Annotated in this window: 57 protein-coding genes; 31 read left to right on the top strand and 26 right to left on the bottom strand. The window is 70.8% G+C overall.

Annotated elements, in window-relative coordinates; all coding sequences use genetic code 11:
• Positions 1–16: 16 nt before the first annotated feature.
• The 3 genes from lptB (at position 17) to dapE (ending at position 2,985) form a co-directional block, all read left to right on the top strand.
• The gene (gene lptB / locus JWR86_RS15395) at positions 17–787 is read left to right on the top strand and encodes an LPS export ABC transporter ATP-binding protein (protein WP_299567194.1); all 771 of its coding nucleotides are present in this window, start codon (positions 17–19) and stop codon (positions 785–787) included.
• Positions 788–869: 82 nt separating this feature from the next.
• Complete coding sequence (gene dapD, locus JWR86_RS15390) at positions 870–1,712, top strand: 2,3,4,5-tetrahydropyridine-2,6-dicarboxylate N-succinyltransferase (RefSeq protein ID WP_299567182.1); 843 nt, start codon at positions 870–872, stop codon at positions 1,710–1,712.
• A gap of 100 nt (positions 1,713–1,812) precedes the next feature.
• Complete coding sequence (gene dapE, locus JWR86_RS15385; RefSeq protein WP_299567180.1) at positions 1,813–2,985, top strand: succinyl-diaminopimelate desuccinylase; 1,173 nt, start codon at positions 1,813–1,815, stop codon at positions 2,983–2,985.
• Here the strand turns inward: dapE and JWR86_RS15380 are convergent.
• From JWR86_RS15380 to JWR86_RS15370, 3 genes are all read right to left on the bottom strand, one after another.
• A complete protein-coding gene (locus JWR86_RS15380; RefSeq protein WP_299567178.1) occupies positions 2,966–4,051 on the bottom strand; it encodes a 5-(carboxyamino)imidazole ribonucleotide synthase in 1,086 nt (361 codons plus the stop codon). The two genes, dapE and JWR86_RS15380, sit on opposite strands and share 20 nt — an antisense overlap.
• Entirely contained in the window at positions 4,044–4,526 is a 483-nt protein-coding gene (gene purE / locus JWR86_RS15375) for a 5-(carboxyamino)imidazole ribonucleotide mutase (RefSeq protein WP_299567176.1), read from the bottom strand. The genes JWR86_RS15380 and purE overlap by 8 nt, the downstream gene beginning before the upstream one ends.
• Positions 4,527–4,605: 79 nt before the next feature.
• Positions 4,606–4,827, bottom strand: a complete 222-nt coding sequence (locus JWR86_RS15370; RefSeq protein WP_299567192.1) for a DUF465 domain-containing protein — start codon at positions 4,825–4,827, stop codon at positions 4,606–4,608.
• Positions 4,828–4,985: 158 nt separating this feature from the next.
• On the opposite strand from JWR86_RS15370, the gene JWR86_RS15365 reads away from it, so the two are divergent.
• A complete protein-coding gene (locus JWR86_RS15365) occupies positions 4,986–5,168 on the top strand; it encodes a DUF465 domain-containing protein (RefSeq protein WP_299567174.1) in 183 nt (60 codons plus the stop codon).
• 59 nt (positions 5,169–5,227) lie between these two features.
• Here JWR86_RS15365 and JWR86_RS15360 read toward each other — a convergent pair whose 3' ends face one another.
• The 5 genes from JWR86_RS15360 to JWR86_RS15340 are packed head-to-tail and all read right to left on the bottom strand — an operon-like array spanning position 5,228 to position 10,245.
• Positions 5,228–6,070, bottom strand: coding sequence for a metal ABC transporter permease (locus JWR86_RS15360; RefSeq protein WP_299567172.1), 843 nt, complete (start codon positions 6,068–6,070; stop codon positions 5,228–5,230).
• A gap of 5 nt (positions 6,071–6,075) precedes the next feature.
• Positions 6,076–6,933, bottom strand: coding sequence for a metal ABC transporter permease (locus JWR86_RS15355; RefSeq protein WP_299567170.1), 858 nt, complete (start codon positions 6,931–6,933; stop codon positions 6,076–6,078).
• Entirely contained in the window at positions 6,930–7,838 is a 909-nt protein-coding gene (locus tag JWR86_RS15350; RefSeq protein ID WP_299567168.1) for a manganese/iron ABC transporter ATP-binding protein, read from the bottom strand. The genes JWR86_RS15355 and JWR86_RS15350 overlap by 4 nt, the downstream gene beginning before the upstream one ends.
• A gap of 8 nt (positions 7,839–7,846) precedes the next feature.
• Complete coding sequence (locus tag JWR86_RS15345; protein WP_299567166.1) at positions 7,847–8,785, bottom strand: metal ABC transporter substrate-binding protein; 939 nt, start codon at positions 8,783–8,785, stop codon at positions 7,847–7,849.
• 2 nt (positions 8,786–8,787) lie between these two features.
• Entirely contained in the window at positions 8,788–10,245 is a 1,458-nt protein-coding gene (locus JWR86_RS15340; protein ID WP_299567164.1) for a carbohydrate porin, read from the bottom strand.
• Positions 10,246–10,452: 207 nt separating this feature from the next.
• On the opposite strand from JWR86_RS15340, the gene JWR86_RS15335 reads away from it, so the two are divergent.
• Genes JWR86_RS15335 through truA form a run of 3 tightly spaced genes read left to right on the top strand, consistent with a single transcriptional unit; the run spans position 10,453 to position 12,640 of the window.
• The gene (locus JWR86_RS15335; protein ID WP_299567162.1) at positions 10,453–10,974 is read left to right on the top strand and encodes a peptide deformylase; all 522 of its coding nucleotides are present in this window, start codon (positions 10,453–10,455) and stop codon (positions 10,972–10,974) included.
• The gene (fmt, locus tag JWR86_RS15330; RefSeq protein ID WP_299567160.1) at positions 10,971–11,900 is read left to right on the top strand and encodes a methionyl-tRNA formyltransferase; all 930 of its coding nucleotides are present in this window, start codon (positions 10,971–10,973) and stop codon (positions 11,898–11,900) included. Before JWR86_RS15335 ends, fmt begins: the two co-directional genes overlap by 4 nt.
• Positions 11,900–12,640 carry a tRNA pseudouridine(38-40) synthase TruA gene (truA, locus tag JWR86_RS15325; RefSeq protein ID WP_299567158.1) on the top strand — a complete coding sequence of 247 codons (741 nt, stop codon included), beginning with the start codon at positions 11,900–11,902 and terminating at the stop codon, positions 12,638–12,640. Before fmt ends, truA begins: the two co-directional genes overlap by 1 nt.
• 13 nt (positions 12,641–12,653) lie before the next feature.
• Here the strand turns inward: truA and JWR86_RS15320 are convergent, their stop codons facing one another.
• Positions 12,654–13,232, bottom strand: coding sequence for a hypothetical protein (locus JWR86_RS15320; protein ID WP_299567156.1), 579 nt, complete (start codon positions 13,230–13,232; stop codon positions 12,654–12,656).
• Between the two features lie 230 nt (positions 13,233–13,462).
• Here JWR86_RS15320 and rpsU point away from each other — a divergent pair, with 230 nt between their 5' ends.
• Complete coding sequence (gene rpsU, locus JWR86_RS15315; RefSeq protein ID WP_299567154.1) at positions 13,463–13,753, top strand: 30S ribosomal protein S21; 291 nt, start codon at positions 13,463–13,465, stop codon at positions 13,751–13,753.
• A 91-nt stretch (positions 13,754–13,844) separates the two neighbouring features.
• A complete protein-coding gene (locus tag JWR86_RS15310) occupies positions 13,845–14,687 on the top strand; it encodes a tetratricopeptide repeat protein (protein ID WP_299567152.1) in 843 nt (280 codons plus the stop codon).
• A 63-nt stretch (positions 14,688–14,750) separates the two neighbouring features.
• Here JWR86_RS15310 and JWR86_RS15305 read toward each other — a convergent pair whose 3' ends face one another.
• Positions 14,751–15,053, bottom strand: a complete 303-nt coding sequence (locus tag JWR86_RS15305) for a hypothetical protein (protein ID WP_299567150.1) — start codon at positions 15,051–15,053, stop codon at positions 14,751–14,753.
• A 169-nt stretch (positions 15,054–15,222) separates the two neighbouring features.
• Here JWR86_RS15305 and JWR86_RS15300 point away from each other — a divergent pair, with 169 nt between their 5' ends.
• Positions 15,223–15,507: a hypothetical protein gene (locus JWR86_RS15300; RefSeq protein WP_299567148.1), complete on the top strand. Its 285-nt coding sequence runs from the start codon at positions 15,223–15,225 to the stop codon at positions 15,505–15,507.
• Positions 15,508–15,523: 16 nt separating this feature from the next.
• On the opposite strand, the gene JWR86_RS15295 is transcribed toward JWR86_RS15300, so the two are convergent.
• Positions 15,524–16,345, bottom strand: coding sequence for an alpha/beta hydrolase (locus JWR86_RS15295; RefSeq protein ID WP_299567146.1), 822 nt, complete (start codon positions 16,343–16,345; stop codon positions 15,524–15,526).
• A 109-nt stretch (positions 16,346–16,454) separates the two neighbouring features.
• Here JWR86_RS15295 and JWR86_RS15290 point away from each other — a divergent pair, with 109 nt between their 5' ends.
• On the top strand, positions 16,455–17,537 hold the full coding sequence (locus JWR86_RS15290; RefSeq protein WP_299567144.1) for a putative zinc-binding peptidase: 1,083 nt from the start codon (positions 16,455–16,457) through the stop codon (positions 17,535–17,537).
• Here JWR86_RS15290 and prfA read toward each other — a convergent pair.
• The 3 genes from prfA to JWR86_RS15275 all read right to left on the bottom strand — a co-directional run bounded on the left by prfA (position 17,534) and on the right by JWR86_RS15275 (position 22,199).
• The gene (gene prfA, locus JWR86_RS15285) at positions 17,534–18,616 is read right to left on the bottom strand and encodes a peptide chain release factor 1 (protein WP_299567142.1); all 1,083 of its coding nucleotides are present in this window, start codon (positions 18,614–18,616) and stop codon (positions 17,534–17,536) included. The genes JWR86_RS15290 and prfA overlap by 4 nt on opposite strands.
• Positions 18,616–20,889, bottom strand: a complete 2,274-nt coding sequence (gene ptsP, locus JWR86_RS15280; protein ID WP_299567140.1) for a phosphoenolpyruvate--protein phosphotransferase — start codon at positions 20,887–20,889, stop codon at positions 18,616–18,618. Before ptsP ends, prfA begins: the two co-directional genes overlap by 1 nt.
• Positions 20,890–20,957: 68 nt before the next feature.
• A complete protein-coding gene (locus JWR86_RS15275) occupies positions 20,958–22,199 on the bottom strand; it encodes an aspartate kinase (protein WP_299567138.1) in 1,242 nt (413 codons plus the stop codon).
• A gap of 190 nt (positions 22,200–22,389) precedes the next feature.
• Here JWR86_RS15275 and ubiG point away from each other — a divergent pair, with 190 nt between their 5' ends.
• Positions 22,390–23,136, top strand: a complete 747-nt coding sequence (gene ubiG / locus JWR86_RS15270) for a bifunctional 2-polyprenyl-6-hydroxyphenol methylase/3-demethylubiquinol 3-O-methyltransferase UbiG (protein ID WP_299567190.1) — start codon at positions 22,390–22,392, stop codon at positions 23,134–23,136.
• Positions 23,133–23,558: an alternative ribosome rescue aminoacyl-tRNA hydrolase ArfB gene (arfB, locus tag JWR86_RS15265; RefSeq protein ID WP_299567136.1), complete on the top strand. Its 426-nt coding sequence runs from the start codon at positions 23,133–23,135 to the stop codon at positions 23,556–23,558. Before ubiG ends, arfB begins: the two co-directional genes overlap by 4 nt.
• 3 nt (positions 23,559–23,561) lie before the next feature.
• Here the strand turns inward: arfB and JWR86_RS15260 are convergent, their stop codons facing one another.
• Complete coding sequence (locus tag JWR86_RS15260; protein WP_299567134.1) at positions 23,562–23,897, bottom strand: hypothetical protein; 336 nt, start codon at positions 23,895–23,897, stop codon at positions 23,562–23,564.
• A gap of 67 nt (positions 23,898–23,964) precedes the next feature.
• The gene (locus JWR86_RS15255) at positions 23,965–26,361 is read right to left on the bottom strand and encodes a transketolase (RefSeq protein ID WP_299567132.1); all 2,397 of its coding nucleotides are present in this window, start codon (positions 26,359–26,361) and stop codon (positions 23,965–23,967) included.
• Between the two features lie 123 nt (positions 26,362–26,484).
• On the opposite strand from JWR86_RS15255, the gene JWR86_RS15250 reads away from it, so the two are divergent.
• The gene (locus JWR86_RS15250) at positions 26,485–26,955 is read left to right on the top strand and encodes an Lrp/AsnC family transcriptional regulator (RefSeq protein WP_299567130.1); all 471 of its coding nucleotides are present in this window, start codon (positions 26,485–26,487) and stop codon (positions 26,953–26,955) included.
• A 15-nt stretch (positions 26,956–26,970) separates the two neighbouring features.
• Here JWR86_RS15250 and JWR86_RS15245 read toward each other — a convergent pair whose 3' ends face one another.
• Together JWR86_RS15245 and JWR86_RS15240 are read right to left on the bottom strand one after the other, a co-directional pair.
• A complete protein-coding gene (locus JWR86_RS15245) occupies positions 26,971–27,951 on the bottom strand; it encodes a tripartite tricarboxylate transporter substrate binding protein (protein WP_299567128.1) in 981 nt (326 codons plus the stop codon).
• A 52-nt stretch (positions 27,952–28,003) separates the two neighbouring features.
• Entirely contained in the window at positions 28,004–29,137 is a 1,134-nt protein-coding gene (locus JWR86_RS15240; RefSeq protein ID WP_299567126.1) for a mandelate racemase/muconate lactonizing enzyme family protein, read from the bottom strand.
• Positions 29,138–29,280: 143 nt separating this feature from the next.
• Here JWR86_RS15240 and JWR86_RS15235 point away from each other — a divergent pair, with 143 nt between their 5' ends.
• Positions 29,281–29,688 (top strand): cupin domain-containing protein, encoded by a 408-nt coding sequence (locus JWR86_RS15235; protein WP_299567124.1) that lies wholly within the window; start codon positions 29,281–29,283, stop codon positions 29,686–29,688.
• A 25-nt stretch (positions 29,689–29,713) separates the two neighbouring features.
• Here JWR86_RS15235 and JWR86_RS15230 read toward each other — a convergent pair whose 3' ends face one another.
• The 3 genes from JWR86_RS15230 to JWR86_RS15220 all read right to left on the bottom strand — a co-directional run bounded on the left by JWR86_RS15230 (position 29,714) and on the right by JWR86_RS15220 (position 32,529).
• Positions 29,714–30,541 (bottom strand): DUF1194 domain-containing protein, encoded by an 828-nt coding sequence (locus JWR86_RS15230; protein WP_299567122.1) that lies wholly within the window; start codon positions 30,539–30,541, stop codon positions 29,714–29,716.
• Between the two features lie 156 nt (positions 30,542–30,697).
• The gene (locus tag JWR86_RS15225) at positions 30,698–31,678 is read right to left on the bottom strand and encodes a tripartite tricarboxylate transporter substrate-binding protein (RefSeq protein ID WP_299567120.1); all 981 of its coding nucleotides are present in this window, start codon (positions 31,676–31,678) and stop codon (positions 30,698–30,700) included.
• Positions 31,679–31,767: 89 nt separating this feature from the next.
• Entirely contained in the window at positions 31,768–32,529 is a 762-nt protein-coding gene (locus JWR86_RS15220) for a GntR family transcriptional regulator (protein ID WP_299567118.1), read from the bottom strand.
• Between the two features lie 55 nt (positions 32,530–32,584).
• Between JWR86_RS15220 and JWR86_RS15215 the strand changes: the two genes are divergently transcribed.
• From JWR86_RS15215 to JWR86_RS15200, 4 genes are all read left to right on the top strand, one after another.
• Positions 32,585–32,872, top strand: coding sequence for a UxaA family hydrolase (locus JWR86_RS15215; protein WP_299567116.1), 288 nt, complete (start codon positions 32,585–32,587; stop codon positions 32,870–32,872).
• A gap of 153 nt (positions 32,873–33,025) precedes the next feature.
• Positions 33,026–34,303 (top strand): UxaA family hydrolase, encoded by a 1,278-nt coding sequence (locus tag JWR86_RS15210; RefSeq protein ID WP_299567114.1) that lies wholly within the window; start codon positions 33,026–33,028, stop codon positions 34,301–34,303.
• 80 nt (positions 34,304–34,383) lie between these two features.
• Positions 34,384–35,328 (top strand): hydroxyacid dehydrogenase, encoded by a 945-nt coding sequence (locus JWR86_RS15205; RefSeq protein WP_299567112.1) that lies wholly within the window; start codon positions 34,384–34,386, stop codon positions 35,326–35,328.
• A 48-nt stretch (positions 35,329–35,376) separates the two neighbouring features.
• Positions 35,377–36,369 (top strand): Ldh family oxidoreductase, encoded by a 993-nt coding sequence (locus JWR86_RS15200; RefSeq protein ID WP_299567110.1) that lies wholly within the window; start codon positions 35,377–35,379, stop codon positions 36,367–36,369.
• A 52-nt stretch (positions 36,370–36,421) separates the two neighbouring features.
• On the opposite strand, the gene JWR86_RS15195 is transcribed toward JWR86_RS15200, so the two are convergent.
• Positions 36,422–39,049: a glucosidase gene (locus JWR86_RS15195; RefSeq protein ID WP_299567188.1), complete on the bottom strand. Its 2,628-nt coding sequence runs from the start codon at positions 39,047–39,049 to the stop codon at positions 36,422–36,424.
• A 76-nt stretch (positions 39,050–39,125) separates the two neighbouring features.
• On the opposite strand from JWR86_RS15195, the gene JWR86_RS15190 reads away from it, so the two are divergent.
• The 5 genes from JWR86_RS15190 to JWR86_RS15170 all read left to right on the top strand — a co-directional run bounded on the left by JWR86_RS15190 (position 39,126) and on the right by JWR86_RS15170 (position 43,589).
• Complete coding sequence (locus JWR86_RS15190; RefSeq protein WP_299567108.1) at positions 39,126–39,590, top strand: molybdenum cofactor biosynthesis protein MoaE; 465 nt, start codon at positions 39,126–39,128, stop codon at positions 39,588–39,590.
• A gap of 73 nt (positions 39,591–39,663) precedes the next feature.
• Positions 39,664–39,951, top strand: a complete 288-nt coding sequence (locus JWR86_RS15185; protein WP_299567106.1) for a hypothetical protein — start codon at positions 39,664–39,666, stop codon at positions 39,949–39,951.
• A gap of 293 nt (positions 39,952–40,244) precedes the next feature.
• A complete protein-coding gene (locus JWR86_RS15180; RefSeq protein WP_299567186.1) occupies positions 40,245–42,527 on the top strand; it encodes a xanthine dehydrogenase family protein molybdopterin-binding subunit in 2,283 nt (760 codons plus the stop codon).
• The gene (locus tag JWR86_RS15175; RefSeq protein ID WP_299567104.1) at positions 42,524–43,240 is read left to right on the top strand and encodes an AzlC family ABC transporter permease; all 717 of its coding nucleotides are present in this window, start codon (positions 42,524–42,526) and stop codon (positions 43,238–43,240) included. The genes JWR86_RS15180 and JWR86_RS15175 overlap by 4 nt, the downstream gene beginning before the upstream one ends.
• Positions 43,241–43,259: 19 nt before the next feature.
• Complete coding sequence (locus JWR86_RS15170; protein ID WP_299567102.1) at positions 43,260–43,589, top strand: AzlD domain-containing protein; 330 nt, start codon at positions 43,260–43,262, stop codon at positions 43,587–43,589.
• 66 nt (positions 43,590–43,655) lie between these two features.
• Here JWR86_RS15170 and JWR86_RS15165 read toward each other — a convergent pair whose 3' ends face one another.
• Complete coding sequence (locus tag JWR86_RS15165) at positions 43,656–44,057, bottom strand: PRC-barrel domain-containing protein (protein WP_299567100.1); 402 nt, start codon at positions 44,055–44,057, stop codon at positions 43,656–43,658.
• Positions 44,058–44,160: 103 nt separating this feature from the next.
• Between JWR86_RS15165 and JWR86_RS15160 the strand changes: the two genes are divergently transcribed.
• The 4 genes from JWR86_RS15160 to JWR86_RS15145 all read left to right on the top strand — a co-directional run bounded on the left by JWR86_RS15160 (position 44,161) and on the right by JWR86_RS15145 (position 48,177).
• Entirely contained in the window at positions 44,161–45,216 is a 1,056-nt protein-coding gene (locus JWR86_RS15160; RefSeq protein WP_299567098.1) for a ligase-associated DNA damage response exonuclease, read from the top strand.
• Positions 45,213–46,952, top strand: coding sequence for a cisplatin damage response ATP-dependent DNA ligase (locus tag JWR86_RS15155; protein WP_299567096.1), 1,740 nt, complete (start codon positions 45,213–45,215; stop codon positions 46,950–46,952). Before JWR86_RS15160 ends, JWR86_RS15155 begins: the two co-directional genes overlap by 4 nt.
• 11 nt (positions 46,953–46,963) lie before the next feature.
• A complete protein-coding gene (locus JWR86_RS15150) occupies positions 46,964–47,413 on the top strand; it encodes a secondary thiamine-phosphate synthase enzyme YjbQ (RefSeq protein WP_299567184.1) in 450 nt (149 codons plus the stop codon).
• 104 nt (positions 47,414–47,517) lie between these two features.
• A complete protein-coding gene (locus JWR86_RS15145; RefSeq protein ID WP_299567094.1) occupies positions 47,518–48,177 on the top strand; it encodes a response regulator transcription factor in 660 nt (219 codons plus the stop codon).
• Between the two features lie 4 nt (positions 48,178–48,181).
• Here the strand turns inward: JWR86_RS15145 and JWR86_RS15140 are convergent, their stop codons facing one another.
• Complete coding sequence (locus JWR86_RS15140; protein WP_299567092.1) at positions 48,182–48,709, bottom strand: hypothetical protein; 528 nt, start codon at positions 48,707–48,709, stop codon at positions 48,182–48,184.
• Between the two features lie 114 nt (positions 48,710–48,823).
• Here JWR86_RS15140 and JWR86_RS15135 point away from each other — a divergent pair, with 114 nt between their 5' ends.
• Positions 48,824–49,057, top strand: a complete 234-nt coding sequence (locus JWR86_RS15135; protein WP_299567090.1) for a hypothetical protein — start codon at positions 48,824–48,826, stop codon at positions 49,055–49,057.
• On the opposite strand, the gene JWR86_RS15130 is transcribed toward JWR86_RS15135, so the two are convergent.
• A complete protein-coding gene (locus tag JWR86_RS15130; RefSeq protein WP_299567088.1) occupies positions 49,024–51,078 on the bottom strand; it encodes an AI-2E family transporter in 2,055 nt (684 codons plus the stop codon). The two genes, JWR86_RS15135 and JWR86_RS15130, sit on opposite strands and share 34 nt — an antisense overlap.
• A gap of 97 nt (positions 51,079–51,175) precedes the next feature.
• The gene (locus tag JWR86_RS15125; RefSeq protein ID WP_299567086.1) at positions 51,176–51,628 is read right to left on the bottom strand and encodes a heme-binding protein; all 453 of its coding nucleotides are present in this window, start codon (positions 51,626–51,628) and stop codon (positions 51,176–51,178) included.
• 135 nt (positions 51,629–51,763) lie between these two features.
• Between JWR86_RS15125 and JWR86_RS15120 the strand changes: the two genes are divergently transcribed.
• Together JWR86_RS15120 and JWR86_RS15115 are read left to right on the top strand one after the other, a co-directional pair.
• On the top strand, positions 51,764–52,900 hold the full coding sequence (locus tag JWR86_RS15120; protein ID WP_299567084.1) for a Gfo/Idh/MocA family oxidoreductase: 1,137 nt from the start codon (positions 51,764–51,766) through the stop codon (positions 52,898–52,900).
• 63 nt (positions 52,901–52,963) lie between these two features.
• Positions 52,964–53,470, top strand: a 507-nt coding sequence (locus JWR86_RS15115) for a sulfate ABC transporter substrate-binding protein (RefSeq protein ID WP_299567082.1), incomplete at its 3' end; no start/stop codon positions are given.

The raw sequence follows: 53,470 nt of genomic DNA, 5'->3' as shown, positions 1-53,470 counted from the left end.
GCCGCCCCGCCGCGGCCTGTTCGGGCGCCGGCGCGCCGGCGACGCGACGGCGAGCTTCGGCGGCCCCGGCGTCCTGGCCGTCTGGGGACTGGAGAAGAGCTATCGCGGCCGCAAGGTGGTGAACGAGGCCTCACTGGCGCTCCGGCGCGGCGAGGCGGTCGGGCTTCTGGGCCCGAACGGCGCCGGCAAGACCACGATTTTCTACATGATCACCGGGCTGGTCGGCGCCGATCGGGGTCTCATCAGCCTCGATGGGCACGACATCACGGGGCTGCCGATGTACCGGCGCGCCCGGCTCGGCATCGGCTACCTGCCCCAGGAGGCCTCGATCTTCCGCGGCCTCAACGTGGAGGACAATATCCGGGGCGTGCTCGAGGTGACGGAGCCGGACCGCAAGGAGCGGGAGCGCAAGCTTGAACAGCTCCTGGAGGAATTCGACATCGCCCGGCTGCGCAAGTCGCCCTCCATCGCCCTGTCGGGTGGCGAGCGGCGGCGTTGCGAGATCGCCAGGGCGCTGGCGGGCCAGCCCTCCTTCATGCTCCTGGACGAGCCCTTTGCCGGCATCGACCCGATCGCGGTCGGCGACATCCAGCAGCTCGTGCACCACCTCAAAGCGCGCGGCATCGGCGTGCTGATCACCGACCACAACGTGCGCGAGACGCTGGCCCTCACCGACCGGGCCTACATCATCCATTCCGGCCGGGTGCTGACCGAGGGACGGCCGGAGGAGATCATCGCCAACGAGGACGTCCGTCGCCTCTATCTCGGGGCCGATTTCCGGATGTAGGGCGGCCGGACTCGCAGCCTCCCATGACAGAGGCCGGGCGAGTTGCTAAGCGGCCTCCATCCCACGGACGAGACCGCGCCCCATGTCGACCGAAGACCTGTCCCGCACCATCGATGCCGCCTGGGAGGACCGGGCCAATGTCGGGGCTTCGACCCGTGGCCAGGTCCGCGAGGCGGTGGAGCAGGCCCTCGACCTGCTCGACCGCGGCGAGGCGCGGGTCGCCTCCAAGGGCGAGGGCGGCTGGCAGGTGCACCAGTGGCTCAAGAAGGCCGTGCTCCTGTCCTTCCGGCTGACCGACATGGGGCCGATCACGGGCGGCCCCGGCGGCTCGACCTGGTGGGACAAGGTGCCGTCCAAGTTCGAAGGCTGGGGCGAGGATCGCTTCCGGGCGGCCGGCTTCCGGGCCGTGCCGAATTGCGTGGTCAGGCGCGGCGCCTTTGTGGCGCCGAACGTCGTGCTGATGCCGTCCTTCGTCAATCTCGGTGCCTATGTGGACGAGGGCACCATGATCGACACCTGGGCCACGGTCGGCTCCTGTGCCCAGATCGGGAAGAACTGCCACATCTCCGGCGGCGCCGGCATCGGCGGCGTGCTGGAGCCCTTGCAGGCGAACCCGGTGGTCATCGAGGACCATTGCTTCATCGGCGCCCGCTCCGAGGTGGCCGAGGGCGTGCAGGTCGGCGAGGGTTCGGTCCTGTCCATGGGCGTCTATCTTGGCGCCTCGACCAAGATCGTCGACCGGTCGACCGGTGAGGTCTTTGTCGGCCGCGTGCCGCCCTATTCCGTGGTCGTGCCGGGAGCCCTGCCGGGCCGCCCGATGCCGGACGGCTCGCCCGGGCCGTCGCTCTATTGCGCCGTGATCGTGAAGCGGGTCGACGCGCAGACGCGCTCCAAGACCAGCATCAACGAGCTGCTGCGCGACTAGGCGTCCGCTCCGGGGCCCGGTTGCCGGGCCCCGTCCGCGACCCGACGTCGGCCGCCCCGGCCGGCGCGCTTCTCGCCCGCCGGGCTGCCGAGAGCCTCCCATGCCTGCCGACGCCCTCGCCCTCGCCCAGGCTTTGATCCGCTGCCGCTCGGTGACGCCTGCCGATGACGGCGCGCTCGAGGTCTGCGCCGAAGCCCTGGCCGCGGCCGGGTTCGAGATCCACCGGCCCGTGTTCAGCGCGCCCGGCACGCCCGACATCCCGAACCTCTATGCCCGGATCGGCACCGCCGGGCCGTGCCTCGCCTTTGCCGGCCACACCGACGTGGTGCCGCCGGGCGATGCCGCCCTGTGGCGGCACGATCCGTTCGCGGCCGCCGTGGAGGACGGCTGGCTCTTTGGCCGCGGCGCCGCCGACATGAAGGGCGGGGTGGCCGCCATGCTGGCGGCCGCGGTCGGCTTCGTGGCCGAGCGGGGCGCGGACTTCGGAGGCTCGATCGCCTTTCTGCTCACGGGCGACGAGGAAGGCCCGGCCGTGAACGGCACCGTGAAGCTGCTCGGCTGGGCGGCGGGGCAGGGCGCGCGCTTCGACGCCTGTCTGCTGGGCGAGCCGACCAATCCCGAGCGGCTCGGCGAGATGTGCAAGATCGGCCGCCGCGGCTCGCTGACAGGCCGCATCACGGTGTCAGGCAAGCAGGGCCACGTTGCCTATCCGGAACTGGTCCTGAACCCGATCCCGGCTTTGGCCCGCATCGTGGCCGCGCTCTCCGCCGAACCCGTGGACGGCGGCACGGAGCATTTCGGCCCCTCGACGCTCGAATGGACCAGCTTCGACACCGGCAATCCGGCCACCAACGTCGTGCCGGCGGAGGCCCGGGCGGTGTTCAACATCCGGTTCAACGACCGCTGGGATCCGGACTCGCTGGCGGCCGAGATCCGGGCGCGGGTGGAGCGCGGGGCGGCCGGATCGGGCGCCGCCGTCGCGCTGCGCTTCGACCCGACCAATTCGGTCAGCTTCCTGACGCCGCCGGGGCCCTTCGTGCACCTGGTTCAGCAGGCCGTCGCGGCCGAAACCGGGCTCACACCCGTCCTGTCCACGACGGGCGGTACGTCGGATGCCCGCTTCATCAAGGACCATTGCCCGGTCGTGGAATTCGGCCTGGTCGGCCAGACCATGCACGCGGTGGACGAATGCGTGCGGGTCGAGGATCTCGGCCGGCTCGCGGCGATCTACCGCCGCGTCCTGGACGGGTTCTTCAGGTCCAGACCCGGGTGACGTGGCCCATCTTGCGGCCGGGGCGGGCCCGCAACTTGCCGTAATGGTGCAGGTGGGCGCCCGGTTCGGCCAGGACGGCCGGCCAGGTGTCGATCTCCGACCCGATCAGGTTGCGCATCTCGACCCGGCCCCGGCGGCCCGTGGCACCGAGGGGCCAGCCGCACACGGCTCGGACATGCTGCTCGAACTGCGAGGTTTCGGCGCCCTCGATGGTCCAATGCCCCGAATTGTGCACCCGGGGCGCGATCTCGTTCACCGCGACCCCGCCCTCCACCACGAACATCTCGACCGCGATCACGCCGACATAATCGAGCGCGTCCGCGATGGCCCGGGCGGCCTCCACGGCCTGCTGTTCCAGGGCGGCCGGGACGTCGGCCGGCACGCGGGTCACGGCCAGGATGCCGTCGCGGTGCTCGTTGTGGCAGGGCTCATAGGCCGCAAAGGCGCCATCCGGACCGCGCGCCGCCAGGACCGAGATCTCCTGACTGTAGCGCACCAGCCCTTCGAGGATGGCCGGGGCGCCGCCCAGGTGGGCATAGGCCTCCCCGGGCCGGTCGCCCGGCTGGATCCGGACCTGCCCCTTGCCGTCATAGCCGAAGCGGCGGGTCTTCAGGATGGCCGGGGCGCCGAGCTCCTCCAGCGCGGCCGCGAGGTCGTGTTCGCTGTCCACCGCCCGGAACGGGGCGGTCGCGATCCCGAGCCCGGTCACAAACTGCTTCTCGATCAGGCGATCCTGCGCCGTGGCGAGCGCCTGCGCGTTGGGCCGCAGCGTCACCCGGTCGGCCAGGATCTCGGCCGTCCGGCCCGGCACGTTCTCGAATTCGTAGGTGCAGACATCGACCGCGGCCGCAAAGGCGCTGAGCGCGTCCTCGTCCTCGTAGGCCGCGACTGTGCGGGCCGCCGCCACATCGAAGGCGGGGCAATCGGCGTCGGGGCAGAAAATATGCGTCTTCAGGCCGAGCGCCGCGGCCGCCACCGCCATCATGCGTCCGAGCTGCCCCCCACCCAGGATGCCGAGCGTGGCGCCGGGTGCGATCGGCCGGTGGCCGGCCCCCGACTTAGCCATCGACAGGGTGGCGGGCCACCGCCTCCGTCTGGCGGGCGCGCCAGGCGGCGAGCCGTTCCGCGACGCCCTCATCCCCGAGGGCCAGGATCGCGGCCGCCAGCAGGGCCGCGTTGACCGCGCCGGCCCGGCCGATGGCCAGGGTGCCGACCGGAATGCCCGCCGGCATCTGCACGATGGAGAGCAGCGAGTCCTGGCCCGACAAGGCCTTGGATTCGACCGGGACACCGAGAACCGGCAGCGGCGTCAGGGCCGCGCACATGCCGGGCAGGTGGGCCGCCCCGCCGGCCCCGGCAATCACGACCTTGAACCCCGCCGCCTTGGCGCCGCGCGAGAAGCTGTACAGCCGCTCGGGCGTGCGGTGGGCCGACACGATGCTGGCCTCGTAGCCGATCGCCAAGGCGTCGAGCGTCTCGGCCGCATGGCGCATGGTGGTCCAGTCGGACTGGCTTCCCATGATGATGGCGACGGGCGGCATGGCCGGGTTCACGACTGGCGGTTCGGGACAGGAAGGGTGCGGATAGAGGGGCAGGCGGGCGGCTGCAAGCCGGGCCGCCTCAGGCGATGATGTCGGGCGTGAGCTCGTCCTCGATAAACGAGATGCGGTCCCGCAGCACGAGCTTGCGCTTCTTCAGCCGCTGGATCTGCAGCAGGTCCCCGGCCACGTTGGCCTTCAGGGCCTCGATCGCCGCGTCCAGGTCGCGATGCTCCAGCTTCAGGCGGGCAAGCTCCGCCACGAGCGTTCCCTGCCCATTGTCCTGATCGACATCCGGCTCCATCGCGGTTCCCGAGGCCGGGCCGAGAAGGAGGAATTCGGCCACCTGTTCTGGATAGGCGGGAAGCCGCGCCCGACGTCAAGGTGCGGCAGAATGCCACAGTCACCCTTCCGCCATCGAGGCACAGATTGAAGGGGTTCGACACAGCAGAGGAGCACTCCATGGCGCTGCAGAACCACCTGGCCGAACTCGAACGCAAGCACGATGCGTTGGAGCGGGAGATCCAGGCCGCCGCGACGCGGCCCGCGACCGACGATGCCAAGGTCGCGGAGCTCAAGCGCCGCAAGCTGCAGCTGAAGGACGAACTGACCCGACTGAAGCAGTCGGAGCCCAAGCTCCACTGACCAGGCTTCCGGCCTGAACTCCGGCCGCCGCTCCTTCGGGGCGGCGGCTTCCGATGCGATCAGGCCAGGCCGTCATGCAGCCGCTCGCGGCGCGCCGCCCGGGCCGTCTGCGCCACAAACACGCTCACAAAGGTCACCGTCATCAGGAGCACGATGGTCGGCGCGGGAGCGCTGTCCAGCAGGAAGCTGAGATAAACCCCGAGCAGGGACGCCAGCACGGCGACCGCGACCGCGACCGCCAGCATGGCGCTGAAGCGGCGGGTCAGCAGGAAGGCGATGGCGCCGGGCGAGATCAGCATGGCGATCGCCAGGATGATGCCGACCGCTTTGAGCGCCCCGACGATGGTCAGGGACAGGATGCAGAGCAGCCCGTAATGCAGCGTCCGCACCGGAAGCCCGACCGCGCGGGCCTGGGCCGGATCGAAGCTGTGCAGCAGGAGGTCGCGCCAGCGCAGCAGCAGCAGCGCGGACACGACGGCCGCAATGGCCCCTGCCTCGGCGACATCGCGCCAGTCCACGCCCAGCATGTCCCCGAACAGGATGTGGTCGAGATGGAGGTCCGTCTGGACCTTCACGAACAGGACGAGGCCGAGCCCGAACATGCCGGAAAACACGACCCCCATCACGGTGTCCTGCTTCACCCGGCTGTTGGCCTGCAAGAACCCGGTCAGCAGCGCGCAGCCCATCCCGGCCGCGAAGGCGCCGAGCGCCAGCGGCAGTCCCGCCAGATAGGCGAGCACGATCCCGGGCAGGACGGCGTGCGACACGGCGTCCCCCATCAGCGACCACCCCTTGAGGACCAGAAAGCACGACAGGAGGGCGCAGGGCACCGCCACGAGCACGGAGATGACAAAGGCCTGGCGCATGAACTCGAAGCCGAACGGCGCGAGGAGCGTGTCCATGCCGCTCACGCTCCCGCCCGCAGGGCCTCGGCGGCCCGGCGCCGCGAGGCGAGCAGCCCATGCTTGGGCGCTGCCACGAAACAGATCAGGAAGATGGTGGTCTGCAGCACGACAATGATGCCGCCCGTGGCACCGTCCATGAAAAAGCTCGCATAGGCGCCGACCGCGCTGGTCAGAACGCCGATGCTCACGCTGATCGCGATCAGACGGGGGAAACGGTCGGTCAGCAGGTAGGCGGTCGCGCCGGGGGTCACCACCATGGCGATGACCAGGAAGGCGCCCACCGTCTGCAGCGCGGCCACCGTGCAGGCGGCCAGCAGGGTGAAGAACACCGCCTTGAGGAGCCGCGGGTTGAGACCCACGGCGCGGGCGTGGTTCTCGTCGAAGAAGGTCACCATCAGGTCCTTCCACTTGAGCAGCAGGACCGCGAGGCTGACGGCCCCGATGGCCGCGATCTGGATGGTGTCGCCCGGTGTGATGGCCAGGACGTTGCCCAGGATGATGGTCTGCACGTTCACGGCCGTCGGCCGCAGCGACACCATGAACAGGCCGAGCCCGAAGAAGGACGTGAAGATGAGGCCGATGATGGCGTCCTCCTTCAGCTTCGTCCGGTTCTGGAGGAACAGCATGCTGGCGGCCGCGAGGCCGCCGGAGAAGAAGGCGCCGACCGCGAAGGGCAGGCCCAGCATGTAGGCGCCCGCGACCCCAGGTACGATGGCATGGGACAGCGCGTCGCCGATCAGCGACCAGCCTTTCAGCATCAGGTAGCAGGACAGGAAGGCGCAGACGCCGCCCACCAGGGCCGACACCCAGATGGCGTTGACCATGTACTGGTAGCCGAAGGGCTCCAGCAGCACCGTCATGGGCCAGGCTCTGCCGCCGTTTCACGCGCCCTCACGGGCGGCCGGTCCGGCTCGGCGAGCCCGCCCGGCTCGGTGCCCCGGTTGCCGTAGAGCACGAAGGGCCGTTCGTCGTCCGTGAACACGCCGACCGGATGCGGCCGGCCACCCTCGCGCTCGTTCAGCACGAAGTGGCGCAGAACCCCGCCGAAGGTCCGCTCGAGGTTCTCCTGCGTGAAGGTCTCGGCGGTCGGTCCATAGGCCAGCACGGTCCGGTTCAGCAGCACGGTGCGGTCGCAGAATTCCGGCACGGAGCCGAGATTGTGGGTGGAGACGAGCATCACCCGGCCCTCCGCCCGCAGGTCGCGCAGCAGCCCGACGATGCTCTCCTCCGTGCGCACGTCCACGCCCGTGAAGGGCTCGTCCAGCAGGATCACCCGGCCGTCCTGGGCCAGGGCCCGGGCCAGAAACACGCGCTTGCGCTGCCCGCCGGACAATTCGCCGATCTGGCGCTTGCGGTAGGCCGTCATGCCGACCCGCTCCAACGCGGTCGTGACCGCCTCGCGGTCCGGGCCGCGCGGGATGCGCAGCACGTTCATGCGGCCGTAGCGGCCCATCATGACCACATCCTCGACCAGAACCGGAAAGGTCCAATCGACCTCCTCGCTCTGGGGAACATAGGCGACGAGGCTCTGTTTCAGCGCCGTGTGCACGGGCTGGCCCAGCACCCGGATCTCCCCCCGGGCGAGCCGGACGAAGCCCATGATGGCCTTGAAGAGGGTGGACTTGCCGCTGCCGTTGACGCCCACCAGCGCCGTGATGGTGCCGGTCGGGATGGCGAAGCTCGCGTCCCGCAGCGCGGTGTGGCCGTTGCGGTAGGTGACGGTCGCGCCCTGGACCGTGATGCCGGCGGCGTCAGGCGTCCGCATGGACTGGGTCACCGGCCGTAGCCCCTGGCGATCGTCTCCGTCGTCACCCGGAGAAGGTCGATATAGGTCGGCACGGGCCCGTCCGGCTCGCTGAGCGAATCCACGTAGAGCTCGCCGCCGTAGCGGGCGCCGGTTTCGCGGGCGACCTGCTGGGCAGGGTCGGGCGATACGGTGCTCTCGCTGAACACGACCGGGATCTTGTTCCGCCGGACCGCATCGATCACCCGCCGGACCTGCTGCGGCGTGCCCTGCTGGTCGGCGTTGATGGGCCAGAGATAGATCTCCTTCATCCGGAAATCGCGGACCAGGTAGCTGAAGGCGCCTTCGCTCGACACGAGCCAGCGCTCGGCTTCCGGGATCCGGTCGAGCTGGCGGCGGATGGGCTCCACCGCGTCGCGGATGCGCTGCTTGTAGCGCTCGGCATTGGCCCGGTAGGTCTCGGCCTGGGCCGGGTCGGCGGCGGCGAGCGCGTCCCGGATGTTGTCGACATAGCGCAGGCCGTCGGTGGGCGACATCCAGGCATGCGGGTTCGGCCGCCCCCGATAGGGCCCCTCGCCGATGCCGATCGGCTGGACGCCGTCCGAGACGACCGCGCTCGGCACGTCCCTGAGATTGCGGAAGAAGCGCTGGAACCAGCTCTCCAGGCTGAGGCCGTTCCACAGAATCAGCTTGGCGCCCTGGGCGCGCTGGATGTCGCCGGGCGTCGGCGCGTAATTGTGGATCTCCGCCCCCGGCCGCGTGATGGATTCCACCGTCGCGGCCTCGCCGGCCACGTTGCGGGCCATGTCGGCGATGACCGTGAAGGTGGTGACGACCTTGAGCTTGTCCTGCGCGGCGACCGGGACGGCCGAGCACAACGTGGCCAGCGCCGCGGCCAGCACCAGGCGGCGGGTTCGGCCAGGCCACAGGGGCGCCAGGAGCGAGGGGAGGCGGGGAGAGACGGACATGGTCAGTAGCGCAGGGACGCCCGGAGCCCCAGGACCGTGGCGTTGCGGACCGGAGCCCCGTTCGGATCGCGCCGGTTGGCGACGTTGCCGCCGGGCCGGATCACGTGTTGGACATCGGGCTGGATGGTGAAGCCCGGCACGATCTGGGCCTGGTAGGTGGCCTCGATCACGGCCTCGCGGCTGCGCCGGGGGCCGAACGGCGCGCCGGCTGCCGCCCCGAAGAGCTGGGCGTCGCGGTCCAGCCCGCGGGCCTGAGGCGAGATCGCCGCATAGCCGGCCGCGACGCCGAACGTGTCGGCCGGGCGGCCCGGCAGCAGGCCCTTGAAGGTGATGCCGCCGTCCAGATAGGCGGACACGAGGTTGCGGTCGCCCGGCGAGGCGGAGGCCCGGACAAACATCCCGACCCCGCCATCGGCCGTGCCGGGGACACGGTAGAGGAGCTGGTCGACGACGCCGTAGACGCCCGAATTGCCGGAGAGCCGGCGGGCGATGCCGCCGGAATTCGGATCGGCGAGCGACAGCCCGTCGGTGCCGGTGCGCTGGTCGCCGAAGCGGCCGAGATGGTGCCAGCCGCCGAGCTTCACGGTGCCGGGCAGCCGCGGCTCCGCTCCCGCCTGCCCGTAGCCGTAGGCGACCTCGCCCATCAGCAGCGCCGCATCCGACGTCCGGAACTCGAAGCCCGACCGGTCCCGGCGCTGCGGCGGGCTCTGGCCGCCGGGCCCGACCGGATCGCCGTTGAACACGGCCGCCATCACGGCGACCTGATCGGCCGGTGCGAGCTTGAGCCGGATGCCGGGTGTCGCGGTCGGGTAGGCGGGGCCGCCATTCGGCAGGTTGGCGGCCGCGATGCCGGGCCAGCCGAAGGTCGCGTTCACGAACAGGCCGGCATAGTCGCTGACCAGGAACTCGGCATCGGCGGCGAGCTGCCCGGCCCGGATCGCGACCTTGTCGTCGAAGAGCTTCTGCTCGGCCCAGAGCTCGGACAGGCGCGTGGCCGGAAGGGCGTCGATGCTGCTGGTCGTCAAGAGATTGCCCAGGCAGCAGCCCGATAGGCCGTGGCCGTGGATCTGGTACAGGTTGCCGTGAAGGGCCAGGCCGGACAGGCCGGCGAGCGTGTCGAGATCGGCGTCGAGCTGCCACTCCAGGCGGCCCTGGTAGCTGCCGCCGCGGCGGATGCCGCCCCGCGCGAGGCCGAACCCCTCGCCGATATAGATCAGCCGGGAGGTGATGCCGGCGGCCTTCAGCGTGCTCCGCAGGCCGGCCGGATCGGCGAGAGCGGCCGGCAGCGATGTCGAGATCGAGCCCTGACTGTCCGGCTCGGCCGGCTGGCCGGTGCTGGCGGCCTGGGCGGGGAGATCGGCCGGTCCGGGATCGGCGCGATTGCCGGCCTGGCCCAGCGTCTGGGCTGCGACGGGGCCGGCGAGCAGCAGGAACGTGGCCCCGGCCAGGGGCCCGCGCACCCGGCAACGGCCCCGCCCAGGCCGGGTTTTAACCGGGCCGGCAGCACCGAGACCGAGCCTAGGGGGCAGCTCTCCGAGCATGGGCGATCATTTCCGTTCCGCTGACTATAGCACGTGCTATGATCCCGTCAACAGGCTGAACTGCATAGCTTCAGCGTTGCCGGCCCTTGATTGACCCTCCGGCGGCCGCATCCTATCTGCCCCGGCATGGCGATCAGGACCCTCGTGAAGCTCCCGGATCCGAGGCTCCGGCTGGTATCCGAGCCTGTCGGGCCCGTGACGGCGGAGACCCGCGCGCTCGCGGCCGACATGCTCGACACCATGTATGACGCGCCCGGCATCGGGCTCGCGGCCATCCAGATCGGGATCGCGAAGCGGCTGGTGGTGATCGACCTCGCCAAGAAGGACGAGGAGCGTTGTCCGGTGGTCCTCGTGGATCCTGAGATCACCTGGAGCTCGGAGGAGCGTCGGGTGCATGAGGAAGGCTGCCTGTCGATCCCGGAATATTACGAAGAGGTGGAGCGCCCGGACCGCATCCGCTACCGCTACCGCACGCTCGAGGGCGAGTCTGTGGAGCAGGAGGCCGACGGCATCCTGGCGACGTGCATCCAGCACGAGATCGACCACCTCAACGGGGTCATGTTCATCGACCACCTGTCGCGTCTGAAACGTTCGCGGGCCATCAAGAAGTTCGAGAAGGCGGCACGGCGCGAAGCCGAGGACGCATGACCTTGCGGGTCGTCTTCATGGGGACTCCGGCTTTCGCCGTCCCCACGCTGGAGGCGATCGCGGCTGCCGGCCATGACGTCGTGGCCGTCTTCACCAAGGCCCCGACAGCCTCGGGCCGCGGCCTGCGCGAACGGCCGAGCCCCGTCCATGCCGCCGCGCTCGCCCGCTCGCTCCCGGTTCACACGCCCCCGACTTTGCGCGCTCCCGAGGAAGTGGCCCGGCTGCAGGCGCTCGCCCCCGACGTCGCCGTGGTGGTCGCCTATGGCCTGCTCCTGCCGCCCACCATCCTGGCCGTGCCACGGCACGGCTGCCTCAACCTCCATGCCTCGCTGCTGCCGCGCTGGCGCGGGGCCGCGCCCATTCACCGCGCCGTCATGGCCGGCGACCGGGAGACCGGCATCGGCGTGATGCAGATGGAGGCGGGGCTGGACACCGGTCCGGTCGCGCTGGAGGCGCGGCTGCCGATCGGACCCGACACGACCACCGGCGAACTGCACGACGAGCTGAGCCGGCTCGGCGCGCGGCTCGCCGTCGAGGCCCTCGAGCGGCTGGAAACGGGCGGGCTCCCCTTCGCAGCCCAGCCCGCCGAGGGCGTGGTCTACGCCAGCAAGATCACCAACGAGGAAGCCCGGCTCGACTGGACCTGGCCGGCGGCCCGCATCCACGACCACGTGCGCGGGCTCGCGCCCTGGCCCGGCGCCTTCTTCGAGGCCGATCTCGGGGGCGGGCCGGAGCGGGTGAAGCTGCTTCAGACCGAGCGGGTCCCCGGCAATGGCGCGCCGGGGACGCTGCTGGACGGCATGGCCGTCGCGTGCGGGGACGAGGCGGTCCGGCCTCTGCGGCTGCAGCGGGCCGGCCGGGGGCCGGTGGACGCCGAGGCGTTTTGGCGCGGAACCCGCCTGCGTCCCGGCGACGCGCTCCTCTGATGGCCCGCTACCGGCTGGTCGTCGAATATGACGGCACGGGGTTTTCGGGCTGGCAGCACCAGCGCAACGGCCCCTCTGTCCAGGAGGCGCTGGAGACCGCCATTGCGGCTTTCGCCGGCGAGACCGTGCGGGTGCACTGCGCCGGCCGCACCGATGCGGGCGTGCACGCCAGCGGGCAGGTGGTTCACGTCGACATCGCCAAGCCGCTGCGGCCGGACACGGTCCGGGATGCGGCCAATGCCCATCTGAGGCCGCTGCCCGTGGCCGTGGTGTCGGCCGAGATCGCGCCCGAGACGTTTCACGCCCGCTTCTCGGCCATTCGGCGCCGCTACCTTTACCGCATCCTCACCCGGCGCGCCCCGCCGGCCCTCGATCGCAATCGGGTTTGGCACCTGCCCTGGCTGCTCGACGCGGGCGCGATGCACGAGGCGGCGCAGCTCCTGGTCGGGCGGCACGACTTCACCACCTTCCGGGCCGCCGAGTGCCAGGCCGACAGCCCTGTCCGAACCCTCGAGCAGCTCGACGTCGCCCGGCACGGGGACGAGATCCGGATCGACGCCGCGGCCCGATCCTTTCTGCACAGCCAGGTCCGGTCCCTCGTCGGAACGCTGGTCCAGGCGGGCTCCGGCCGCTGGCGCGTCATGGAGGTCCGGGAGGCGCTGGAGGCGCGCGACCGCGCCCGCTGCGGCCCGCTCGCGCCGGCGGCAGGGCTGGCCCTGGTCGGCGTCGACTACCCCTGACGGGTTTTCGGGTTCAGGCGAGCGCCTGGACCAGGGCGGTCGAGCCGACCGACAGCGCCAGCCCGAGCGCGGTCACCAGCGCCGCCGCGAGCGCGCCGACCTGCAGCGTCACCCGGGTCGCAAACCATTGCACGTGCAGCACAATGGTCGTGAAGGCGAGGGTGAACAGGGCCGTCAGTGCCGGTGTCTCCCAGCCCAGCACCAGCAAGGCGCCCGGCACGGCCAGGGCCAGGGATGCAAAGACCTGCAGCCAGTTCGTGACGATCACGAAGGGCACGTAGCGGTGCCCGAGCCCAAGCCGCCGCGCCACGAAGATCATCGCGACCGGGAGGGCCAGAAAGGCCAGCACGTGGCCGGCCCCGACCAGCAGCGCCAGCCCGGGATCGTCGAACAGCCCGACCGCCGCCCCTTCGACGTTTCGGCGCACGAGGGCGAGCTCGACCACATAGGCCGGTGCGGTCAGCAGGACGGCCGCGAAGGAGCGCCAGAAGGCCGGGAGGCTGAGCTCGAACTGCGCCAGGCCCTCCGCCCGGCGATTCAGCAAATCTGAGAGGCCGCGCAGCGAGCGGCTGAACTCGTCGGCATTGACCATGGCCTGTCCCGCTCTGACGTGAACGTGCCCCCAGGTGTCTCCCGACCCCGATCATCTACGACTTTGGTCGAAGGTCAACCCGGGCGGCGCAGGACGGGTCCGGCCGTGGACAGGTGTCCCCCAATCTGGTAACGACGGGATTGGTTCCAAGGTGCTCCCGGTGCGGCGCCCGTGACCACTTCCACATTCAGGCGCTGAACTCAGCATTCGAGGCGACAGAGAGACGACGCGTGCAGGTTCTCGTTCGGGACAACAACGTCGATCAGGCGCTGCGCGCCCTCAAGAAGAAGCTCCAGCGCGAGGGCGTCTTCCGAGAGATGAAGCTGCGCGGACATTACGAGAAGCCATCCGAGAAGAGGGCGCGGGAAAAGGGCGAGGCCGTCCGCCGCGCCCGCAAGCTGATCCGCAAGCGCATGCAGCGGGAAGGCCTGCTGCCGGCAAAGCCGAAGCCTGTGCCGCGTCTCGGCGGGCCCGGCCGCGGTGGCGCCCAACCGGCTGCGCCGGCAGTCGCTCCGACTTGATGTCGCAGGGTTTGGGCTGGCCTCTTCAGCCTTTGGTAACAACGCACCCCCACCTTCCGGCGCCGGTCGGGGCAGCACGGGAGCAGGTTTGATGGGGGTTGCGGAAGGCCGTAAGGCCGCCTTGGTGGCGCTGGTCCTGGGGATCGGCCTCGCGGGGTGCGACACGGCCGGCCGGGTCGCCGGGCCCGGCCCGGGCGTGGCCGTGCTCGAGGGCGAGGACAAGACCGGCTCGACCTCGGTCAACATCGAGTCGCTGACCGACGTCATCAGCCGCAACCCGAACGAGCCCTCGGCCTACAACACCCGTGGCGCGGCCTATGCCAGGGCCGGGCGCTACACGGACGCGATCGCCGACTTCACCAAGGCGATCCAGATCGATCCCAACAACGCCCCGGCCTACACCAATCGGGCGCTGGCCTACCGGCAGACGAACCGAAACGATGCCGCGCTGGCCGACTTCTCGCGCGCCATCCAGGCTGATGGCAATTACGGCCCGGCCTTTGTCGGCCGCGCCAATCTCTACCGCGTGCAGTCGAATTTCGACGCCGCCCTCTCGGATCTGACGCAGGCGATCCGGCTGACGCCGGAATCGGCCGAAGCGCTTCATGCCCGCGGCCTCGTCTACCAGCGCATGGGCCGCCACCGCGAAGCCGTGATCGACTTCGACGCCGCCATCGACCGCAACGCCTATGTGGCGGCGCCCTATGCCGGGCGCGGGCAGAGCCTGATCGCGCTTGGGCAGTTCGACAAGGCGGTCGAGGATTTCAACGCCGCGCTCAACATCAACAACCGCGACGCTGAATCCTGGGCTCAGCGAGGCCTCGCCTTCGAGAAGATGGGCCGCCGGCAGGACGCCGCCGAGAGCTACCAGCGGGCGACCGGCATCGAGAGCGGCAACGCCACCGCCAGGGCCGGGCTCAGCCGGGTCGGCTGAGCGGGCCACGTGACCTGTTTCGGAACCGGGTGAGGCCCGGGCCCGAACGCGGCCCGTAACGGGTCAGCAGTTTCTCAAGCAGACCGCGTAGACGGCCATCGCGCCCGCATAGCAGGCCGCCTTCGCGGCCGGGTGCGGCAGCAGGGTGCAAAGGCGAGTCGCCCGGCCATAGGCCGCCGTGCAGGCCGCCTGGCACGGCCCGTCCGCCATGATCTGTGCCTCGGGGGCGAACTGTAATTCCACGTCCCCGGCCACGATGCGGTCCCCTCGCTGCAGGGCGCCGCTCGCCTGCAGCGTCGTCGTCACCTCCTGCCGCTGGTCCTCCGTCAGGCTGTCCCAGTGCTCCCGCGGAACCACGATATCCATGGCTGGTCCTCCCTGCCGGTCTCACCGACCCCGGCCGGGTCGGCCAGCGGCAGGGCAAAACTGGCCACAGCGGCTGCGTGCCGTCAACACATAACAAAACTAGAGGTTGTGTTTAGGCCTGTCTGCTGCCTGAATGGCGCCGCCCGGGAGGGCTTCGGGAGGCCGTGACATGAACATCGAGGTGAACTCAACCGAGTGGTCCGGGATCAGCGACGCCGACCGCAAGAAGATCCAGGACATCACGGACAGCTTCTTCAAGGCGCAGCACACGTTCGTGCCGGTCGAGGGCGCGAGAGCCACCGAAGCCATCGCGGCCAACCCGTTCTGCACGGCGGCCTGCAGCATCGCGGAAGCCGCTGCGGTGGCCGCCTGCGCGGCCCTGTCCGGGCCCGCAATTCCGATCTGCATCGCGGCCGCCCACGCCGCCGGGCAGCTCTGCCGCGACCGCTGCTGAGGCGCCGCGCCGGCCTTCAGGGCGGGGCCGGCAGGCGGGCTTCGACGTCATCCAGGAGCGTGCGGACGGCCCCGAGCCCGCCACCCTCCAGCACGCTGACATGGTCGCTGTCCGGCAGCCGGAGAAATACCTTTGGCTCCCGGGCGGCGGCAAACAGCCTTTCCGCCAGCGCGATCGGGATCACGCCGTCGCGCTCTCCGTGCATCACCAGCAGCGGCGCCCCGATCTCGCTGATCCGATCCAGCGACCGGAACTCGTCGCGCAGGAGCAGCCCGACCGGGATGATGCGGAACAGCGGCTGCGCCACGTCGGCGATGGACGTGAACGGCGCGTCCAGGATCACCCCTCCGACCCGGCGATGGGCGGCGAGCCAGACCGCGACGCCGGTGCCGAGGGACTCGCCGTAGAGAACGATGCGGCGCGGCTCATAGCCGGCCACGAAGCGGTAGGCCGCCTCCGCGTCGCGCCGCAATCCGGCTTCGCTCGGCGTGCCGGTGGAGCCCGAATAGCCGCGGTAGCTCACCAGAAGGAGACCGCGCCCGTCGGCCGTGAGCGCCCGGGCCCGCTCGCGCCGGTTCCAGAGCGAGCCGCCATTGCCGTGGAAGTAGATCAGCAGCGCCCGGCCGGGCTCCGGCGGCTTCCACCAGGCCACCAGGTGCTCGCCGTCCTCTGTCCGAAGCACGAGGTCCGAGATGGCCGGGGCGAGGCCGGCCTCGGCCGCGCTTGCCCGCACGCCACCGGCCGGAAATAGCAGCCGGCGCTGGCCCACATAGAGCAGCGCGACCAGCAGGACGTAGAGCAGCGCCACTACGACGACGACGCCGGCAAGGATGCGCATAGGCGACGACGACCCCCCCGATCCGTCACACATACGGTGAGGCCGGCCGGGAACAATGGTCCGCAGCCTCCATTGTCCGGGCGACTGCGACAGAGCGGTTCGTTCCCCGATGAAGCTGTTCAAATGCCCGTGCTGCGGGCAACTTCTCCATTTCGAGAATACCCGCTGCGAGAATTGCGGCCGCCGGCTCGGCTATGTGCCGGAGGCGGACGTGCTGTCGGCACTGGAGCCAATCCCCGAGCGGCAGGGGGTCTGGCAGGCGCGGGCCGAGATCGGCGGGCAGTACCGGTTCTGCGCCAATGCCGAGCACGACGTGTGCAACTGGCTCATTCCGGCTGACAGCTCGGCCGGGTTCTGCCTTGCCTGCCGGCACAACCGGACGGTGCCGAACCTGAGCCAGCCCGGCGCGGAAGCCGCGTGGCGGAGGATCGAGGCGGCCAAGCACCGGCTCTTCTACGGCCTGCTCCGGTTGGACCTGCCCCGGCCGGCCTTTGGCGAGAGCCGCGAGCCGCTGACCTTCGACTTCCTGGCCGACGCGCCGCTTCCGGACGGGCCCAAGGTGATGACGGGCCACGACGACGGCCTCATCACGATCGCCCTGGCTGAGGCGGACGATGCCGAGCGTGAGCGACGCCGGGCGGCCATGGGCGAACCCTACCGCACGCTGCTCGGCCATTTCCGGCACGAGGTCGGCCATCTCTACTGGGACGTGCTGGTGCGGGACGGCGGCGCGCTGGCCGAATGCCGGGAGGTGTTCGGGGACGATCGGCAGGATTACGGGCAGGCGCTGAACCGCCACTACCGGGAGGGCCCGCCGGCCGACTGGCGGAACAGCTTCGTGTCGGCCTATGCCACGACCCACCCCTGGGAGGACTTTGCGGAGACCTGGGCGCATTACCTGCACATCGTCGATTCGCTCGAGATGGCCCGCGCCTTCGGCATGAGCGTGGCACCCCGCATCGAGGGCGCGGACAGTCTGGCGGCCACGGCGGACGTGGAGGTCTACGACGTGCCCGACATCCGCGGCCTCGTAGATCGCTGGATCCCGCTCGCCTTTGCGCTGAACTCGGTCAACCGCTGCATGGGGCAGCACGACCTCTACCCGTTCGTGCTGACGCCGGTGGTGATCGAGAAGCTCGGCTTCATCCACCGGCTGGTGCGGCGGCGACGGCCTGCAGAGGGCAGCCCCTAGCTCAGGCCCTCGGCGGCCAGCAAAGCGGCCCGGTGTTCGCGCGTGAGCGCATCGACCACCTCGTCGAGGGCTGTGCCGGCCATGACCTCCTCCAGCCGGTAGAGGGTCAGGTTGATGCGGTGGTCCGTGACCCGACCTTGCGGGAAGTTGTAGGTCCGGATCCGCTCCGAGCGGTCGCCTGAGCCGACCTGCGACTTGCGGTCCGCGGCCCGGACGGCGTCCTTGCGGGACCGCTCCTGGTCGTAGATGCGCGAGCGCAGCAGGTTCATGGCCCGGGCCCGGTTCTTGTGCTGCGAGCGCTCGTCCTGGACGAACACCACGATGCCGGACGGCAGGTGGGTGATGCGCACGGCCGATTCGGTCTTGTTGACGTGCTGCCCGCCGGCGCCCTGGGCCCGCAGCGTGTCGATCTTGAGATCCGCCTCGTTGATCGCGACGTCGACCTCCTCGGCTTCCGGCAGCACCGCGACGGTGGCCGCGGAGGTGTGAATGCGGCCCTGCGCCTCCGTGCTCGGCACCCGCTGCACGCGATGTACGCCCGATTCGAAGCGAAGCCGGGCGAACACGCCGCGGCCCTTGATCTCGGCCACGACCTCCCGGAGGCCGCCCGCCGTGCCCTCGCTTTCGCTCAGCACCTCGACACGCCAGCCCTTCAGCTCGGCATAGCGGGCATACATCCGGAACAGGTCGCCGGCGAAGAGGGCCGCCTCGTCGCCGCCGGTTCCGGCCCTGACCTCCAGGATAGCGCTGCGCTCGTCGGCGGCATCCTTGGGCAGGAGCAGCAGGTTGAGGGCGGCGGCGGCCTCCTCGGCGGCCGCGACCGCGGCGGGCCGCTCCTCCTCGGCCATGGCCCGCATCTCGGGGGCGAGCCCGGCCTCCTCGATGATCGCATCGATGCCGACGACCTCGTCCAGGGCGATCCGGTACGACCGGACGGCCTGCACCACGGGGTCGAGCTCGGCGAGCTCGCGCGACAGGGCCACGAAGCTGTCCGGGTCCGGCGCCCCGTTCAGGGTCGCGGTCACGATGGCGTGCCGCGCCAGGATGGCGTCGAGCTTATGGGCCGGCGGTGCGGGCATCAGACCGGAATCGCATGGTCGGCAGCGAAGCGCGCGAGGGCCGGCCGCAGGCTTTCGCCGGCCGGATCCCCGCCCGTCGCCAAGGCCTCGGCCAGGAGGGCCTCGAGCGGGTAGGCTTCGAGCGCCAGCAGCATCGCCTTCACGGGGCCGATCGCGGCCGCCGACATCGACAGCCGGCGATAGCCGAGGCCGATGAGCGCCATGGCTTCGAGCGGCCGGCCGGCGAGCTCGCCGCACACCGTAACCGGGCAGCCCACCTTGCCGGCCTCGTCCGCGATCAGCCTTAGCGCGCGCAGCGACGGCAAGCTCAGCGCGTCGAAGCGGCCGGACACAAGCCGGTTGTCACGATCGGCCGCGAACAGGAACTGCATGAGGTCATTCGAGCCGATCGACAGGAAGTCGGCGGACCGGGCGATGCCGTCGAGGTCGAACAAGAGCGAAGGCACCTCCACCATGGCGCCGAGCGAGATCTGCGACGGCAGCGGGTGGCCGGTCCGGCGCAGGTACTCGATCTCGCCTTCGACCAGGCTCCGGGCGCGCTCGAACTCGGTCCGGGTGGCGACCATCGGGAACATCAGCCGCAGCTCGCGGCCCGCCGTGGCCTTCAGCAGCGCGCGAGCCTGAATGCGCAGCAGGGCCGGCCGGTCGAGCGCGATCCGGATGGCGCGCCAGCCGATCGCCGGATTCTCCTCGTCGACGCGCGGCATGTAGGGCAGCAGCTTGTCGCCGCCGATGTCGAGCGATCGGAAGGTCACCGGCCGGTCGCCGACCGCCGTCAGGACGTCGGCATAGAGACGCTGCTGATCCTTGGCCGAGGGCATGCGCTCGGCGATCATGAATTGCAGCTCGGTCCGGAACAGGCCGATCCCGGCCGCGCCCGTCTCGGCCATGTGCGGCAGGTCGACCAGCAGCCCGGCATTGAGCTGCAGCACGATCTCGACCCCGTCGCGGGTGACCGAAGGGAGGTGGCGCAGACGGCGGTACTGCTCCTGCCGGCGGGCCCGCAGGCGCGCCTTGCCGGCGTAGGAGGCCTCGACATCCGGCGGCGGCCGGATCTGCACGTCGCCGGTGTCGCCGTCCACGATGATGGCGTCGCCCGTCTCCACGACCGAGCTGGCATTCTCGACCGCACTGACGACCGGAATGGCGAGCGCCCGGGCCACGATGGCGATGTGGCTCGTCTCGCCGCCCTCCTCGAGCACGAGGCCTCGCAGGCGCGAGCGGTCGTAATCGAGCAGCGCCGCCGGCCCCATCATCCGGGCGACCAGGATCGCGTTCTCGGGCAGCGCGTCGTGCGAGGCGATCAGGTCGCGTCCGACCAGCCGGCGGAGCAGGCGGTTGGCCAGGTCGTCCAGATCGTGCAGCCGTTCGCGGAAATACGGGTCGGTCGACCGCATCATGCGGGCGCGGCTGTCCGACTGCACCCGCTCCACCGCGGCTTCCGCCGTGATGCCGGTCCGGACCGCGTCTCCCAGGCGGCGCAGCCAGCCCTGGTCGTTGGCAAACATGCGGAACGTCTCGAGCACGTCCCGGTGGTCGCCCTGATGGGCGATGTCGCCGCGTTCCAGCATCTCGTCGATGGAGGAGCGCACATCCGCAATGGCGGCGTTGAGCCGGGCGATCTCGTGGTCGATGTCGGACGCGATGAGGTTTTTCACCACCACGCGCGGCTCGTGCAGCACCACATGGCCGAGCCCGAGCCCGTCGGCGAGCGGGACGCCACGGAACTGGAGCGGCCGGCGGGCCGCCGTTTCGGTGCCGGGCTCGCCGAGCGAGCGCAACTCGCCCGAGGCGATCATCTCGGCCAGCACCATGGAGGTGGTCTGGAGGGCCTCGACCTCCTCCTCGGTGTAGTGGCGATGGGCGGCGTTCTGAACCACCAGGACGCCGAGCGTGTTGCCCGCCCTGAGAACCGGCACGCCGAGGAAGCCGTGATAGACCTCCTCGCCCGTCTCCGGCCGGTAGGCGAAGGCCGAGTGGGATTGCGCGTCCGAGAGCGCCAGCGGCTCCGCGCTGCGGGCGATCAGGCCGACCAGGCCTTCGCCCGACCGGAGCTTGGTCTGGTGGACCGCCTCACGGTTGAGCCCTTCGGTGGCGTAGAGCTCCAGCGCCTCGTCAGACCGCATCACGTAAAGCGAGCAGACCTCCGACACCATGTTGGCGGCGATCAGCATCACGATGCGGTCAAGACGCGCCTGTGCTGCCACCGGCTCCGCCATGACTTCGCGGAGGCGGCGCAGGAGCACGCGCGGACCTCCCGGAGCACCTGGCATCGATCTTCCCGTGACGAGGAGGCCGCGGGCCGGAGAGCGCGGCGGCGAGCCCGTCCGCCCTGGTGGGCTCAGGCCTTGTCGTCGAGGCCGTATAGCGAGTGGAGCGTTCGCACCGCAAGCTCGGTATATGCGGCGTCGATCAGGACCGAGAACTTGATCTCAGAAGTTGTGATCGCCCGGATGTTGATCCCCTTCTCGGCCAAGGCCTTGAAGGCCCGGGACGCGACGCCGGCATGGGACCGCATGCCGACGCCGATGGCCGACACCTTCACGACGTCCGTTGCACCCTGGATCACGGCGGCGCCGATTCGGTCCTTGTTCTCCTCGAGCAGGGCCCGGGAGCGCTCGTAATCGGCCGACGGCACGGTGAAGGTGATGTCGGTGGTGGCCGCGTCGTCGGACACAACCTGGATGATCATGTCGACATTGACGTTCGCGTCCGCGAGCGGACCGAAGATGGCAGCCGCGACGCCCGGCTTGTCGGCCACCCGCCGCAGCGTGATCTGGGCCTCGTCGCGCGAAAAGGCGATGCCGGTGACGACGGGGTTCTCCATGATGTCCTCCTCGTCGCAGATGAGCGTGCCGGGCTTGGGGTGGTCGGGGTCGTCGAAGGACGACCGCACATAGGTCGGCACCCGGTGCACCATGGCGAGCTCGACAGAGCGCACCTGCAGCACCTTGGCGCCGAGGGATGCCATTTCGAGCATCTCCTCGAAGGCCACCCGGTCGAGCCGCCGCGCGCGCGGCACCACCCGGGGATCGGTCGTGTAGACCCCGTCGACGTCCGTGTAGATGTCGCAGCGCTCCGCCCCGAGGGCTGCAGCTAGGGCCACCGCGCTGGTGTCGGATCCGCCCCGGCCGAGGGTCGTGATGCGGCCGGTCTCGGGGTGAACGCCCTGAAAGCCCGACACCACGGCAACCTCCCGGGCCGCCTCGAAGCGGGCCAGAATGGCGGCGCCATCGATCGCCGCGATGCGGGCGGAGCCGTGCTGGTCGGACGTGTGGATCGGCACCTGCCAGCCCTGCCAGGAGCGGGCCGGAATGCCGTCCTTCTGCAGCGCGATGGCGAGAAGGCCCGAGGTGACCTGCTCGCCCGAGGCCACGACCGTGTCGTATTCGGCCGGGTCGTAGAGCGGGTTCGCGTCGCGCACCCAGCCCACGAGCTCGTTGGTCTTGCCGGACATGGCCGAGACCACGACGGCGACGTCGTAGCCGGCCCGCACCTCGCGGGCCACGTGGCGGGCGACGTTGCGGATCCGGTCCACATTGGCGACCGACGTGCCGCCGAACTTCATGACAAGACGGGGCATCGACGGGCGGGGAGGTCTGAGCTGTCGGGGAATCGGCGGGGAGTGTCGATCGGCCGGGCGGTATCGCGTATGCTTCGGCCATGTCAACGCATCGGCGTCATGGCGGACCCGGCCGGGCTCCGGCCGCACCTCCTTCCTGGGCAAGGCCGGGCCGGGCTCCCGGCCCGTCTCCCAGCCTGCCGGGCTCTCCATCGTGACGGCGGCGCAGCCCTCCGTGGTGGCGGCCGAGGTCGACAAGTTCGACCGCATCGCGCGCGACTGGTGGGATCCGGAGGGGCCGATGAAGCCCCTGCACCGCATCAACCCGGTGCGGCTCCAGTGGCTGCGCGACCAATGCTGCGCTCATTTCGAGCGCGACCCCAAGACGCCGTTTCCCCTCGAAGGCCTCGACGTGCTGGACGCTGGCTGCGGTGCCGGCCTCCTGTCGGAGCCACTGGCCAGGCTCGGCGGCGCCGTGACGGCGCTCGATCCGGCCGAAGCCACGATCGCGGCCGCCCGCCGGCACGCGGAGGGGGCCGGCCTCGCGATCGACTACCGGGCCGAGACCGTGGAGGCGGCCGTCGCGCGGGGCGAGCGATTCGACCTCGTGGTCAGCATGGAGGTGCTGGAGCACGTGGCCGATCCGGCCCGGTTCGTGGCCTCCTGTGCCCAGGCGCTGCGGCCGGGCGGGCTCCTGCTGCTGGCCACGCTGAACCGCACCTTGCGGAGCTTCGCGCTCGCCATCGTGGGCGCGGAATACGTGCTCGGCTGGCTGCCCAGGGGCACGCATGACTGGGAGCGCTTCATTCGGCCGGACGAGCTGCGCCTCTCCGTGCGGGAGGCCGGGCTCACGGGGTTTCGCACCCGCGGCATGGTCTTTGATCCGCTCCGCAACCTGTGGCGGCTCTCGGACGACATCGCCGTGAACTACCTGGCGGCGGCCGAGAAGCCGCGATGATTCCCGTGACGGGCCGGATCGCCCTCGACGAGAGCGAGATCGGGGAAAGCTTTGTCCGGGCCTCGGGGCCGGGCGGACAGAACGTCAACAAGGTTTCGACGGCGGTGGAGCTGCGCTTCGACGCGGCCGGCTCACCGAATCTGCCCGAGGGCGTGAAGCTCCGGCTCAAGACGCTGGCCGGGCGCCGCATGACGCAGGACGGCGTCATCGTGATCGACGCGCAGCGGTTTCGCACCCGCGAGCGCAACCGGGCGGATGCGCTCGAGCGTCTCCTGGAGCTGATCCGGGCCGCGACGCTGGTGCCCAAGGTGCGCCGCCCCACCCGGCCGACCCTCGGCTCCAAGGAGCGCCGCCTGGAAGGCAAGGAAAAGCGCGGCCGCGTGAAATCCCTGCGCTCGGGCCGCCCGGACGCAGAGGGCTGAGCCTCAGCAGCGGTCGAAGGTGTCGACCTGTCCGCCCATCAGCTTGTCGCGCAGCCGGAACCTGTTCGGACCCGACATCTCGATCGTGCCCGAGGTCGCATAGGCGCCGGTGCCGTCCTTGCACTGCGCCGCGTAGCCGAAGGTCGTGCTGGTCTGCCGGGTCACGCCCGTGAGGCGGCAGCCGCCCCCGGCCGCCAGGTAGCGCATGGTGGTGGCGGTGAGCACGAGGCCCGTGTCACAGGTGTTGGCGCCCTGCCGCCAGCGGCCCTCGAACGGATAGGTCTGGGCGAGCGCGGGGCTGGCCGCGACGAGACCGGCGAACACGATGGATCGAAGCACGACACGACCTCACGGCAGGCGCCATCACTGGTAGCGGCAAGGGCCCGGTCCGCCAAGGCGAGCGGCGCTAGCCGACCCGCCTGAGATGCCGCAGCGGCCGGCCCGGCGCGATGGCTTCGGCGGCCCGCGCGATGCCCTCGGCGTCGAACCCATTATGCCGGAACAGGTCGTCGACGGTGCCGGTCTGGCCGAAGCGCTCCACCCCGAGCGCTCGCACCCGGTGTCCGCCGACCGAGCCGAGCCAGGACAGGGTGGCCGGGTGGCCGTCGATCACGGTGACGAGCCCGCAATGGCGCGGCAGGTCGGCGAGGAGCCGCTCCACATGCGAGCGCGCGCCCACGAACCCGTTTTCGCGGGCCCGGGTGGCGGCGCTCCACCCGGCATGGAGCCGGTCGGCGGAGGTGACGGCCAGAAGGCCGACGTCGCGGCGGTCCTCCCCCATCATGCCCACGGCCGCGATGGCTTCGGGGGCGGGCGTGCCCTGGTAGGCGACCACGATCTCGGCATTGGGGCCGGGCTTCCGCAGCCAGTAGGCGCCCGCGATGATGTCGGCCTCGAACTCGGGCGTCATCTCGCGCTGGGGCTGGGCCAGGCTGCGGGTCGAAAGCCGCAGGTAGACCGAGCCACCCCGCTCATCCGGATCGTCCAGCGGCCCGGGCTCGCCCTCCCGCTGCATGTGGACGAAGGCCCACCGCATGGCCACGGCGAGTTCGTCCACAAAGGCGGGCTCGAAGGAGCTGAGCCCGTCCTGCGACATGCCGATCAGGGGCGTGCCGATGGATTGGTGGGCGCCGCCCTCGGGCGCCAGCGCCACGCCGGACGGGGTCGCCACGAGCAGAAAGCGGGCATCCTGGTAGCAGGCGTAGTTCAGGGCATCGAGGCCGCGCGAGATGAAGGGGTCGTAGAGCGTGCCGATGGGCAGCAGCCGGGCGCCGAACAGGGAATGCGACAGGCCCAGCGCCGACAGCATCAGGAACAGGTTCATCTCGGCGATGCCGAGTTCCATGTGCTGGCCCTTGGGGCCGAAATCCCAGGAAAAGGTCGACGGGATGCGTTCGGACCGGAACAGGTCCTTCATCTCGGCCCGGGCGAACAACCCGCGCCGGTTCACGAAGGCGCCGAGATTGGTCGACACGGTGACGTCGGGCGAGGTCGTGACGATGCGGGCGGCGAGTTCGCTGTCGGTGCGGCCGATCTCGTTCAGGATCAGCCCAAAACCCTGCTGGGTGGAGATGGTGGGCTGGGTCGGCGCCGCGAAGCGCTCCGGCACCGGGATGGCGGCGGACTCGTGCCGGCGGGCGCCCTCCCGGAAAAACGGCACTTCGCCGAGAAAGCGCTCGTACAGCTCGGGATCGCCCGGCAAGCCCTCGAAGCGGTCCCATTCATGGCCGGGCCTGATGTTCAGGCTGGCCTGGAAGCCTTGAAGCTGGGTCGGCGTGAGGAGGCCCGCATGGTTGTCCTTGTGGCCGGCCAGGGGCAGCCCAAACCCCTTGATCGTGTAGGCGATGAAGACCACCGGCCGGTCGTGATCAATGCGCTCGAACGCCTGGACGAGGTTGGGGAGGTCATGGCCGCCGAGATTGCTCATCAGCGCCTGCAACTCGTCGTCCGTCCTCCGCCCGATCAGCGCCGAGACGTCGCCCTGGTCGCCGAGGTCGTCCATCAGCCGGCGCCGCCAGGCCGCGCCGCCCTGGAAGGTCAGCGCCGAGTAGAGCTGGTTCGGGCAGGAATCGATCCAGGCGCGAAGCCTTTGCCCGCCGGGCTCGGCGAAGGCCGCGTCCTGGAGCGAGCCGTATTTGAGCACCACCACGTCCCAGCCGAAGGCCGCGAACAGCGCCTCGAAGCGGTCGAACAGGCCCTCGCGGACCACCGCGTCGAGGCTCTGGCGGTTGTAGTCGATGATCCACCAGCAATTCCGGAGACCCTGTTTCCAGCCCTCCAGCAGCGCCTCGAAGATGTTGCCCTCGTCCATCTCGGCATCGCCGAGCAGCGCGATCATGCGGCCTTCGGCGCGCTCGCCGGCCCAGCCATGAGCCCGCACGTAATCCTGCACCAGGCTGGCGAAGAGCGTCTGCGCCACGCCGAGCCCGACGGAGCCGGTCGAGAAGTCGACGTCGTCGGTGTCCTTGGTGCGGGACGGGTAGGATTGCGCCCCGCCATAGGCCCGGAAGGCTTCCAGCTTCTCCCGGGTCTGGCGGCCGAACAGGTACTGGATGGCGTGGAAGACCGGGCTGGCATGCGGCTTCACGGCGACCCGGTCTTCCGGCCGCAGCACGGCGAGGTAGAGCGCCGTCATGATGGTCGAGAGCGAGGCCGAGGAGGCCTGGTGGCCGCCGACCTTGAGGCCGTCGGTCGACGGCCGCAGGTGGTTCGCGTGGTGGATCGTCCAGGTCGAGAGCCAGAGGATCTTGCGCCCGAGCTCGGCCAGGATGGGCAGACGGGAATCGACGGCGGGAGCGGGCATGGGCGGGTCTCGTGCGCCTGGATTCGATACCATTCCGGCACGGAGCAGGGCAGCCAAAGACGCCCCTTCCGGGCGGCACTACGTAGCCGGTTGTGCTAACAACGCGGGTGGAGGAGTCAGTTCATGCCAAAACGTGATCTCGACGAGATCGACCGCAAGCTCCTGGCCGCCCTGCAGGTCGATGCGCGCCTCACCGTGCAGGAACTGGCCGAGCGGGTCGGGCTGTCGGCCTCACCCTGTGCCCGGCGCGTGCGGCTCCTGGAACAGGCCGGCGTGATCCGGGGCTATGTGGCGCTGGTGGACGAGGCCGAGGTCGGCCTGCCGATCAGCGCCTTCGCGTCCATCAAGCTGGAACGGCAGCGGGAGGAGGAGCTCGACCGCTTCGGCAAGGCGGTGGCGCGCTGGCCGGAAGTCGCCGATTGCTACCTGATGACCGGGCAGCGCGACTACCTCATGCGCATCGTCGTGAAGGACCTCGCCTCCTACGAGCGCTTTCTCAAGGACAAGCTGACCCGTCTCGACGGCGTGGCGTCCATCGAGACGAGTTTCGCGCTCGGGCAGGTGAAGCGCTCGACGGCGGTGCCGCTCGGCTGAGCGGCAACCGCGGCCTCAGTTGATGACGAGGTTGATCTGCTTGATGATGCCCTCGAACGTCTCGAGCTCCTGCTTGATCTGAGCCGCCATCTCGGCCGGCGTGTTGGCAACCGGCTCCGAGCCGAGTTCGAGAAGGCGGGCCTTCATCTCGGGGGCGTTGACGATGGCGGCGATCTGGCGATGCAGCTTCGCCACGATCGCAGGCGGCGTGCCGGCCGGGGCCAGGATGCCGAACCAGGTGCCGACGTCGAAGCCGGGCAGGGCCTTTTCGCCGAGGGCCGGCACGTCGGGCAAGGCCGAGGAGCGCTTGGCCGTGGTCACCGCGAGGGCGCGGATGTTGCCCTCCCTTACCTGCGGCAGGCCCGAGGTCACCGTGTCGAACATCACCTGAACCTGCCCGGCCATGAGGTCGGTGACGGCCGGCGCGCTGCCCCGATAGGGCACGTGAACGAGGTTCGTTCCGGTCTTCAGCTTGAACATCTCGCCGATCAGGTGATGGGCGGTGCCGGCCCCTGCCGTGCCGTAGTTCAGCTCTCCCGGCTTCGATTTGGCGAGCGCGATGAACTCCTCGATGGTCTTGGCCGGGACCTTGGCATTGACCACCACCATGTTGGGCACGAGCGCCACAACGGTGACGGGCGCGAAGTCCCGGCCGATGTGGTAGGGCAGCTTGGCGTAGGCGCTCTGGGCGATGCTGTGATGCGTCGCGCCCATCAGCAGCGTGTAGCCGTCGGGCGTCGACTTCGCGACCGCGTCGGCGCCGAGCGTCGCACCGGCGCCGCCCCGGTTCTCGATCACGACCGGCTGGCCCCACTCGGCCGTCATCTTCTGGCCGATGAGCCGGGCCAGCACGTCCGTCGTGCCGCCGGCCGCAAACGGCACCACGATCTTGATGGCCCGGTTCGGGTAGGCGGCCGCCTCGTCCTGGGCATGGGCGCCGGTGACGGCCACGAGGGCGCCGAACGCGGCGCCGACGACCAGCTTCAACAGCCTCATCGTGTTCTGCTCCCTGTGACGGCCCAAAGCCGTCCGTCCAAACGTGACGCGTCTAAAGGACCCGCTGCCCGAACTTGGCCACGGCGGCCTCGGACAAGGTGAGGCCCAGCCCGGGCTGTTCCTTCAGCTTCAGCCGGCCCGCCTTGATGGCTGGCGGGTCCTCGAAGAGCTCGGCCTGAAGGGGATCGCGCTCGGGGTCGGTGAAGGATTCCACGATCGCGCCGGCCGGGCTCGCCGCCACGATATGGGCGTGGATGAAGCAGTCGTGGTGGGGCGCGATCTGCACGTGGTTCAGCTCGCACAGGCCGGCGAGTTTGCGGCCCTCGGTGAAGCCGCCCATCATCGTGCAGTCGAACTGGAGGATCTGGATCGCCTGCTCCTCGAGCAACGCCCGGCAGCCGTAGCTCGTGATCTCGCTTTCGCCGCCCGAGAGCGGGATGCGGGTCTTCTGGGCCAGCAGCTTGAGGCCGCGGCGATCGTCTTCCCAGCGCACCGGCTCCTCGAGCCAGCGCGGGTTCAGCGGCTCGAGCAGACGCGCCGCCTCGATGGCGGTCGGCAGATCCCAGGCGCGGTTCGGGTCGACCATGAAGTCGCAATCGGGGCCGATCACCTCGCGCATCAGGGCCATGCGGTCGATGTCCTCCGGCACCGGAATGCCGCCCGCCTTGGCCTTGAAGCCGGTATGCCCCTGGCCGACGAGCATCTGCATCTCGTCGCGAAGCTCGTGGTTGTCTTTGCCCTCGCGGTAATAGCCGCAGGTCACGTAGGCCGGGACCTCGTCCCGGAAGCCCCCGAACAGCCGAAACAGCGGCAGCCTCGCGGCCTTGCCGACGATGTCCCAGCAGGCGATGTCCACGGCTGCGCTGATGCGGACCATGGCCTCCTTGGACCAGCCGCGCTCGCTCGCCATCTTGCTGGTCGTGAGGCCGAACAGCTTGGCGTACAGCCTCTCGGGCGCGAGGGCGTCCTCGCCCACGATCAGATCGGCCAGGCCCGACGTCCAGGGCTTCAGCGCATAGTCGATCGGCGTGTAGCTGGTTGCGAGGCCGAAGCCGTCGATCCCCTCATCGGTGAAGAGACGGACCAGGAGTTCGTTGGCTTGAGGGACGATGAAGTGGCTCGTCCAGTGCGGCCGCTCCTGCTTGGGAGCGCGCAGCGCATAGACCTCGACTCTTGAGATCCTCACTCATGTCCTCCCGGCGACCTTTGCTCACCTCCTACAGAGTTCGGCTCCGGCCGGGAAGCGCCAATCAGGCGGCCGAAGCAGGGCCCGGCGCGCTTGCCGCGCCTGCGAGCGGCCGCTACGACCTGCCGGGCAGGAGGGACCTCATGGACATCACCCCGGCCTCGAAGCACCCGTCGCGACGGGTCAATCCGGACTGGTTCACCGGCACGGTCTGGCAGGACCCGATCGTCGAGGCGCCGCCTCCCGCCCGGATCCGGTCGGCCCGCGTCGCCTTCGAACCCGGCGCCCGCACCGCCTGGCACACCCATCCGCTCGGCCAGACGCTCTACGTCGTGCACGGCATCGGCCACGTGCAGACCAAGGGCGGCCCTGTGCGGGTGATCCGGGCCGGCGACACGGTCTACATCCCGCCGGACGAGAAGCACTGGCACGGCGCCTCGCCGACGCACGGCATGGTGCATATCGCCATGCACGAATTCGACGGCGAGAAGCACGTGACCTGGATGGAGCACGTCACGGACGAGGAATACGCGGTCGCGCCCACGGGCTGAGCCGCCCCGATCCGGTCCGCGTCGGTCAGTTGCCCATGCGGTCGCGCCATTGCGACTCGCCCGAAAAGCAGTTGGCCCCGCGGCCGCCCGCCTGCGCCGGGATCACCAGCCCGCCGCCCTCGCGCTCGGCCGCCTGGCCGGGCACCGGCCGGGCCGCTACCTCCATGATGATCTTGGTCTTCACGGCCTCGACGAACTGCTCGCGCGACCGCACCGGCACCATGAAGGCGCCCGGGCCGCCGATCACGCAGTCGCGGTAGTAGAGATCGAGTTCCGCGATGTCGAAATAGCCGGCCTCCTTGACCATGATGGGCAGGCCGTTGACCGTGATCCCGCTCTCGACCGCCTCGTCGCGGGCCAGCGTCACGGGCCGGCCCTGGTTGTTGGGGCCGTCGCCGGACAGGTCGATCACTTGTCGGGTCGCCGCGAGCCCGCTCTCGCCGAGAACCTGGCGGGCGAAGTCGATGGCGCCGGAAATCGAGGTCCGGGAGGCCCGGCGCGTAGGCCTGCCGGCGAGCTCGGCCGCAAACGCTTCTGCCGCGCGCGGCCCGTCGATCACCTGCCAGGGCAGCACCACGCGGCGATCGTGCACGCCGGCCCATTCGACATAGGCCACGCCGATGCGGCCGATCATGCCGCGGCGGATGGCGTCGTGGACGGCCGGCGACCGGAAGGCCTGGACGAAGCCCTCCCGCTGCAGAGCCTGCTCCTCGGGATCCATCGAAAAGGAGATGTCGACCGCGATCACAAGCGCGAGATCGACCTCCGTTTCGGCCCGCGCGGGTGCCGCCACGAGGAGCCCGGCCGCGACCAGGAGGCCGGAGAGGATGCGTCTGTCAGGGAAGAGCCGCATCCTCGTCTCCCGTCGGCGCGCCTGGGCGAGCCACGCCCAGCATGACGGGATAGGGCCCTCGCGCAAGCCGGGCCGCGACAGGGTCCGGTTCCGGGCGGTCCCGACCCGGCTGGCGCTGCCGGGCCGAGCCCGCCCGGTCAGGGCAGGCGGCTTGGCTCAGTTGCCGGCGGAGACGCCGGTCTTGGCCACCACATCCTTCCAAGTCGCGATCTCGCGCTCGAGGCGGGTCTGGTGCGCGGCGGGCGTCAGCTCCGCTTCGGGATAGACCTCGGTGCCGCCGGCCGCGAAGCGGGACCGGATGGTCGGATCGGCGACCGCGGTCCGCAGCGCCGCGTTCAGGGCCGCCACGATCGGAGCGGGCGTGCCCTTCGGCGCATAGAGCCCGTGCCACAGGGTGAACTCGAAGCCGGGCAGCCCCGCCTCCTGCAGAGTCGGCAGCTCCTTCACCACGTCGAGCCGCTTGGCGGAGGTGACGGCATAGCCCCGCACCGTCTTGGCCTCGATCTGCGGCACGCCGTTGGTGCTCTGGTCGCATAGGATGTCGACCTGCCCGCCCACGAGGTCGTTCATGGCCGGGCCGGTGCCCCGGTAGGCGACCTCGGTCAGCTTGGCCCCGATGGCCTGCTGCAGCAGCAGGCCGCAGAGATGGGCGTTAGAGCCCACTCCGGCATGCGCGATGGTGACCTTGGGCCCGTCCTGTTTCAGCCGGGCCAGAAACGCCTTGGCGTCGGGAGGGCCGAAATCCTTCTTGGCGGCGAGCACCATCGGGCCGGTATTCACGAGGCCCACCGGCTCGAACGCAGTTGCGGTGTCGTAGGGCAGGGACTTGTAGAGCGAGGCCGAGGCCGCCAGCGACACGTGCGCGATCAGCAGCGTGTAGCCGTCCGGCTCGGCCTTGGCGGTGCGGGCCGCCCCGACCGTGCCGCCGGCGCCGGCCACGTTCTCGATCACCACCGGCTGGCCCAGCGTGGTCGACATGGATTGTCCGACCAAGCGCGCGATGGCGTCGGTCGGCCCGCCGGCCGTGAAGGGCACGATGAGCGTGATCGGCCGCGACGGGAAACTCTGCGCCAGGGCTGGCCCGGACACGGCGGACAGGGCCAGGGCGACTGTGAGCAGGCGTCGGGTGATTCTCATGCCAAGGGTCTCCGTTTCCTCATGTTTTAGTCTTTTGCAGGAAGACTTTGCTTCCCTTTATCGGCAGCGTCCGAGCAGAGATCTGCCGTTCACCGCAGGTCCGAGAGGTAATGGAGGTCGTCGGTCCGACAGGCCGAGATCCGCCACTCGGCGGGCCGGCCGTCGATCGCGGTTGCGATGCGGTCCACCAGCAGCAGCGGCGCACCCGGCGCGACCCCGAGGCTGGCGCTCTCCTCGGGCCCGGCTGCGACCGCCTTCAGGCGCTCGCGGGCCCGCCCGATCGTGACGCCGAACCGCGTGGCATAGAGGTCGTACAGGTTGTTCGGCACCGGACGATCGCAGAGCGGCGCGAACGGCTTCGCCGGCAGCACGATCCGCTCGAATACGGCCGGCCGGCCGCCGAGCGACCGCTCGCGCACCAGCTCCACCACCCCGGTTCCCGGAGCGAGGCCGAGATGGCGCGCCGCCGCCTCGTCCGCGGCCGCAAGCCCGATCCGCAGCACGCGGCTTTCCGGAAAGCGCGGCTCGCCCTCGTCCGGCGCGAGCTTGAAGAACTGGAACAGGATGCGGGCGTCGTCGTGCCGGGCCACGAAGGTGCCGCGACCCTGGCGGCGCACGACCAGGTTCTCGGCCGCCATCTCGTCGAGCGCCTTGCGCACCGTGCCCTGGCTGGTGGCCAGCTCGGCCGCGATCTCGATCTCGCTCGGGATGGCCTCGCCGCCGCGCCAGGCGCCCCGCGCGATGCGGTCCACCAGCACCTCCTTCACCTGTCGGTACAGCGGGCGGAAGCCCACGGGTTCGGAGCTGGCGGGGTCCGGCCGAGAGCCGAGAGTGAGACGGTTGACGGCCATGTCTTACGTCTTATAGAAGACCACGCGTTCCCGCAATTCCACTTTCGGAGGTCCGATGAGCCAACCGCAACTCCTCGTGCACGACGCCAAGGACACGGTCGGCGTGGTCGTGGTCGAGGATCTCAAGGCCGGCACCGACATGCTGTGCGTCGTGACGCACGACAATTCGGATTTCCGCCTCAAGGCCGAGCAGGACATCCCGATCGGCCACAAGGTGGCGCTCCGGGACATCAAGTCCGGCGACACGATCTGGAAGTATGGCCAGGACATCGGCAAGGCCGTGGCCGACATCAGGAAGGGCTTTCACGTCCACACGCAGAACGTGAAGACCAAGCGCTGGTGAGCCGGCGGGCCCGGCCGGGCCCTGCCGCGTCCAGGCGCCATGCCAAGGGGGCGACCCCGCCATTCCGAGGGGCGGCTTCGGCCGCGCCTCCCCAGACCGCACGACGTCGACGATGTCGAACTCCCTGAAGACCTCACGACAGGACGGACGACCATGAGCCTCACCGCCACCCTCGACCAGGAGATGCGCTCCCCCTTCCCGGGCGGCGCGCCGGACCAGTTCACGACCGAAGGGCTGCCGACAGCGCGGGCCTCGCAGGACTACGAGAACGCCACCTTCATGGGCTGGCGGCGCGAGAACGGCCGCGTCGGCGTCCGCAACCACGTCATCATCCTGCCGCTGGACGACCTGTCCAACGCCGCCTGCGAGGCGGTGGCCAACAACGTCAAGGGCACCATGGCCCTGCCGCACGCCTATGGCCGGCTGCAATTCGGCGAGGACCTCGAGCTCCATTTCCGCACCCTGATCGGCATCGGCTCGAACCCGAACGTCGCCGCCGTGGTGGTGATCGGCATCGAGGACGGCTGGACCGGCCGCGTGGTCGACGGCATCCGCAAGACCGGCAAGCCGGTGGTCGGCTACGGCATCGAGGGTCACGGCGACATCGCCACCATCGCCAAGGCGAGCTACGCGGCCAAGCGCTTCCTGCAATGGGCCACCGAGCTGCCCCGCGAGGAATGCCCCATCTCCGACCTCTGGGTCTCGACCAAGTGCGGCGAGTCCGACACCACGACGGGCCTCGCCTCCTGCCCGACCGTCGGCAACATGTACGACAAGCTGATCCCGCACGGCATCTACGGCGTCTTCGGCGAGACCTCGGAGATCACCGGCGCCGAGCACCTCTGCAAGGAGCGCGCGGCGAGCCCGGAGATCGCCGACAAGTGGTACAAGATGTGGAAGTCCTATCAGGACGACGTGATCGAGCAGTTCAAGACCGATGACCTGTCCGATTCGCAGCCGACCAAGGGCAACATCGCCGGGGGGCTGACCACCATCGAGGAGAAGGCGCTCGGCAACCTCGAGAAGATCGGGCGCGACTGCCGCTACATCGACGCGCTCGAGCCGGCCGAGGCGCCCGCCAAGGGCCCGGGGCTGTACTACATGGACACGTCCTCGGCCGCGGCCGAATGCGTGACCCTGATGGCGGCGGCTGGCTACGCTGTGCACACCTTCCCGACCGGGCAGGGCAACGTCATCGGCAACCCGATCGTGCCGGTCATCAAGATCTCCGGCAATCCGAAGACCATCCGGACCATGGGCGAGCATATCGACGTGGACGTGTCCGGCGTGCTCCGCCGCGACATGACGCTGGATCAGGCCGGCGACGCCCTGATCGACATGGTGGTTCGCACGGCCAACGGCCGCCTCACGGCCGCGGAATCGCTCGGGCACCGGGAATTCTCGCTGACGAAGCTGTACCGGAGCGCCTAGAGCTTCCCCCCGCCTCGGCGTAAGCCGGGGCGGTTCACCGCCGGCCGGATGCCGGCTTCGCCGGCGCCAACGGTTCAACCATGCCCGATATCGTCATTTCCGAGTTCATCGAGAGCCACGTCATCCAGGACGGGCTCAAAGGCTTCGACGTCCATTACGACAAGACGCTCGTGGACCGCCCCGACGCCCTGAAGGCGCTGCTCGGGGACGCCCGGGCGCTGATCGTCCGCAACGCCACCCAGGTCACGGCCGACATCCTGCAGGCCGGTCCCAAGCTCGTCTGCATCGGTCGGCTCGGCGTCGGCCTCGACAACATCGACCTCGCGGCCTGCCGGGCACGGGGCCTCGCGGTGTACCCGGCCACGGGGGCGAATGCCGTGTCGGTCGCCGAATGGGTGATCGCCACCACCATGCTGCTGCTGCGCGGCGCCTACGGGTCCAGCCGCGAGGTGATCGCCGGCACCTGGCCGCGCGAAAACCTGATCAGCGGCCGGGAGATCTCCGGCAAGCGGCTCGGCCTCGTCGGCTTCGGCTCCATTGCCCGCGAGACGGCGCTCCGGGGTGCAGCCCTCGGCATGAGCGTTGCGGCCTACGATCCCTTCGTCGCGCCGGACGACCCGGCCTGGACCCAGCCTTTCGGCCGCGTCGAGCGCCTGAGCCTCGACGATCTCGTGGCCACGTCCGACGTGATCTCGCTGCACGTGCCGCTCACCGCCGAGACCCGCAACCTGATCGACGCTGAGCGGCTCACCCGCACCAAGCCCGGCGCCATCCTGGTCAACGGCGCCCGTGGTGGCATCGTGGACGAGGCCGCGCTGGCCCGCGCCCTCCAGGAGGGCAGCCTCGGCGGCGCGGCGCTCGACGTGTTCGACGAGGAGCCGCTCTCGGCGGCGCGCGGCGCGGTCTTCGCCGGCTGCCCCAACCTCATCCTGACCCCGCACATCGCGGGCCGGTCGGTCGAGGCGAATGACCGCGTCTCGTCCGTGGTGGTCGAGCGCGTGCGGGCGCATCTCGCCGCCGGATGAGCGGGATGGGCCGCGCCCGTCCCCAGCCTGACACCCGGAGTGCACCGCATGCCACGTCTCAGCCTCGCTGACGCCGAAGACCTCGTTGCGGCTGCGCTCATCCGGGCCAACACAGCGGACGGCAATGCCCGCTCGGTGGCGCGCGCCCTGGTGGCCGCAGAGGCCGACGGCCTGAAGGGGCACGGCCTGTCGCGCGTCAGCTCGTATGCCGCCCAGTCGCGCGTCGGAAAGGTGGACGGCCACGCCGTGCCGACCGCCGCGCGGCCGAAACCGGCGCTGCTCCTGGTCGATGCCGCGCATGGCTTCGCCTACCCGGCCATGGACCTGGTCACGGCGGAACTGCCGGCCCTGGCCCGGCAGGAGGGGGTCGCGGTCGCGGCGGTGCGGCGCTCGCACCATTGTGGCGCAGCTGGCCATCCCGTGGAGCGGCTGGCCGCGGCCGGGCTGGTGGCGCTGCTCTTCGCCAACACGCCCTCGGCCATCGCCCCGCACGGCGGCTCCCGGGCCGTGTTCGGCACCAACCCGATCGCCTTCGCGTGCCCCTTGCCGGGCCGCGCCCCGATCGTGGTCGACCTTGCCCTGTCCCAGGTCGCCCGGGGCCCCATCGTGGCCGCCCGGGCCCGGGGCGAGCGCATCCCCGAGGGCTGGGCGCTGGACAGCGAGGGTCGGCCGACCACCGACCCCGAGGCCGCCCTGAAAGGCACCATGCTGCCGCTGGGCGGCGCCAAGGGCACGGCGCTCGCGCTGATGGTCGAGCTGTTGGCCGCCGGCCTCACGGGCGCCACCTACGCGGCCGACGCCTCCACCTTCATCGATGCCGAGGGCGGCCCGCCCGGCACGGGCCAGCTCCTGCTGGCGCTCGATCCCGGCCCGATCGGCGGCCCGGACACGCTCAGCCGCTTCGCAGCACTGGCCGCCGCCATCGAGGACCAGCCCGGCGCCCGCCTGCCGGGCTCGCGCCGGCTCGACAGCCGCGCCGCGGCGGCCCGGGACGGACTCGCGGTGTCCGACGCGCTGCTGGCCGAGATCCAGGCGGCCTAGGCGGATCGGCTCCGGCCGCGCGGCCCGACGCAGCGCCGGGGCGCGAGCGCCCTCACCGGCCCTGAAGCAGGTTCGCGACCAGCCCCGTCCAGCCGGTCTGGTGCGAGGCGCCGAGGCCCTGGCCGGTGTCGCCGTGGAAGAACTCGTGGAACCACACGAGATCGGGCCGGTGCGGGTGTCCGGCCTCGCCCGACATGGCCGGCCGCGTGCCGTCGGGACCCGGCAGGAACAGGCCGGAGAGCCGCCGTGCCAGCTCGTCCGCCACGCCCGCGATGGTCAGGAAGCGGCCGGAGCCGGTCGGGCATTCGATGCGGAACTCGTCGCCATAGTAGCTGTGGAAGCGGCGCAGCGACTCGATGATCAGGAAGTTCAGCGGAAACCAGATCGGCCCGCGCCAGTTCGAATTGCCGCCGAACAGCCCCGTGTCGGATTCGCCCGGCACGTAGCGGACGCTCAGCTGCATGCCGAGTTCGTCGAGCCGGAAGGGCTGATCGCGATAGGCGGCTGACAACGACCGCACGCCGTGACCGGACAGGAACTCGGTTTCGTCCAGCATGCGGCGCAGCAGCGCCTTCATGCGGTGGCCGCGCAGCAGCGACAGCAGCCGACGCTCGCCCGATCCGGGCTCCTGCCATCGCGACACGAGCTGGGCGAGTTCGGGCCGGTTCTTCAGCACCCACTCCATGCGGCGAGCGAAGTCGGGCAGCGCCGCCAGCAAGGCGGGCTCGATCACCTCCACGGCGAAGAGGGGCACGAGACCGACGACCGAGCGCAGGCGCAGCGGCACCTTGCTGCCGTCCGCGAGGTCGAGCTCGTCGTAGAAGAACTGGTCCTGCTCGTCCCAGAGGCCGAGCCCGTCCTCGCCCATGGAGGTCATGGCTTCGGCGATCAGCAGGAAATGCTCGAAGAACTTGGTGGCCACGTCCTCGTAGACCGGGTTGTGGCAGCTCAGCTCCAGCGCGATGCGCATGAGATTCAGCGCGTACATGGCCATCCAGGCCGTGCCGTCGGCCTGGTTCACCCGGCCGGCGCCGGGCGGCGGGTTCGAACGGTCGAACACGCCCACATTGTCGAGGCCCAGAAAACCGCCCTGGAAGACGTTGCGGCCGCCCGCGTCCTTGCGGTTCACCCACCAGGTGAAGTTGATCACCAGCTTGTGGAAGACCCGCTCCAGAAAGGCGAGGTCGCCCGCGTCGCCGCGCGCCTCGCGGTCCATCTCGAAGACCCGCCAGGTGGCCCAGGCATGAACCGGCGGGTTCACGTCGCCGAACTCCCATTCATAGGCGGGGAGTTGGCCGTTCGGGTGCATGTACCATTCGCGGGTCAGCACCACGAGCTGCGCCTTGGCGAAGCCGGGATCGACCAACGCCAGCGGCAGGCAGTGGAAGGCGAGGTCCCAGGCCGCGAACCAGGGGTATTCCCAGCCGTCCGGCACGGACAGGATGTCGGCCGCGTTGAAGTGCCGCCAGCCCGCGTCGCGGCCGCGATGCCGCTCGGCGGGCGGCGCGGGCTGGGCCGGATCGCCCTCCAGCCAGCGGCGCACGTCCCAGCGGTAGCGCTGTTTCGACCAGATCATGCCGGCCAGCGCCTGCCGCTGCACGCGCCGAGCTTCCCCGTCGGCCATTCCGGCCTGGAGCACGGCGTAGAACCCGTCCGCCTCGGCGCGACGCTGCCCGAGCACGGTGTCCCCGAGGTCCACCGGTTTCGGCGTCTCGCCGGCCGCCAGCCGCAGCCGCATTCGGACCTCGCCGCCGGCCGGGATCACGAGCCGGCGGTGCAGGCAGGCCTTGGTGCCGGCGGGGCCGAGGGCGCGCCGGTCACGGCCGATCACGGCCTCGTGGAAGCCGTCCTTGAAGGGGCCGGCCGCCGCGCTGCCGTGAAGGCGGCGGGTGTTGGTTTCGTTGTTGCAGAAGAGGAGCTCGGCTTCGCCGTCCTGGGCCAGATGGTAGGTGTCGAGCCAGGGGTGCTCGGCCCGGACCGACCCCCCGTCGGCCGCCGGGGCGAGACGCGGCAGCCGCTCGAGCGCACCCTCGCTCCAGGACCAGACGTTGCGGAACCAGAGCTGCGGCAGGATGTGCAGCTCGGCCGGGTCCGGCCCGCGGTTGGCCGCCGTGATCAGGACATGGATGTCGTCCGGCGCCGCCTTCGCATATTCCACCGTGACGTCGAACCAGCGCCCGTCCTCGAACACGCCCGTGCTGCCGAGTTCGTATTCCGCATCGCCGCGTCCGCGGCGGCCGTTCTCGGCCACGAGATCGGCATAGGGATAGGCGGCCTGGGGGTAGCGGTAGAGGTGCCGGAGGTAGGAGTGGGTCGGCGTGGCGTCCTCGTGCCAGTACTGCTCCTTGACGTCCTCGCCGTGGTTGCCCTCCGGATTGGTGAGCCCGAACAGCCGCTCCTTGAGGATCGGGTCGCGGCCGTTCCACAGCGCCAGCGCGAAACACAGCAGCTGGCGGTCGTCGCTGATGCCCGCCAGCCCGTCCTCGCCCCAGCGGTAGGCCCGCGATCGCGCGTGGTCGTGCGGAAACGAACGCCAGGCGTCCCCGGCGCGGCTGTAATCCTCCCGCACCGTCCCCCATTGCCGGTCGGCCAAGTAGGGCCCCCACAGCCGCCACGGGGCCGCTCCGGATTCGGCTTCCTCGAGACGGCGGCGCTCGGGGTCGGGAGGGGCGGGCGGCATGCCCGCACCTTCGCCCGGGCCGCCCTCGGCCGGAAGCCCTCGTTGCCAGCGGGCCGGCCGCACGGCAGGCTGGGGCATGATCCCGACCATCCGCATCCAGCCCGAGGATTTCGACCCCGCCGCCGAGATGGAGGCGCTCACGGCCGGCCGGCCGGAGATCGGCGCGGCCGTGTCGTTTGTCGGGCTCTGTCGCGACGAGGGCGGCCGGCTCTCGGCTCTGGAGCTGGAACATTATCCCGGCATGGCCGAGGAGGAGGTGGCCCGGGTGGCGGCCGAGGCAGCGCGGCGCTGGCCGCTTCTCGGCCTCACCGCCATCCACCGCCACGGCCTGATCCGGCCGGGGGAACGCATCGTGCTGGTGGCCACGGCCTCCTCGCACCGCGACGCCGCCTTTGCGGCCGCGAGCTTCCTGATGGATTACCTCAAGACCCGGGCCCCGTTCTGGAAGCGCGAGCATCTTGTCGACGGCAGCCTCGGCACCTGGGTCGAGGCCAGGGAAGCGGATGACCGGGCCGCCTCGGCCTGGGCCGCCGGAGCGTGAACCGCCCGCGCCGCGCCGCGTTGCCGGACAGGGCCCCACCCGGGGGCGCCCCACACTCGACGGGAGCTGGGCCATGCGGCGAACGCCCTCACCGACGCTGACGGCCCTCTCGGCGGCGGCCGGGCTGCTCGCGGCCGTCGTGGCCGCGCCGGCCGAGGCCCGCCGGGGCGGAAGCTCGGATTACCAGGACTCGCTCGTCAACGACACGGTCCGGAACCCGCGTCTGATTGAGCCCGGGGGCGAGGAGACCCGCTACCGCGCGTATTACGGAGGCGCGGGCTACGACGACCGGGTCCGGGCGGAGCAGGGCTATCCCCACCCGTCCAGGGGCCGCATCAGGGTCCGGCCGTCCGGCCGCTGAGAGGGCCCGGCACGGGGGCGGCGGGCCCGTGCCGAGCCCGGTGATGCGCCGCTGACGAGCTGCGGCCCGCCGATCCAGGCGCGCTGCTGCCCCGCGCCTCCGGCGATTGCGGGACGCCCCTCCTCGTGGTTGTGTGAAGTCTCCGCCTCAGATCACGGACCGTGCCCATGCGCCTTCGCGCCTTGTCCGACGTTCTCCCGCACGACCTCTCAGACCGCCCGGGCGGCCATCCGGGCCTGACGGCGGAGAGCAAGTTCGGCATCGGCCAGCCCGTGCACCGGCGGGAGGATCCGATGCTGGTGCGCGGCGAGGGCCGCTACACGGACGACGTTTCGGTCGAGGGGCAGGTCTATGCCGCCTTTGCGCGAAGCCCATACGCCCACGGCGTGATCACCGGTGTCGACCTCGATGCCGCCCGCGACATGCCGGGCGTGCTCGCCGTCTACGGTCCGGACGACCTGGCCGGCTATGGGTCGTTTCCCAACGTCACCAACTTCAAGAACCGCGACGGTTCGCCCATGCTGAAGCCCGACCGGCGGCCGCTCGCGACCGACCGGGTGCGCTATGTCGGCGATCCGGTGGCCTTCGTGGTGGCCGAAACCAACGTCCAGGCGCGCGAAGCCGCCGAGGCGGTCGCGATCGAGATCGATCCGCTGCCGGCCGCCGTAACGGCGCGGGACGCCGTCGCCGAAGGCGCGCCCCAGCTCTACGATCACATCCCCGGCAATGTCGTCCTGGATTTCCATTTCGGGGATTCCGACAAGGTTGCGCAGGCGATGGGCAAGGCCGCCCACATCACCCGCCTGGATCTCGCCAGCCACCGCCTGGTCATCAACCCGCTGGAGCCCCGCACGGCACTGGGCCAGTGGGAGCCCGAGGGCGGCAAATACACGCTGACGGCCGGCACGCAGGGCGTGTTCGGCATGCGGGGCATGCTGGCCGGCGTGCTCGGCATCCCGAAGGAGCAGCTTCGGGTCGTGACCGGCCAGGTCGGCGGCTCCTTCGGCATGAAGATCGCGCCGTTTCCGGAATATGTCGGCGTGCTGCACGCCGCCCGCGAGCTCGGTCGGCCGGTGAAATGGACCGACCAGCGCTCAGAAAGCTTCGTGGCCGATTACCACGGCCGCGGCATCGAGGTGTCGGCCGCGCTGGCGCTGGACGCCGAGGGTCGCTTCCTGGCGCTCAAGATCGACGGGCTGGCCGATCTCGGCGCCTTTCTGACGCCCGTGGCGCCGCTTTTTGCGACCATCAACATCCCCAAGAACGCGATCGGCACCTACCGGACGGCCGCGATTTCGGCCGACATCAAATGCCTGCTCACCAATGCCGTGCCGGTCGGGGCCTACCGGGGCGCGGGCCGCCCCGAGGGCAATTACGTGATGGAGCGGCTGATCGACTTGGCCGCCCAGGAGACCGGCCGCGACCCGGTGGCGCTCCGGCGGCTGAACCACATCCGGCCGGACGAGATCCCCTACGCGACCCCGGCCGAGACGACCTACGATTCGGGTGAGTTCACGGCCATCCTGGACCGGGCTGTCGCGGCCGCCGATTGGGACGGGTTCGAAAGCCGGCGCGCCGAAAGCCGGGCCGGGGGCAAGCTGCGCGGCCGCGGCATCGGCCAGTATCTCGAGGTCACGGCCCCGCCGCAGAACGAGATGGGCGGCATCCGGTTCGAGAGCGACGGCACCGTCACGATCGTGACCGGCACGCTGGATTACGGCCAGGGGCACTGGTCCACCTTCGCCCAGGTGCTGGCGACCCATCTCGGCGTCCCGTTCGAGAAGATCACCCTGCTGCAGGGGGATTCCGACCAGCTCATCGCGGGCGGCGGCACGGGCGGCTCGAAATCCGTGATGGCGAGCGGGGCCGCCATCGTGGAAGCTTCCCAGAAGGTGATCGGCATCGGCCGGGTGGTCGCGGCCGAGCTGCTGGAGGCCGGCGTCGCGGATATCGAGTTCCGCAACGGCCGCTTCGAGATCGCCGGCACCGACCGGGGCATCGGCATCATGGATCTGGCGGCCCAGCTCCGGGCCGGGGTCGAGCTGCCGGACGGGGTGCCGCGCTCGCTCGACGTCAAGCACGTGCACGAGCTGTCGCCCTCGGCCTACCCGAACGGCTGCCATGTCGCCGAGGTCGAGATCGACCCGGAGACCGGCACGATTGAGGTCGTCCGCTACACGATGGTCAACGACTTCGGCACGGTCGTGAACCCGATGCTGGTCGAAGGCCAGCTCCATGGCGGCGTCGTGCAGGGCATCGGCCAGGCGCTCCTGGAGCGCACGAGCTACGACGAATCCGGGCAGCTCGTGTCGGGCTCCTTCATGGATTACGCCCTGCCGCGCGCCGGTGATGCGCCCGATTTCGTGTTCGAGAGCCGGCCCGTGCCGGCCACCACCAACCCGCTCGGGGCCAAGGGCTGCGGCGAGGCCGGCTGCGCCGGGGCGCTGCCGTCGGTGATGAACGCCGTGGTCGACGCCCTGCGCGAGGTCGGCATTGACCGCTTCGACATGCCGGCCACGCCCGATCGGGTCTGGCGGGCCATTCGGGACGCGAGGGCGGCCGCAGCCCCGCAATGACGGAGGTCGCCCGCAGCGCTGCCCTCGGCGGGATCCGCGACGCGGCGCTGGGACCGGCCTGGATCGTCGGCTTCTCGCTGCTCGGCGTCGGCAGCCTGGCCCGCGATGCCGGCCACCCGATCGGTGCCGCCATGCTGTCCACCGTGGCGATCTGGGCCGCGCCTGCGCAACTGATCCTCTATGCCGGGATCGCGAGCGGGGGCCTCTTGCTGGCGGCGGCCATCTCGGTCGCGCTCTCGGCCATCCGGCTCCTGCCGATGACCATCGCCATCCTGCCGCTGCTGCGCCGGCCCGGACAGTCGCTGCTGACGCAGCTCGGCCTTGCCCATCTGGTGGCCGCGACGGCCTGGATCGAGGGCATGCGGCGCCTTCCGACCATGCCGGAAGAGCGCCGGGTGCCGTTCTTTGTCGGCTTCGCACTGACCTGCATGGCCATCTCGACAGCCATGACGGCGGCCGGGTTTCTCCTGGTGGGCGCCCTGCCGCGCCCGCTCGCCGCCGCCATCCTGTGCCTGACGCCCATCTACTTCACGGTGGCGATGACCGGCGCCGCCCGCCACCGCGGCGATTGGGCGGCGATCGGCCTCGGGCTCGGGCTGCTGCCCGTGGCCCAGCTCCTGATCGGGCGCGATTACGACATCCTGGCTGTTGGACTGGTCGGCGGGACGGCCGCCTACCTGGTCGACCGGGCGTCGCAGGGCCGCCCCGCGTGAGCGGCGACCGGGCCCGGCCGTGAGCGAGGCGCTCTGGCCCTATCTCGTGGTGCTGCTCTTCGGCGCCCTGCCGAACGAGGTGTTCCGGTCCGCGGCCGTGTTTCTGGCGCGCGGGCTGTCCGAGGACGGAGAGCTGTTTCGCTGGATCAGGGTGGTGGCGATCACCCTGCTGGCGGCCGTGGTGTCCAAGATCGTGGCCTCCCCGCCCGCCGCGCTGGCGACGGTTCCGGTCTGGGTGCCAGTGGCCGCCATGGCGACCGGCGTGCTGGTCCACCGCCTCCGGCCATCGCTGTTTGGCGCCATTCTGGCCGGCGAGGTGGTGTTCGTGATCCTGGCCTGGGCGATCTGACCGCAACAGGGCCCGCCGCTGGCGGCAGGCCGCCGGTGCCGACCGGGTCCGGCCGCCCCGACGGTGTCAGAGGCCCCAATAGGGGGACACGCCGTAATAGGAATGCAGGTCCCGCTCCCGCTCGCGGTCGGACCAGCCGTATTCGTTTTCGCGGTAGAAGTTCGGCGCGTCCTTGACCTGGCTCTCGGACAGGTCGGTCCGGTATCCGCCGAGTTCCGTGTCGTAGGTCAGCTTGCCCCACGGGATCGTGTAGGTCTCCTCGCCGAGACCCAGGAAGCCGCCGAAGCCGAGTTCCGCGTAGGCGACCTGTCCGCTCACCTTGTCGATCATGAGCCGCTTCACCGAGCCGATATGCTGCCGGTCGGCGCCGTAGACCTCCGTGCCCTCCACCCGGTCGCTCTCGATGAGCGGGTTGGCGGATGTCGTCGCGGTGCCGGCTGCGCCGGCCGTTGCTCCGAATTGTGACATGGCGTCCTCCTGAAACTGTCTCCCGGGGGAAACTTCGGCCGCGTCACAATGTTTCCGGCCGGACCCTCGCGCCAATCGGTCCGGACATCCGCCGTTATCCTGCATGGCCGCCCGCGCCTCTGACCTTCTGACGCTGACGCCGCAGGGCCTCTATTGTCCGGGCGGGAATTTCCACGTCGATCCGGTGCGGCCTGTCGACCGGGCCCTGATCACGCACGGCCATTCCGACCACGCCCGCGCCGGCCACCAGCACGTCATGGCCACCGCCGAGACCCTGCGGATCATGCGAGTCCGCTACGGCGAGGATTTCGCCGGCGCGACACAGGAGGCGGTGCTGGGCGAGGTGCTGCGGGTCGGCGAGGTCCTGGTCACCTTTGTGCCGGCCGGCCACGTGCTGGGATCGGCCCAGATCGTGATCGAGCAAGGCCGCTGCCGCCTGGTCGTGTCGGGCGACTACAAGCGCGGCCGCGATCCGACGTGCCTGCCCTTCGAACCGGTGCGCTGCGACGTCTTCATCACCGAGGCGACCTTCGGCCTGCCGGTGTTCCGCCATCCCGACACCGCCCAGGAGGTCGCCAAGCTGCTCGCATCGGTGCGGCTCTTTCCGGAGCGCGCCCACATCGTCGGCGCCTATGCGCTCGGCAAGGCGCAGCGCGTGATGGCTCTCCTGCGCCAGGCTGGCTACGCCGAGCCGATCTGGCTGCACGGCGCGATGGAGCGGCTGACCGCCCTCTACAAGGACGAGGGCGTGGCCCTCGGCGACACGCCCCGGGTCGCGGCCGCCGACCGGGCCGGGCTGAAGGGCGCCATCGTGCTGTGTCCGCCCTCCGCCATCCAGGATCTGTGGGCCCGCAAATTCCCGGACCCCGTGACGGCCTTCGCGTCCGGCTGGATGCGGGTGCGGGCCCGCGCCCGGCAAAAGGGCGTGGAACTGCCGCTGATCATCTCCGACCATTGCGACTGGGACGACCTCTGCCGCTCCATCCTCGAGACCGGCGCCGAGGAGGTCTGGGTGACGCACGGCCAGGAGGACGCGCTGGTGCATTGGTGCCGGACACAGGGCATCCGGTCGAAACCGCTGCACCTGCTCGGCTACGGCGATGAGGAAGGTGACACCGCGACGGAGGGCGCGGCCGAGCCCGCCGCCGAACCGGCATGAACCGCTTCGCAGACCTGATCGACCGGGTCGGCTACGAGCCGCGCCGCAACGGCAAGATCCGGCTCATCGCCGATTACTTCCGGCGCACGCCCGATCCGGAGCGCGGCTGGGCCTTGGCCGCGCTGACCGGGGCGCTCAGCTTCCGGCACGCCAAGCCCGGTCTGATCCGCGGCCTCATGGAGGAGCGCTCCGACCCGGTGCTGTTCGGGCTGTCGCGCGACTATGTGGGCGACCTGTCCGAAACGGTTGCGCTGATGTGGCGGCCGCCCGGGGAGGCCCCGTCTGGCCAAGCCGACGGCGCTCCCGGCCCGGGCCACAACAACCCGCCCGCCGACGGCCCGACCCTGTCCGAGGTGGTCCATGGGCTCGCGAGCGCCGGCAAGGCGGAGCTGCCGGGCCTGGTCGCGAACTGGCTCGATGCGCTTGACGAGATCGGCCGCTGGGCGCTGCTGAAGCTGATCACCGGCGAGCTGCGCATCGGCGTGTCGGCCCGCCTGGCCAAGACCGCGCTCGCGAGCCTCTGCCAGGACGCCGAGCGGCCGATCACGGCCGACGACGTGGAGCATGTCTGGCACGGGCTGGAGCCGCCCTACCGATCGCTGTTCAGTTGGGTCGAGGGCTGCGGCGAGCGGCCGGAGAACGTGAACCCGGCCCCGTTCCGGCCGCCCATGCTGGCGCATCCGGTCGACGACGAGGATTTCGCCAAGCTCGAACCGGCGGCCTTTCGGGCGGAGTGGAAGTGGGACGGCATCCGGCTGCAAGCGGTCGCCGGGCGGGACGGCGACGGCACGCCCGTGCGGCGCATCTATTCGCGCACCGGCGAGGACGTCTCGGCGGCGTTTCCGGACCTGGTCGAGGTGCTCGATTTCGAGGGCGCCCTGGACGGCGAGCTCCTGATTGTGCGCGAGGGACGGGTCGAGAGCTTCAACGTGCTGCAGCAGCGGCTGAACCGGAAGGCCGTCACGGCCAAGATGCTGGTCGAGTACCCGGCCCATCTGCGGGTCTACGACCTGCTCGCGCTCGACGGCGAGGATCTGCGCGAGTTGCCCTTTGACGAGCGCCGGCGCCGGCTCGCCACCTTCGTGACGGGGCTCGGAGAGCCCCGCATCGACCTGTCGCCGCAGATCCCCTTCGCGACATGGGACGAGCTCGCGGCTGCCCGGGCCGATCCCGCCTCGGCCGGGGCGGGGCCGGATGCGGACGCGATCGAGGGCTGCATGCTGAAACGGGCCGACTCGCCCTACCTGCCGGGCCGGCCCAAGGGCCCGTGGTGGAAGTGGAAGCGCGACCCGTATCTGATCGATGCCGTGATGATGTATGCGCAGCGGGGCTCCGGGAAGCGCTCGTCCTTTTATTCGGACTACACCTTCGGCTGCTGGCGCGACGGCCCGGCCGGGCCCGAGCTGGTGCCGGTGGGCAAGGCTTATTTCGGCTTCACCGACCAGGAGCTGCTCAAGCTCGACCGCTATGTCCGCAACCATACCAGCCAGCGGTTTGGGCCGGTGCGAGAGGTGCAGTTCGGGCCGGACAGGGGCCTCGTGCTGGAGGTCGCGTTCGAGGGGCTGCAGCGCTCCGGCCGGCACAAATCCGGGGTGGCGATGCGCTTCCCGCGGATTCACCGCATCCGGTGGGACAAGCCGGCCGGCGAGGCGGACCGGCTCGAGACGCTTGAGCGCATCCTGAGCAAGGGAGAGACGGAGATGCACCCGACGGGCACCGACGGAGGCGAGACGTGAGCCGGGCCGCGCTGCGGGTCGAGCCGGTGGCCGCGGGGTCCGCCTTGCGGCAGGTGCTGGGCCGCTTGGCTGTCGAGACCTCCGGACCGGGCTTCACCGACATCACGGCCCCTCTCGCCCGCTTCGTGGCCGAGAGCGGGATCGCCAACGGGCTCCTCACCCTTCTGTGCCGGCACACCTCCGCCTCGCTCCTGATCCAGGAGAACGCCGACCCGGATGTGCGCCGCGACCTCGCGGCCGCGCTCGACCGGCTGGCGCCGCGCGGCGCGCCGTACGTTCATGATGCCGAGGGGCCGGACGACATGCCGGCGCATATCCGGGCCATGCTGACAGGGGCCTCGCTGTCCATCCCGGTCCTGTGCGGGCGGCCGGCGCTCGGGACCTGGCAGGGCGTCTACTTGGCCGAACACCGCGACGCGCCGCACCGCCGCGAGGTCATCGTCAACCTTACCGGTGCGTAAACGCCGGGCGACGGTGTCTTATGTAAGATACGGCTCGCGCGGATTGTGCGCGCTCTGGTAGAGCCAAGGCTGGCCTCCATGGGCGAGCCAGGCCGGAGACGGCGTTGCACAGTACCAAGATCATCCTCGCCGACGATCATCCGCTGTTCCGCGAGGCCCTGCGCCGCGCCATCGAGCAGATTTTGCCGGAAGCCTCCGTCGAGGAATGTTCCGGCCTCGACTCTCTCCAAGAGACGCTGACGCGGTCGCGCGACGCCGACTTGGTCCTGCTCGACCTCACCATGCCGGGCGTGCAGGGGTTTTCGGGTCTGATCTACCTGCGGGCCCAGTATCCCGAAATCCCGATCGTGATCGTGTCGGCGAACGAGGACGCGACCGTGATCCGGCGTGCCGTCGAATTCGGGGCCTCCGGCTTCGTGCCGAAATCGCTCGATCTCGAGGGCATCGGCAACGCGGTCCGGACCATCCTGTCCGGGGACATCTGGGTGCCGCCCGATGTCGATCTGGAGGCCGGCGAGGACAAGGAGACGGCGGACCTCGTGCAGCGGCTCGGCCGGCTGACGCCGCAGCAGATGCGGGTTCTGATGATGCTGTCGGAGGGGCTGCTCAACAAGCAGATCGCCTACGAGCTCAGCGTCTCGGAGGCGACCATCAAGGCCCATGTCTCGGCCATTCTGCAGAAGCTCGGCGTGGACAGCCGCACCCAGGCCGTGATCGCCGCCTCGCGAATTGGCGCCACCGGCCGGGTCACCGGCTTGACCTGAGGGCTCAGCGTCGGCGGCTGACGATCGGGTAGGAGGCGCGGCCCCGGCGCGTCCAGCGCCCCCGGCCGCCCCGCTGCGCGCGGGCGGCCGGCGCGGGTGCCAGCGAGGTGTCCGGGACGGCGGCCGTCGTGTCGGCCGTGGGCTGCAGCTCGTTCAACCGGGCGTTCTGGTTCTGCAGGTTGCGGTCGATCTCGTCGCGCTCTCGCCGGAGGGCGGCCAGGCTCCGCTGCGTGGTGGTGAGTTCCGCCTGCGCGTCGGACTTCGCCTGCGAGGCCCGGGTGAGGTCGTCACGCGTGGACGCGACCTTGGCCTCGATCTCGGCCAGGGACGCGGAGGCCGCCATGTGGCGGGCGAGGTCGGCGGAGAGCTTCTCGCCGCGCTCGGTCGCCTCCATGATCTGCAGGCGTTGCACCTTCTGGACCGAGGCGGCCGACCAGGACGAGAGCCCGAACAGCACCCAGCCCATGGCGGCAAACGCGGCCAGGATGAGCGCGAGGGGCCGCGTGAATTCCTGCTTCAGATCAACCGCCATGAAACCCCGAAAACCCCGGACGGCTCCGCCGTGCGGAGCGTGTTGCGGATCCGTTGTATGTCCGAGCTCCGGCTCCTTGGCCGGACATTATGATCGCAGCAAGGCGGTAGTCCCATGGATCGCGTGGCCAAGCGGAGGATGAGCGAGACCTGGCGCGAGGCCGTGGCCGGCCGCTGCGCCGGCGCGGAGCCGCTGGCGGCCTATGACGCCATGGTGGCCGGCGGCATGTCGGAGGCGGAGGCGGCCTTCCGGGCGCTTGCGGCCGCCGGCCTCCTCTGGGCCATCGAGGAACCGATCACCGCGGCGGCGCCGGATCAGGCCGTCACCAGCGGCCGCGCCGCGGGCTGACCGGCCCCTGCCGGCTGACCGGCCGCCGGCTTGGCCGGCGCTGGCCGATCGCCGTAGGGTCCGGTGCCGGCCGGGGTCGCGGTCCAGCCCGCGGCCGCTTCGAGGCAGATGCGGGCCGCATCGGTCAGGCGGCTCGCGCACCGGTCCGAGCGCGCCGCCTCGCACAAGCCCTCGCCCTCCGCGGTGCCGAGCCCCCAGGAGCCGATCACCACCAGCGCGTCCGGCAGCCGCCGCCGCAGCCGCCGAACGGCGAAGCGGACGTGAACCGTGACGCTGGTGTCGAGGTAGGACAGGCACACGATGCGGGCGGACCCGGTTGCGATCCGGGCGATGCCGGTCGTGGACAGGACATCGCTGCTCTCCACACGGGCCGGCAGCCCGTGCTTCTCCAGGATCTGGGCCAGCATCCGGGCGCTGACGAGGTCGAGGCCGTTGCGGCCCGCCACGCAGAGAACGGCGGGCTGGTCCGAGGCGCCCGGGCCGAGCGCGCCGGCCGGCAGGGTCGGCAGCTCGCCGGCTGCGGCGTCGGCGCTGTCCAGCGTCTGGTCCAGATCCTCGTCGCCGGCGGCGCGCTTGACCTCGATCTTCTTGCCCTCCGGGGAGCCGGCGGGCGGGTCGGCCTCGTGCTCCGCCAGCTCCTCGATGAGCTGGGTGGAGGCCTCCTCGATCCGGACCAGGGCCGCTTCGTCCAGGGCGCCTCGGGCCAGATCCACCTGGCCAAGGGCGAGCCCCTTCACGGCGACCTCGTCGTAATAGGCCGCCAGGCTGTGCTCCTTGAGGAACAGCTCGGCCTGTTCGATCGCCTCCCCGGCATCCCCGGCCAGGATGCGCTGGTAGAACACTTCGGCCACGGTGAGCGGCGGGCGGTCCCCCAGCATCACGTCCAGGAACTCGAGCTGCTCCACGTGCCGGCCGAGCACCACCAGGCACACGGTCAGCGGCATGGCGATGATCAGCCCGACCGGGCCCCAGAGCCAGGTCCAGAAGGTCACGCATCCCAGGACCGCCAGCGGGGTCAGACCGGTCGAGCGTCCGAAGATCAGCGGCTCGACGATCTGCCCGACGCCGAATTCGATGCAGATGAAGAAGCCGGCCGCCATCAGCAGCATGGTCCAGCTCGGATCCACGGCTGCGGCCAGCAGCAGCGGCCCGCCCGCCGCCAGCGCCACGCCCACATAGGGCACGAAGCGCGACACGAAGGAGAGGATGCCCCACAGGATCGGACTCGGCACCCCGATCAGCCACAAGCCGATTCCGACCACCGCCCCGAAGGCGGCGTTCAGCAGCACCTGGACCAGGAAGTAGCGGCTGAGCCGGTGAGCCGCCTCGTCCATGGCGGCCGTGGTGCGCTGGAGGTCGCGCGAGCCGGCGAGCCGAATGGCGCGATTACGAAGATCCTCGCGCTGCATCAGCATGAACACGGTGAACACGATCACCAGAGCCGCCGTGCCGAGCGGTTTCACCACGGGGGCCACGAAGGCCGCGATGGCAGCGAGGGGGCTGATCCGGGTCTTGGCGATCTCGACCGGCACGGGCGCCGGCTCTGCGGCCGCCGGCGGCGCGCCGGGCGTTTGCGGCTGCGCCGTGGAGGGCTGCGGGCCGAGGTCCTTGGCGAGCTCCTGCAGCATGTCGCCCAGGCGCTCGAGCGGCCCGCTGCCGGCGGTCGCGCCTTTCAGCGCGCTGATCTTGTCCCGGATGGTGGATTGGTAGCGCGGCAGGTCGTTTGCGAGTTCGGCGGCCTGCCCGACCAGCAGGGCCGTGATCCCGCCGATGGCCAGAAAGGCGAGAAGGACCACCGCCGTGACCGGGAGGACGCGGCCGAGGCCCCAGCCCTGCAGCAGCCGCACCGGGATGGCCAGCACGAAGGACAGGATGACGGCGAGGACGAAGGGGACCAGCACCTCGCGGCCCACATAGAGCGCGGCGACGATCACCGCGCCCGTGATCAGCGCGCCGGGCCCGATGGAGGGCGCGGCGGCGTCGACCTGCCCGCGCCGCGGGGACGAATAGGAATCCGGCATCAGCTCTGGACCATGCCGCCGACCCTCGGCCGCAAGCCCGTCTCCAACTCCCGTTGCGCCGGTTCGATCCCTCCCGCGGCCGGGATCTCTGGGCTGGTTAAGCCGAGGGCGCGCCGGTGTCGGGCGTGAGCCCCGCGGCTGCGATGCCGGCCAGCGCGCACAGCTCGTCCTTGTCCGACAGATCGCCCGACACGCCGACGGCACCGATCACCAGCCCGCCGGCATCCCGCACCAGCACCCCGCCGGCCACCGGAACCAGGCGCCCGCCACTCGCCACCGAGGCGGCCGCCACAAAGGCCGCCCCGGCCGCGCCGGACGCGACGCGGTCGGCCAGAACCCGGCTTCCGGCCCCGATGCCGAGGGCGCCCCAGGCCTTGCCGCCCGCGATCTCGACCCGGAGGATGCCCGAGCCGTCCTCGCGCTTCAGCGCCACGGGGTGGCCGCCCGCGTCCAGCACCACCACCGTCATGGGGGCGAGCTTCATGCGGCGGGCCTCGGCCAGCGCCGCGTCGACGACGAGGGAGGCTTGGGACAGCGTGAGGGAGGGCATGCGGTTCTCCGGGCCGGTCGGGCGGACGCGGCAATGGCGGTCCGGTTAGCACCCGGATCGGCCCCGCGCCAATGCCGCCGGCCGCCGAACGAAGCCGCCCGTGCCGCGTTGCCGGCCACGGGACCGGAGTTGCGCATGGCGGCGGCGAAACGGATCGAGGCGGGCCGGCGCGTCCGGTTCGCCGTGGTGGGCGCGGGCTGGATTTCCCAGGCGGCCTTCCTGCCGGCGGTGGCCGGAACGGCGAATTCCGAGCTCGTCGGCCTCGTCACCGGCGATCCCGAGAAGGGCAGGGCCCTGGCCGAGCGCTATCGGCTGCCGCATGTCTGGTCCTACAAGGAGTACGGCGACATGCTCGCCTGCCCCGAGATCGACGCCGTCTACCTCGCCCTGCCGAACGGCCTCCATCGCGACTTCGCGGTGCCGGCGCTCGAGGCAGGGCTCCACCTCCTGCTCGAAAAGCCGATGGCCGTGTCGGAGCAGGAGTGCCGCGACATCGAGGCCGCCGCGACCGGCAGCGGCGCCCGGCTGATGATCGCCTACCGGCTCCATTTCGAGCCGGCCACGCTGGAAGCCATCCGGCTCGTGCGGGCCGGGGCGATCGGCGATCCGCGCCTGTTCAGCTCCAGCTTCAGCCAGCACGTCTCCCCGACGAACCACCGGGCGCAGCAGGGCTTTTGGGCCGGGCCGGTGGCCGATATGGGCCCCTATCCGATTAATGCCGCCCGCAACCTGTTCGGGGCCGAGCCCACCGAGCTGTGGGCCGTCGGAGCCATGAATCCGGACCTGCCCTTTGAATTCGACGACACGGTCAGCGTCACCATGCGGTTCCCCGGGCAGAGGCTGGCGCAGTTCACGGTCAGCTACGGGGCGGAGAGTGCCGGCGCCTGGAGGCTTCTCGGAACAGCCGGCAACCTGCGGCTCGAGCCAGGCTATGGTTTCGGCACGCCGATGCGGCTTGCCGTTACGCAGGGGAGCGACACCCGCGAGCAGAGTTTTCCGGAGACGGACCAGTTCGGCGGCGAGCTCGGCTACTTCTCCGATTGCGTGATCGCCGGTCGCGACCCGGAGCCGGACGGGGAGGAGGGCCGGCTCGACGTGCGGGTTGTGGCGGCGATCGAGCGGGCGCTCGCCACGGGGCGGCCGCAGGTTCTCGAGCCCGTGGCGCGGAGCCGGCGGCCTGATCCCGCGCAGGCTGCCGCTCTGGCCCCGAGCGCCACGCCGCCCCTGGTGCATGCGGGCGCGCCGGGGGAGGATGTGCCACCGGCCGCGTGAGGCCCGTGACAGGTTCGGGCTGACGGCGTCCCGGAGCCGCCGCCCCCCACAGGAGGCTCGACCATGTTCGACCGTCGCTCCGCCCTCGCCCTCGCCCTGCTGCTGTCCGCGTCGTGGCCGGCGGCCGCCCAGGCGCAGCTCCTGAACGTCTCCTACGATCCGACCCGGGAGCTGTACCGCGACATCAACGCCGCCTTCGCCAAGAGCTGGCAGGCGCAAAGCGGCGAAACCCTGACCATCCGGGCCTCGCACGGCGGCTCGGGCGCCCAGGCCCGCAGCGTCATCGACGGGCTCGCGGCCGATGTGGTGACGCTGGCTCTCGCCCCCGACATCGACGCCATCGCCCGGGCCGGCAAGCTGCCCGAAACCTGGCAGTCGCGGCTGCCCAACAATTCCGCGCCTTACAGCTCCACGGTCGTGTTCCTGGTCCGCAAGGGCAACCCGAAGGGAATCACCGACTGGGAGGATCTCGCCAAGCCCGGGATCCAGGTGATCACGCCGAACCCGAAGACGAGCGGCGGGGCGCGCTGGAACTACCTGGCGGCCTGGGGCTACGCGCTCGGCCGGTGG

The organism is Enterovirga sp., assembly GCF_028290205.1.
Taxonomy (GTDB): Bacteria; Pseudomonadota; Alphaproteobacteria; order Rhizobiales; family Beijerinckiaceae; genus Enterovirga.
Note: the sequence above shows the minus strand (reverse complement) of the source record. Positions and strands in the feature narration are given on the sequence as shown.

Coding starts and splice junctions, on each gene's coding strand:
- dapD (WP_299567182.1), top strand. CDS start 870: ATGTCGACCGAAGACCTGTCCCGCACCATCGATGCCGCCTGGGAGGAC.
- dapE (WP_299567180.1), top strand. CDS start 1,813: ATGCCTGCCGACGCCCTCGCCCTCGCCCAGGCTTTGATCCGCTGCCGC.
- JWR86_RS15380 (WP_299567178.1), bottom strand. CDS start 4,051: ATGGCTAAGTCGGGGGCCGGCCACCGGCCGATCGCACCCGGCGCCACG.
- purE (WP_299567176.1), bottom strand. CDS start 4,526: ATGCCGCCCGTCGCCATCATCATGGGAAGCCAGTCCGACTGGACCACC.
- JWR86_RS15370 (WP_299567192.1), bottom strand. CDS start 4,827: ATGGAGCCGGATGTCGATCAGGACAATGGGCAGGGAACGCTCGTGGCG.
- JWR86_RS15365 (WP_299567174.1), top strand. CDS start 4,986: ATGGCGCTGCAGAACCACCTGGCCGAACTCGAACGCAAGCACGATGCG.
- JWR86_RS15360 (WP_299567172.1), bottom strand. CDS start 6,070: ATGGACACGCTCCTCGCGCCGTTCGGCTTCGAGTTCATGCGCCAGGCC.
- JWR86_RS15355 (WP_299567170.1), bottom strand. CDS start 6,933: ATGACGGTGCTGCTGGAGCCCTTCGGCTACCAGTACATGGTCAACGCC.
- JWR86_RS15350 (WP_299567168.1), bottom strand. CDS start 7,838: ATGCGGACGCCTGACGCCGCCGGCATCACGGTCCAGGGCGCGACCGTC.
- JWR86_RS15345 (WP_299567166.1), bottom strand. CDS start 8,785: ATGTCCGTCTCTCCCCGCCTCCCCTCGCTCCTGGCGCCCCTGTGGCCT.
- JWR86_RS15335 (WP_299567162.1), top strand. CDS start 10,453: ATGGCGATCAGGACCCTCGTGAAGCTCCCGGATCCGAGGCTCCGGCTG.
- fmt (WP_299567160.1), top strand. CDS start 10,971: ATGACCTTGCGGGTCGTCTTCATGGGGACTCCGGCTTTCGCCGTCCCC.
- truA (WP_299567158.1), top strand. CDS start 11,900: ATGGCCCGCTACCGGCTGGTCGTCGAATATGACGGCACGGGGTTTTCG.
- JWR86_RS15320 (WP_299567156.1), bottom strand. CDS start 13,232: ATGGTCAATGCCGACGAGTTCAGCCGCTCGCTGCGCGGCCTCTCAGAT.
- JWR86_RS15310 (WP_299567152.1), top strand. CDS start 13,845: ATGGGGGTTGCGGAAGGCCGTAAGGCCGCCTTGGTGGCGCTGGTCCTG.
- JWR86_RS15305 (WP_299567150.1), bottom strand. CDS start 15,053: ATGGATATCGTGGTTCCGCGGGAGCACTGGGACAGCCTGACGGAGGAC.
- JWR86_RS15300 (WP_299567148.1), top strand. CDS start 15,223: ATGAACATCGAGGTGAACTCAACCGAGTGGTCCGGGATCAGCGACGCC.
- JWR86_RS15295 (WP_299567146.1), bottom strand. CDS start 16,345: ATGCGCATCCTTGCCGGCGTCGTCGTCGTAGTGGCGCTGCTCTACGTC.
- JWR86_RS15290 (WP_299567144.1), top strand. CDS start 16,455: ATGAAGCTGTTCAAATGCCCGTGCTGCGGGCAACTTCTCCATTTCGAG.
- prfA (WP_299567142.1), bottom strand. CDS start 18,616: ATGCCCGCACCGCCGGCCCATAAGCTCGACGCCATCCTGGCGCGGCAC.
- ptsP (WP_299567140.1), bottom strand. CDS start 20,889: ATGCCAGGTGCTCCGGGAGGTCCGCGCGTGCTCCTGCGCCGCCTCCGC.
- JWR86_RS15275 (WP_299567138.1), bottom strand. CDS start 22,199: ATGCCCCGTCTTGTCATGAAGTTCGGCGGCACGTCGGTCGCCAATGTG.
- arfB (WP_299567136.1), top strand. CDS start 23,133: ATGATTCCCGTGACGGGCCGGATCGCCCTCGACGAGAGCGAGATCGGG.
- JWR86_RS15255 (WP_299567132.1), bottom strand. CDS start 26,361: ATGCCCGCTCCCGCCGTCGATTCCCGTCTGCCCATCCTGGCCGAGCTC.
- JWR86_RS15250 (WP_299567130.1), top strand. CDS start 26,485: ATGCCAAAACGTGATCTCGACGAGATCGACCGCAAGCTCCTGGCCGCC.
- JWR86_RS15245 (WP_299567128.1), bottom strand. CDS start 27,951: ATGAGGCTGTTGAAGCTGGTCGTCGGCGCCGCGTTCGGCGCCCTCGTG.
- JWR86_RS15235 (WP_299567124.1), top strand. CDS start 29,281: ATGGACATCACCCCGGCCTCGAAGCACCCGTCGCGACGGGTCAATCCG.
- JWR86_RS15230 (WP_299567122.1), bottom strand. CDS start 30,541: ATGCGGCTCTTCCCTGACAGACGCATCCTCTCCGGCCTCCTGGTCGCG.
- JWR86_RS15225 (WP_299567120.1), bottom strand. CDS start 31,678: ATGAGAATCACCCGACGCCTGCTCACAGTCGCCCTGGCCCTGTCCGCC.
- JWR86_RS15220 (WP_299567118.1), bottom strand. CDS start 32,529: ATGGCCGTCAACCGTCTCACTCTCGGCTCTCGGCCGGACCCCGCCAGC.
- JWR86_RS15215 (WP_299567116.1), top strand. CDS start 32,585: ATGAGCCAACCGCAACTCCTCGTGCACGACGCCAAGGACACGGTCGGC.
- JWR86_RS15210 (WP_299567114.1), top strand. CDS start 33,026: ATGAGCCTCACCGCCACCCTCGACCAGGAGATGCGCTCCCCCTTCCCG.
- JWR86_RS15205 (WP_299567112.1), top strand. CDS start 34,384: ATGCCCGATATCGTCATTTCCGAGTTCATCGAGAGCCACGTCATCCAG.
- JWR86_RS15200 (WP_299567110.1), top strand. CDS start 35,377: ATGCCACGTCTCAGCCTCGCTGACGCCGAAGACCTCGTTGCGGCTGCG.
- JWR86_RS15195 (WP_299567188.1), bottom strand. CDS start 39,049: ATGCCGCCCGCCCCTCCCGACCCCGAGCGCCGCCGTCTCGAGGAAGCC.
- JWR86_RS15190 (WP_299567108.1), top strand. CDS start 39,126: ATGATCCCGACCATCCGCATCCAGCCCGAGGATTTCGACCCCGCCGCC.
- JWR86_RS15185 (WP_299567106.1), top strand. CDS start 39,664: ATGCGGCGAACGCCCTCACCGACGCTGACGGCCCTCTCGGCGGCGGCC.
- JWR86_RS15180 (WP_299567186.1), top strand. CDS start 40,245: ATGCTGGTGCGCGGCGAGGGCCGCTACACGGACGACGTTTCGGTCGAG.
- JWR86_RS15175 (WP_299567104.1), top strand. CDS start 42,524: ATGACGGAGGTCGCCCGCAGCGCTGCCCTCGGCGGGATCCGCGACGCG.
- JWR86_RS15165 (WP_299567100.1), bottom strand. CDS start 44,057: ATGTCACAATTCGGAGCAACGGCCGGCGCAGCCGGCACCGCGACGACA.
- JWR86_RS15160 (WP_299567098.1), top strand. CDS start 44,161: ATGGCCGCCCGCGCCTCTGACCTTCTGACGCTGACGCCGCAGGGCCTC.
- JWR86_RS15155 (WP_299567096.1), top strand. CDS start 45,213: ATGAACCGCTTCGCAGACCTGATCGACCGGGTCGGCTACGAGCCGCGC.
- JWR86_RS15140 (WP_299567092.1), bottom strand. CDS start 48,709: ATGGCGGTTGATCTGAAGCAGGAATTCACGCGGCCCCTCGCGCTCATC.
- JWR86_RS15135 (WP_299567090.1), top strand. CDS start 48,824: ATGGATCGCGTGGCCAAGCGGAGGATGAGCGAGACCTGGCGCGAGGCC.
- JWR86_RS15130 (WP_299567088.1), bottom strand. CDS start 51,078: ATGCCGGATTCCTATTCGTCCCCGCGGCGCGGGCAGGTCGACGCCGCC.
- JWR86_RS15125 (WP_299567086.1), bottom strand. CDS start 51,628: ATGCCCTCCCTCACGCTGTCCCAAGCCTCCCTCGTCGTCGACGCGGCG.
- JWR86_RS15120 (WP_299567084.1), top strand. CDS start 51,764: ATGGCGGCGGCGAAACGGATCGAGGCGGGCCGGCGCGTCCGGTTCGCC.